This window comes from Dyella subtropica (assembly GCF_026283965.1).
GTDB lineage: Bacteria > Pseudomonadota > Gammaproteobacteria > Xanthomonadales > Rhodanobacteraceae > Dyella_D > Dyella_D subtropica.
Map to the genome: position 1 here is coordinate 114,737 of NZ_JAPDPD010000012.1, position 57,211 is coordinate 171,947.

General features: G+C 63.7%; 49 protein-coding genes (2 of these 49 cut by a window edge). 15 read left to right on the forward strand and 34 right to left on the reverse strand.

Translation table 11 applies throughout. The features are described from left to right. The 6 genes from OUZ45_RS12125 to OUZ45_RS12150 all read right to left on the reverse strand — a co-directional run. A protein-coding gene (locus tag OUZ45_RS12125) for a TonB-dependent receptor (RefSeq protein ID WP_425601691.1) crosses the window boundary here: on the reverse strand, positions 1–2,321 show its 5' portion. Its footprint begins 712 nt before the window's first position; the window shows 2,321 of its 3,033 coding nt (coding positions 1–2,321); its start codon is at positions 2,319–2,321; its stop codon lies beyond the left edge, outside the window. A gap of 532 nt (positions 2,322–2,853) precedes the next feature. Then, positions 2,854–3,360, reverse strand: a complete 507-nt coding sequence (locus tag OUZ45_RS12130) for a DUF1993 domain-containing protein (protein ID WP_266170369.1) — start codon at positions 3,358–3,360, stop codon at positions 2,854–2,856. Then, complete coding sequence (locus OUZ45_RS12135; protein WP_266170370.1) at positions 3,357–4,706, reverse strand: TCR/Tet family MFS transporter; 1,350 nt, start codon at positions 4,704–4,706, stop codon at positions 3,357–3,359. The genes OUZ45_RS12130 and OUZ45_RS12135 overlap by 4 nt, the downstream gene beginning before the upstream one ends. 263 nt (positions 4,707–4,969) lie before the next feature. Beyond that, a complete protein-coding gene (locus tag OUZ45_RS12140) occupies positions 4,970–5,308 on the reverse strand; it encodes an EF-hand domain-containing protein (protein WP_266170372.1) in 339 nt (112 codons plus the stop codon). Further along, a complete protein-coding gene (gene folE, locus OUZ45_RS12145; RefSeq protein ID WP_266170374.1) occupies positions 5,308–5,907 on the reverse strand; it encodes a GTP cyclohydrolase I FolE in 600 nt (199 codons plus the stop codon). Before folE ends, OUZ45_RS12140 begins: the two co-directional genes overlap by 1 nt. Before the next feature lie 66 nt (positions 5,908–5,973). Further along, the gene (locus tag OUZ45_RS12150; protein WP_266170375.1) at positions 5,974–6,768 is read right to left on the reverse strand and encodes a hypothetical protein; all 795 of its coding nucleotides are present in this window, start codon (positions 6,766–6,768) and stop codon (positions 5,974–5,976) included. A gap of 170 nt (positions 6,769–6,938) precedes the next feature. On the opposite strand from OUZ45_RS12150, the gene OUZ45_RS12155 reads away from it, so the two are divergent. Beyond that, a complete protein-coding gene (locus OUZ45_RS12155; protein WP_266170376.1) occupies positions 6,939–7,754 on the forward strand; it encodes a shikimate 5-dehydrogenase in 816 nt (271 codons plus the stop codon). Between the two features lie 486 nt (positions 7,755–8,240). Here OUZ45_RS12155 and OUZ45_RS12160 read toward each other — a convergent pair whose 3' ends face one another. The 7 genes from OUZ45_RS12160 to OUZ45_RS12190 all read right to left on the reverse strand — a co-directional run bounded on the left by OUZ45_RS12160 (position 8,241) and on the right by OUZ45_RS12190 (position 14,968). Further along, positions 8,241–9,689 carry a DNA recombination protein RmuC gene (locus OUZ45_RS12160; RefSeq protein ID WP_266170377.1) on the reverse strand — a complete coding sequence of 483 codons (1,449 nt, stop codon included), beginning with the start codon at positions 9,687–9,689 and terminating at the stop codon, positions 8,241–8,243. A gap of 66 nt (positions 9,690–9,755) precedes the next feature. Further along, on the reverse strand, positions 9,756–10,931 hold the full coding sequence (locus OUZ45_RS12165; protein WP_266170378.1) for a class I SAM-dependent rRNA methyltransferase: 1,176 nt from the start codon (positions 10,929–10,931) through the stop codon (positions 9,756–9,758). Between the two features lie 55 nt (positions 10,932–10,986). After that, positions 10,987–11,424, reverse strand: coding sequence for a hypothetical protein (locus OUZ45_RS12170; protein ID WP_266170379.1), 438 nt, complete (start codon positions 11,422–11,424; stop codon positions 10,987–10,989). Between the two features lie 231 nt (positions 11,425–11,655). Continuing rightward, on the reverse strand, positions 11,656–12,837 hold the full coding sequence (locus tag OUZ45_RS12175) for a glutathionylspermidine synthase family protein (protein WP_266170380.1): 1,182 nt from the start codon (positions 12,835–12,837) through the stop codon (positions 11,656–11,658). Continuing rightward, entirely contained in the window at positions 12,837–13,376 is a 540-nt protein-coding gene (locus tag OUZ45_RS12180; protein WP_266170381.1) for a DUF1190 domain-containing protein, read from the reverse strand. Before OUZ45_RS12180 ends, OUZ45_RS12175 begins: the two co-directional genes overlap by 1 nt. Positions 13,377–13,539: 163 nt before the next feature. After that, the gene (locus OUZ45_RS12185) at positions 13,540–14,490 is read right to left on the reverse strand and encodes a serine/threonine protein kinase (protein WP_266170382.1); all 951 of its coding nucleotides are present in this window, start codon (positions 14,488–14,490) and stop codon (positions 13,540–13,542) included. Between the two features lie 37 nt (positions 14,491–14,527). Next, on the reverse strand, positions 14,528–14,968 hold the full coding sequence (locus tag OUZ45_RS12190; RefSeq protein ID WP_266170383.1) for a hotdog fold thioesterase: 441 nt from the start codon (positions 14,966–14,968) through the stop codon (positions 14,528–14,530). 356 nt (positions 14,969–15,324) lie between these two features. Here OUZ45_RS12190 and OUZ45_RS12195 point away from each other — a divergent pair, with 356 nt between their 5' ends. Further along, positions 15,325–16,383, forward strand: a complete 1,059-nt coding sequence (locus tag OUZ45_RS12195) for a 2Fe-2S iron-sulfur cluster-binding protein (RefSeq protein ID WP_266170384.1) — start codon at positions 15,325–15,327, stop codon at positions 16,381–16,383. A 41-nt stretch (positions 16,384–16,424) separates the two neighbouring features. Here the strand turns inward: OUZ45_RS12195 and OUZ45_RS12200 are convergent, their stop codons facing one another. The 3 genes from OUZ45_RS12200 to OUZ45_RS12210 form a co-directional block, all read right to left on the reverse strand. Continuing rightward, positions 16,425–16,871: a rhodanese-like domain-containing protein gene (locus OUZ45_RS12200; protein WP_266170385.1), complete on the reverse strand. Its 447-nt coding sequence runs from the start codon at positions 16,869–16,871 to the stop codon at positions 16,425–16,427. Between the two features lie 79 nt (positions 16,872–16,950). Then, the gene (locus OUZ45_RS12205) at positions 16,951–17,361 is read right to left on the reverse strand and encodes a hypothetical protein (RefSeq protein ID WP_266170386.1); all 411 of its coding nucleotides are present in this window, start codon (positions 17,359–17,361) and stop codon (positions 16,951–16,953) included. 58 nt (positions 17,362–17,419) lie between these two features. Beyond that, positions 17,420–17,887 (reverse strand): YiiD C-terminal domain-containing protein, encoded by a 468-nt coding sequence (locus OUZ45_RS12210; RefSeq protein WP_266170387.1) that lies wholly within the window; start codon positions 17,885–17,887, stop codon positions 17,420–17,422. Positions 17,888–18,046: 159 nt separating this feature from the next. Here OUZ45_RS12210 and OUZ45_RS12215 point away from each other — a divergent pair, with 159 nt between their 5' ends. From OUZ45_RS12215 to OUZ45_RS12225, 3 genes are read left to right on the forward strand one after another with little or no spacing between them, the layout of a single operon-like run. Next, complete coding sequence (locus OUZ45_RS12215) at positions 18,047–18,832, forward strand: uroporphyrinogen-III synthase (protein WP_266170388.1); 786 nt, start codon at positions 18,047–18,049, stop codon at positions 18,830–18,832. A gap of 37 nt (positions 18,833–18,869) precedes the next feature. Next, complete coding sequence (locus OUZ45_RS12220; RefSeq protein WP_266170389.1) at positions 18,870–19,967, forward strand: uroporphyrinogen-III C-methyltransferase; 1,098 nt, start codon at positions 18,870–18,872, stop codon at positions 19,965–19,967. After that, positions 19,964–21,220: a heme biosynthesis HemY N-terminal domain-containing protein gene (locus OUZ45_RS12225; RefSeq protein WP_266170390.1), complete on the forward strand. Its 1,257-nt coding sequence runs from the start codon at positions 19,964–19,966 to the stop codon at positions 21,218–21,220. The genes OUZ45_RS12220 and OUZ45_RS12225 overlap by 4 nt, the downstream gene beginning before the upstream one ends. A gap of 14 nt (positions 21,221–21,234) precedes the next feature. Here OUZ45_RS12225 and OUZ45_RS12230 read toward each other — a convergent pair whose 3' ends face one another. Continuing rightward, complete coding sequence (locus OUZ45_RS12230) at positions 21,235–21,570, reverse strand: hypothetical protein (protein WP_266170391.1); 336 nt, start codon at positions 21,568–21,570, stop codon at positions 21,235–21,237. 493 nt (positions 21,571–22,063) lie between these two features. Between OUZ45_RS12230 and OUZ45_RS12235 the strand changes: the two genes are divergently transcribed. Then, complete coding sequence (locus OUZ45_RS12235; protein ID WP_266170392.1) at positions 22,064–22,633, forward strand: hypothetical protein; 570 nt, start codon at positions 22,064–22,066, stop codon at positions 22,631–22,633. 269 nt (positions 22,634–22,902) lie between these two features. Here OUZ45_RS12235 and OUZ45_RS12240 read toward each other — a convergent pair whose 3' ends face one another. From OUZ45_RS12240 to OUZ45_RS12255, 4 genes are all read right to left on the reverse strand, one after another. Next, positions 22,903–23,496: an FUSC family protein gene (locus OUZ45_RS12240; RefSeq protein WP_266170393.1), complete on the reverse strand. Its 594-nt coding sequence runs from the start codon at positions 23,494–23,496 to the stop codon at positions 22,903–22,905. A 10-nt stretch (positions 23,497–23,506) separates the two neighbouring features. After that, positions 23,507–25,714, reverse strand: coding sequence for a DNA helicase II (uvrD, locus tag OUZ45_RS12245; protein ID WP_266170394.1), 2,208 nt, complete (start codon positions 25,712–25,714; stop codon positions 23,507–23,509). Between the two features lie 534 nt (positions 25,715–26,248). Next, positions 26,249–26,467 (reverse strand): hypothetical protein, encoded by a 219-nt coding sequence (locus OUZ45_RS12250; protein WP_266170395.1) that lies wholly within the window; start codon positions 26,465–26,467, stop codon positions 26,249–26,251. Between the two features lie 75 nt (positions 26,468–26,542). Beyond that, positions 26,543–28,171 (reverse strand): alpha-glucosidase family protein, encoded by a 1,629-nt coding sequence (locus OUZ45_RS12255; RefSeq protein ID WP_266170396.1) that lies wholly within the window; start codon positions 28,169–28,171, stop codon positions 26,543–26,545. Between the two features lie 495 nt (positions 28,172–28,666). Between OUZ45_RS12255 and OUZ45_RS12260 the strand changes: the two genes are divergently transcribed. The 6 genes from OUZ45_RS12260 to OUZ45_RS12285 all read left to right on the forward strand — a co-directional run bounded on the left by OUZ45_RS12260 (position 28,667) and on the right by OUZ45_RS12285 (position 41,122). Further along, the gene (locus OUZ45_RS12260) at positions 28,667–31,558 is read left to right on the forward strand and encodes a TonB-dependent receptor (protein WP_266170397.1); all 2,892 of its coding nucleotides are present in this window, start codon (positions 28,667–28,669) and stop codon (positions 31,556–31,558) included. A gap of 104 nt (positions 31,559–31,662) precedes the next feature. Beyond that, positions 31,663–33,237, forward strand: coding sequence for an alpha-amylase family glycosyl hydrolase (locus OUZ45_RS12265; RefSeq protein ID WP_266170398.1), 1,575 nt, complete (start codon positions 31,663–31,665; stop codon positions 33,235–33,237). A gap of 131 nt (positions 33,238–33,368) precedes the next feature. Next, on the forward strand, positions 33,369–35,636 hold the full coding sequence (locus OUZ45_RS12270) for a TIM-barrel domain-containing protein (protein ID WP_266170399.1): 2,268 nt from the start codon (positions 33,369–33,371) through the stop codon (positions 35,634–35,636). Between the two features lie 103 nt (positions 35,637–35,739). Then, positions 35,740–37,941 carry a glucosidase family protein gene (locus tag OUZ45_RS12275; RefSeq protein WP_425601690.1) on the forward strand — a complete coding sequence of 734 codons (2,202 nt, stop codon included), beginning with the start codon at positions 35,740–35,742 and terminating at the stop codon, positions 37,939–37,941. After that, a complete protein-coding gene (locus OUZ45_RS12280) occupies positions 37,938–39,437 on the forward strand; it encodes an MFS transporter (RefSeq protein ID WP_266170400.1) in 1,500 nt (499 codons plus the stop codon). Before OUZ45_RS12275 ends, OUZ45_RS12280 begins: the two co-directional genes overlap by 4 nt. Positions 39,438–39,445: 8 nt before the next feature. After that, complete coding sequence (locus tag OUZ45_RS12285; RefSeq protein ID WP_266170401.1) at positions 39,446–41,122, forward strand: alpha-amylase family glycosyl hydrolase; 1,677 nt, start codon at positions 39,446–39,448, stop codon at positions 41,120–41,122. A gap of 503 nt (positions 41,123–41,625) precedes the next feature. Here OUZ45_RS12285 and OUZ45_RS12290 read toward each other — a convergent pair. Further along, positions 41,626–42,660, reverse strand: a complete 1,035-nt coding sequence (locus OUZ45_RS12290; protein WP_266170402.1) for a LacI family DNA-binding transcriptional regulator — start codon at positions 42,658–42,660, stop codon at positions 41,626–41,628. Between the two features lie 438 nt (positions 42,661–43,098). Continuing rightward, positions 43,099–45,849 (reverse strand): DNA polymerase I, encoded by a 2,751-nt coding sequence (gene polA, locus OUZ45_RS12295; protein ID WP_266170403.1) that lies wholly within the window; start codon positions 45,847–45,849, stop codon positions 43,099–43,101. 171 nt (positions 45,850–46,020) lie between these two features. Between polA and OUZ45_RS12300 the strand changes: the two genes are divergently transcribed. Next, complete coding sequence (locus tag OUZ45_RS12300; RefSeq protein WP_266170404.1) at positions 46,021–46,530, forward strand: DUF2782 domain-containing protein; 510 nt, start codon at positions 46,021–46,023, stop codon at positions 46,528–46,530. Positions 46,531–46,563: 33 nt separating this feature from the next. Next, entirely contained in the window at positions 46,564–46,995 is a 432-nt protein-coding gene (locus OUZ45_RS12305; RefSeq protein ID WP_266170405.1) for an EamA family transporter, read from the forward strand. A gap of 437 nt (positions 46,996–47,432) precedes the next feature. Here OUZ45_RS12305 and OUZ45_RS12310 read toward each other — a convergent pair whose 3' ends face one another. Then, a complete protein-coding gene (locus OUZ45_RS12310) occupies positions 47,433–48,191 on the reverse strand; it encodes a glutathione S-transferase (protein WP_266170406.1) in 759 nt (252 codons plus the stop codon). Between the two features lie 163 nt (positions 48,192–48,354). Here OUZ45_RS12310 and OUZ45_RS12315 point away from each other — a divergent pair, with 163 nt between their 5' ends. Continuing rightward, entirely contained in the window at positions 48,355–49,362 is a 1,008-nt protein-coding gene (locus OUZ45_RS12315) for a bile acid:sodium symporter family protein (protein WP_266170407.1), read from the forward strand. 10 nt (positions 49,363–49,372) lie between these two features. Here OUZ45_RS12315 and purH read toward each other — a convergent pair whose 3' ends face one another. From purH to OUZ45_RS12365, 10 genes are all read right to left on the reverse strand, one after another. Beyond that, on the reverse strand, positions 49,373–50,983 hold the full coding sequence (purH, locus tag OUZ45_RS12320) for a bifunctional phosphoribosylaminoimidazolecarboxamide formyltransferase/IMP cyclohydrolase (RefSeq protein ID WP_266170408.1): 1,611 nt from the start codon (positions 50,981–50,983) through the stop codon (positions 49,373–49,375). Between the two features lie 144 nt (positions 50,984–51,127). Next, on the reverse strand, positions 51,128–51,415 hold the full coding sequence (locus tag OUZ45_RS12325) for a helix-turn-helix domain-containing protein (protein WP_090453289.1): 288 nt from the start codon (positions 51,413–51,415) through the stop codon (positions 51,128–51,130). Between the two features lie 210 nt (positions 51,416–51,625). Beyond that, entirely contained in the window at positions 51,626–52,426 is an 801-nt protein-coding gene (locus tag OUZ45_RS12330) for a zinc-ribbon and DUF3426 domain-containing protein (RefSeq protein ID WP_266170409.1), read from the reverse strand. A 103-nt stretch (positions 52,427–52,529) separates the two neighbouring features. Next, complete coding sequence (gene prmA, locus OUZ45_RS12335; protein ID WP_266170410.1) at positions 52,530–53,477, reverse strand: 50S ribosomal protein L11 methyltransferase; 948 nt, start codon at positions 53,475–53,477, stop codon at positions 52,530–52,532. Between the two features lie 54 nt (positions 53,478–53,531). Next, the gene (locus OUZ45_RS12340) at positions 53,532–53,894 is read right to left on the reverse strand and encodes a hypothetical protein (protein ID WP_266170411.1); all 363 of its coding nucleotides are present in this window, start codon (positions 53,892–53,894) and stop codon (positions 53,532–53,534) included. A gap of 49 nt (positions 53,895–53,943) precedes the next feature. Next, entirely contained in the window at positions 53,944–55,308 is a 1,365-nt protein-coding gene (gene accC / locus OUZ45_RS12345; RefSeq protein WP_266170424.1) for an acetyl-CoA carboxylase biotin carboxylase subunit, read from the reverse strand. Between the two features lie 7 nt (positions 55,309–55,315). Continuing rightward, positions 55,316–55,771 carry an acetyl-CoA carboxylase biotin carboxyl carrier protein gene (accB, locus tag OUZ45_RS12350; protein ID WP_266170412.1) on the reverse strand — a complete coding sequence of 152 codons (456 nt, stop codon included), beginning with the start codon at positions 55,769–55,771 and terminating at the stop codon, positions 55,316–55,318. 68 nt (positions 55,772–55,839) lie between these two features. Beyond that, positions 55,840–56,301, reverse strand: coding sequence for a type II 3-dehydroquinate dehydratase (gene aroQ, locus OUZ45_RS12355; RefSeq protein ID WP_266170413.1), 462 nt, complete (start codon positions 56,299–56,301; stop codon positions 55,840–55,842). Positions 56,302–56,452: 151 nt separating this feature from the next. Continuing rightward, on the reverse strand, positions 56,453–56,998 hold the full coding sequence (locus tag OUZ45_RS12360; protein ID WP_266170414.1) for a TlpA family protein disulfide reductase: 546 nt from the start codon (positions 56,996–56,998) through the stop codon (positions 56,453–56,455). 157 nt (positions 56,999–57,155) lie between these two features. Further along, positions 57,156–57,211: the final stretch of a protein-disulfide reductase DsbD family protein gene (locus tag OUZ45_RS12365; protein ID WP_266170415.1), read on the reverse strand. The gene runs 2,152 nt beyond the window's last position; only the last 56 of its 2,208 coding nucleotides appear in the window; its start codon lies off the right edge, out of view; the stop codon is at positions 57,156–57,158.

Below are 57,211 nucleotides of genomic sequence, written 5' to 3' on the forward strand. Positions count from 1 at the left end.
AACGTATTGGTCTTGCCCGGGTTGAAGATCAGGCAGCCGTTGGGGAACACGACGCTGTTCGGGTCGATGCCACTCGCGATGGCCTTGTTGGCCAGGGCATTGAAGTCGCAGACGTCGTCAATGGCTGTCTGCAGCTTGCGCACCGTGGCCTTGGCGCCGTACACCCAGTCGCTGCCCAGGGTCTTGCTGAAACCCAGGATGGCTTCGTCCTGATACTGCGAACGCAGGTCCTTGGCGGCAACCGTCTTGGGGTCCGGTGCCTGGCCGTATTCACCGTTGGCCGAAACGGGGCCAGGTCCAATCGGCGTCAGGCCCGTCGGCGCACCGGTAACGGGATCGATGCCTGTATAAGTGAAATACTCGTCGGTAAAGGTGGATGCCGAGGCGCCACGAATCGCGACGCTGTTGGGTAGCGCGAGGTAGTAACGGCCCAGGTTGCCGAACACCTTGAAGGTGGAGTCGCCCAACACATCCCAGCTGAAGCCAAGGCGCGGCGCCCACTGGTTCTTGTTGTGCACGTACGCTTGGCCGGCGTTGTTGTAGTTGGTGAACTGGTCGTTGCGAATACCCAGGCTCAGCAACCAGCGGTCGTTGACCTGCCAGCGATCCTCCAGGTATTGCGCTTTCTGGTCCACCGACATGCTGGTGGTGGTGTCGAAAACGCGCCTGCGAGCATAGTATCCCTCACCACCCGGTGAACCGACGCCGAGTGTGGGATTGAGCGGAACACCCGGATCGTTGGACTTGCTGTAGTACCACGCGTAGCCCGGACCGTCGATCCGTTGGCCTTCGGCCGTGGCGGCGTAATGCATGTTGTCGATGCCGAGCGCCAGCTGGTGGTCGCCCAGCTTGTATTCCAGATCAAGACGCAGGCCGTGGCTCTTGCTGCTGGCATTGGGCGACTTGCCGAGAAGTGTCGTCACGCCATTGCGGATGGGCGTGCCGCCGGTGAGGGCGGGGTCTTGTTCCGTGACGCCGCCGAGATAGGGCAGGTCGGCATCGCGGCCAGGCGTAACGGCGTAGTTCACCGCCTTGTTCTGACCATAGGTAGCCGAGAAGGTCAGATCATCGGTGATGTAGCTGGTGAACTTGCCGATGTAGATGTCCGAGCCTTTCTTGGTGGAGGTGTCGTAGCCGAAGAGCGCGCCCTGCTCGCCGGTTGTGTAGTCGTAGTGGTGCAGCGAGCCGGCATAGGACGTTTTGCTCGAAATATTGGTCAGCTCGAGGATGTTGCTGTCGTTGATGTTCCAGTCCAGCTTTGCGTAGTGCTTGGGCCGGCTGTAGCTGTAGTAGTTGTTGTTCGGTTGCGCCACGGCGGACGAGGACGTCGACTTGCCTTCCTGCTTCTCCGCTTCTGCGGCGACGAATAGGAACAGTTTGTCCTTGATCAGCGGACCGCCGACATAGGCGCCGTAAGTGGTGGTCCAACTGGTGTTGCCCTTGCGGGAGCGATAGGGCGTTCCAGGCAGCTTTTGGTTGCTATAGCCGTAGTGTTCGGGGAGCGTGGCGTTCGGGTAGTCAATGCTCGGGGGGGCGGACTCCAGGAACCTGGGTGCCCACAACACTTGTGCACCGTAGTGCCATTCGTTGGTGCCGCGTTTACCGACCTGGCTGATCACGCCGCCGTCCGAACGACCGTACATCGCGCTGTAACCGCCGGTGTAAACCTCCTGCTGATCGATGGCGCCGTAGGGCAGGCCGATGCCACCGAGATTCGATAGCGGATCGGAGGTGTTGAATCCGTTGATGTAGTAAGCGTTCTCGCTCACCGACGAGCCACCGAAGGAAACCAGCGAGCCACCGGTGGGCCCAGTGAAATAGCTGCTGCCCGACACGACGCCGGGAGCAAGCAGCGCGATGGATTCCGCATTACGAGCAAGCGGTAGCCGCGCCAGTTCTTGGGATGTCACCACCGTGCGCGAATCCACTGTGGAGACGTCGATTGACGGCAGCGCATTCGCGGATACGGTAACGGTGGATAGCGACGACGCATTTGCCGCAGAGGCAAAGGACACCTCGGTGCCGGCATTCACCACCAGGTTGACGTTGTCGCGCTTGTCGACCGTCGAGCCGTTGCGTTGAAGCGTGACGGTATAGGTGCCCAGCGGAAGGTTGCTGATGCGGTAGCGACCGGAGCTGTCCACGGTGACTTGTCGGGTGATGCCAGTCGAACCGCTGATCGCTACCGTTTCACCGGCCTGTGCCTGGCCAAAAATGCTGCCGGTGGTGGACTGCGCGAATGCAACGTTCGTGATACCGAACGCCATCACGGTTGCGATAGCAGTGGCAAGAACATTCCTATGCTTTGTCGCCTTGGCGATGGCGGGCCTTGCGGCTACGGATGAGGCGTAATCGCGGCTATGGCGTGCTTTCAATGTGTGTCTCCCCAAAGGTTGTCGTATGGCTCGAAGCCTGTAGAGGTCGCTGGCTTCTAGTGAAAGGGGCGCCGTCAGCACGCATCGTGCGAGCAGCCGAGAGCTATCTCTTGGCTAGGTGCTGCGGCGTCGCTTTACGATCTGATGTCGAATCTCTGACGAAACATTTACAGATCGCCGCTACGTAAATAGTCGGGCAGGCCGTTGGCAGACAATCGGATCAATCTGAAAATGGAGCCGACATAGACGAGTCGCTGTGCGATCGCACAGTGCTATGGGGAGCTATGCAGGTCCGTATGTGCTTTGCACATCGCGGTGACGCTTGTGCGATGCGCAGCTCAAGGATGGCAGGCCGCTATGCGCGCGGCGTGCATGAGCGTTGATCGCAGGCCGAATGATTTCGGCCTGCGTATCTCAGTGTGGTGGCGTACTTCTCTGTCCGAATGCGGCGTGGTTTCGTTGCCGCTGGGCGAAGGACTCAAGCCTTCCCAATAAAATCCGTCTTGCCCAACTCAACACCCGCCGTGCGCAGGATGTTGTAAGCCGTGGTGCAGTGGAAGAACAGGTTGGGCAACACGAAGTGCAGCAGGTAGGCCTGGCCTTCGAAGTTGATGTCGCCGTTGCGGGATTTGATGGTCACCGCGCGTGCTTCGCTGCCGTCAATCTGCTCGGTCTTGAAGCTCTTGATGTAGTCGATGGCTCGCTCCAGGCGGGCGTGCAGTTCATCGAAGCTGGTTTCGTTGTCCTCGAACTTCAACGGTTCGACGCCGGCCAGGCGGGCGCTGCCGTTTTTGGCCATGTCGGTGGCGATCTGCACCTGCCGCACCAGCGGGAGCATGTCGGGGATCAGTCGCGTCTGCAGCATGACTTCGGGCGTCACGTCCTTGGATTTTGCGTGAGCTTCGCCTTTCTTCAGCACATGGCTGAGGTTCGCAAGCGTGCGCAGAAATACAGGTACCGAGGCTTGATACATCGAAAGGGTCATGGGGATGGCTCCGTTGGATCAGCGGGACGGGTGACAGCGATCGGCGAGAGATCGCTGGGAACGGCGGCGGCCCGCGGTTCGGGCTCGTTAGTGATGATGGTCGCGTGGTCGGGCGTATGGCGGGTGATGCGCGCTGCGATCACCGTACCGATCAGCAACAGCACGGCGGAGACGACAAAGGCGAGGCCGGGCAGATGGATCGGCGACTGCGGCGAGATCGAGAACGCAAAGATCTGTGCGAACAGATACGGCCCGAAAATGCCGGCGAAACTGCCAAGGCTTGCAATGGCACCCTGCAGACGACCTTGCTCGGTCGGATCCACCTGGTGCGTCATGATCGACTGGATCGGCGGGCCGGACAGCCCCCACAGCGCCATCAACGGAATGCCGAGTAGGAAGACCCAGCCGGTACTGGCCAGACCCATCAGCAGAAAGGAGCCGATGCCGCACAACATGCCCCAGACCAGCACGCGTCGCTCGCCGTAGCGCGGCGTGAGCCGCCCGGTGAGGAATGCCTGCACCGAGCCATCGCAGGCGCCGACCAGCATCAACACGAAACCCACTGCCTGCGGCCCCCAGCCATAGCGATAGTCGGCGTACAACACAAAGGTGGTTTGCAGTACGTAGTGGGCGAGATAGACCAGAAACATCACGATCGCCAGCCCAAGCACCTGCGGATAGCGGCGCAGCAGTTTCAGCGCGCCGAGTGGATGCGCACTATGCAGTTCGAAGCGCGGTGTGCGGCGTTCCTTCGGCAGCGACTCCGGCAACACGAACAGGCCATACAGGAAATTGCAGGCAGCCAGCCCCGCCGCGACCCAGAACGGCAGGCGCAACGAGATGTCGCCCAGGAACCCGCCCAGTCCCGGGCCAATGATGAAGCCCAGGCCGAACGCGCCGCCGAGCATGCCGAATGCAGCTGCACGCTTCTCTTTCGGCGTGATGTCGGCAATGTAGGCGTTGGCGGTGGTGAAACTGGCCGCCGTCATGCCCAGCACGATGCGTGCGGCGAACAGCAGCCACAGCGTCGGCGCCAGCGCCAGCACCACGAAATCGACCGCCAGCCCGAGGTTGGAAATGAGAATGACCGGTCGCCGCCCGAAACGATCGGACAGCGCACCCTGCACCGGCGAAAAGCCGAACTGCACGAGCGCGAACACCGTGCTGAAGATGCCCACCCACCAGGCCGCATTGGCAATGCCGCCACCGGCCAACTGCTCGATCAAATGCGGCAGCACCGGAATGACGATGCCGAACGCCAGCATGTCCAGCAGCACCGTGACAAAAATGAAGGCGACCGCCGCACGGCGGCGCGGTTCGGTGACATGCGTGAGGGGCTGATCCATGCGGGGGGAGTGTTCGGTGACGGGAAAGACCAAACGATAGCGCAACCTGGTCGATGGAATGGTGGCGGGCGTTGCGGCAGCGCATCACGGTGTTCCCGTAGAGCGCACCCGTTGCGCGACAAACCGACAGGACTGCCGGTTTGCACGGCGTGAGCCGCCTGAAGGGCGATGGCCAGAGATGGTGCGCTTGACTGATCTGTGTGCGGAGCGTGGCGCCGGGATCGCGCACAGGGTGCGCTCCTACAAGGGCACCTGGGTGTGGCTCAGCCTTGCGGTGGTGCGGCCAGTTCCTTGGCGCTGAGGTAACCGTCGTGGTTGCGGTCCAGCTTGTGGAACTGGCGCCGCAGGTTGTCCTGGTACTGCTGCAGGGTGATGGGCTTGCCGCGGCCGCCGGGGAGTTCATCTGCCTCCAGCACGCCGTCGCCATTGGTGTCCATGCGGCGGAAGCCGGCGCTCATGTACTCCACGTACTCGGCTTCGCTGACCTTGCCGTCGCCGTTCGTATCCATCCGCTTCAGGTATTCCGCGGGAGTGCTGGGGTAGCTCTGCGCTGCCGCGAGCAGCGGCAGGGCGAACAGTGCAGCGATGAAAAACTTGCGCATCAGCGCCCGCCGCGGATACCGATGAACTGCAGGAATTCCGAGCGGGTGCGCGCGTCGTCACGGAACGCGCCGAGCATCTGGCTGGTGATCATCGATACGCCGCGCTTATGCACACCGCGGGTGGTCATGCACTCGTGGCTAGCGTCGATCACCACCGCCACGCCCAACGGCTCCAGGTTTTCCTGGATGCATTGCGCGATCTGCGCGGTGAGCTTCTCCTGCACCTGAAAGCGGCGGGCATAGGCCTCGACCACGCGGGCGAGCTTGCTGATGCCGACCACGCGATGGGTGGGCAGGTAGCCGACATGGGCGCGGCCGACGATCGGGGCCATGTGATGTTCGCAGTGGCTTTCGAACTCGATGTCGCGCAAGACCACCATTTCGTCGTAGCCGGCCACTTCCTTGAAGGTGCGGCGCAGGTACTCGCCCGGGTCGGTCTGGTAACCGGAGAACCAGTCGCGATACGCCTTCACCACGCGCTTGGGCGTATCGAGCAGGCCTTCGCGGTTCGGATCCTCGCCGGACCAGCGCAACAGCACGCGTACGGCCTCCTCAGCCTGCTCGCGGGTGACGTCGGTCGGGTGGGTCGGGTCGCTCATGCAGATTCCTTCGGCTACGTACACAGACGATGAAGTGTAGCGCCCACGTCAAGTCCCTGGCTGGACTCAGGGGTCCGGCACGAAATGGCCGGGGAAGGGCTCGGGCTGGCCCGGGCGAGGCGGCGCAGGCGGTACAACACCTTGCGCCCGCAGATGTTCCCAGGTGTCGTAGTAGAGCGTGATGACCTCATCCGGTGTGCTCGATGCCCGCTTGAAATCGACGTAGTTCACGGCGGAGTACTCGCGTTGGCCGTGGCCTGTGCCCAATGGCGCCTCGGCCTTGGCCAGGGCCGCCGCGGGAGCTGACTGGGCTGCGGCGGTATAACGGGAGGCTGCCTCCGCAGCTGGTGGCGCGGCGACCGGCGCATCCGCTTCGCGGCGCATGGGGATGGGCTGCTGCATCGGCACATAGGCCGGCTGACGACGAAACACCGCCACGCCGATCACACCCACATTGTCCGGCCGTCCGGTGCGCACGGCATAACTCTGCGCGAAATCCGCAAACACAAAATCGGCCACATGCGTGAGGCTTTTGCGCCAACCGAGCACATCCGTGTTCTCGTAAGGGTTCAGCACATAGCCCGTTTGCGACCAGTCAGCCGTTTCGCCGGAGATCGCATTCACCGCATCGACCGAGAGCACGGCCAGCACATCGTCGCCGCTGCGGCTGCGCAGGCTGACTTGGTAGCGATGGCCCGGCTGCCCGGCAATGTAGTAGCGGCCGTCGTGCTGGTAGACCGGCAGGCTGCGCTGACTGGTGCGGTCGTACACGCTGAGATCCAGCATGCGGCCGACCGCCGCGGCGTGTCCGGCATGGGTCAGGCCCGCGGCCAGGGCGAGTGTCATCAGCAAGGTTTTCATGGGACGACTCCGGCACGCATCGCAACTCGATGCATGAGGTGAAACGTCGCTATCCGGTATTTGGGGTTTGAAGGAGCGCACACAGGGTGCGCTCTTACCGATGGGCGCGGGTGCGCAATCGTGGCAGGCTGGATGACTCAGATCGCATCAACGAATGACGGGAGCACCGCATGACCAGCCGCATCAACCGCGATACCCAGCTGTGCATGTCGCTGTCCGGCCGGCCAGGCAACTTCGGCACGCGCTTTCAGAATTACCTGTACGAAGCGCTGGGACTGAACTACGTCTACAAGGCTTTCACCACGCGGGATCTGCCGGCGGCGATCGGCGGTATCCGTGCACTGGGCATTCGCGGCTGCGCGATCTCGATGCCCTTCAAGGAAGCCTGCATTCCATTGGTGGACGAGATCGATACCTCGGCCGCAGCGATCGAGTCGATCAACACCATCGTCAACGACGATGGTCACTTGCGTGCCTACAACACCGACTACATCGCAGTGGCCACGTTGATCGAACAGCATCAGGTTCCGCCGGACATCACGCTCGCCCTGCGCGGCAGCGGTGGCATGGCCAAGGCGGTGGCCTGCGCGCTGCGCGATGCCGGATTTCGTCATGGCCATATCGTCGCTCGCAATGAAACGGCCGGCCGCACGTTAGCCGAGGCCTGCGGCTACGCCTGGTCGTCCGATATGCAGGGCGTGCAGGCCGAGTTGCTGATCAACGTCACGCCGATCGGGATGGAGGGCGCGGAGGCGGATACCTTGGCTTTCAGCGAGCAGGAAGTGGAACGCGCGCGGGTGGTGTTCGACGTGGTTGCGTTGCCGCCGGAGACGCCGTTGATTCGGCTGGCACGGGCCAAGGGCAAGTCGGTGATTACCGGTGCGGAAGTGATCGTGTTGCAGGCGGTGGAGCAGTTTGTGCTGTACACGGGGGTGCGTCCCGATGACGCGCTGATTGCACGTGCAGCCGCGCATGCGATCGGTTGAATACGTTCTCGGATGGGTATCAGTGTGACTCCCTCTCACCTTCGGGGAGAGGGTTTGGGTGAGGGGCGGGTGCTCGGTTCAACGCCTCTACTACGTCATTCCGGCGTAGGCGGGAATCTAGCGGAGTGGTGCTTCGATTGTCGCGTGGTTGCGGCCTGGCTCGCCTGCCGCGGGCTTTCGAACCGCTGCCGCGGTCCGAGTCACTTTTCTCTGTTTGGCCAGAGAAAAGTAACCAAAAGAGAGGCCACCCCGGTTACGCGCCCTCCGGCTTCGCCTGCGGGTCCGTGAGGTCTGGCCGGGCTTTTCGACACGACGTTTGGTGTCCTGTCGGGAGGCATGGGCATCCGTGCCCATGCCCCTGCGGGCCTGATCGTCCAGCCCTCACCGCTGCACAGGGGGGGCCAAGATCAAGGGCAACAGCAAGAACAAAGACGACAGCAAGAGCAAAGCAGCGGACTGCGACGACCGCCCCAAGATCGTTGACGTTCAGCCCTCGCCTTTTTCTTCTTCTTCGTCCTCGTCGCCATTGACCGGCGACTCACCCAGCAGCTCCTGTGCCTGTTCGCCGGGTAGCGATTCGACGTCGCGCAGTTTGCGTTGGATGGCGCGGGTGCGGACGCCGGCCTGGTCGATGACGTTGCTTGCTTCGGTGAGTTTCTTGCGGGTCTTTTCCAGCACGCCGGCGAATTTGCCGAACTCGGTCTTCACGGCGGCGAGCAATTGCCAGACTTCGCTGCTGCGCTTTTCGATCGCTAGTGTGCGGAAGCCCATCTGCAGGCTGTTGAGCAGCGCGGTCAGGGTGGTGGGGCCGGCGAGGGTGATGCGGTAGTCGCGCTGCAGCAGGTCGGAGAGGCCAGGGCGGCGGATGACTTCGGCGTAGAGGCCTTCGGTGGGCAGGAACAGGATGGCGAAGTCGGTGCTGTGCGGCGGCGCGACGTATTTGGTATGGATGCGTTTGGCCTCCTCACGCACGCGCATTTCCAGCGCGCGGCCGGCGGCCAGGGCGGCGTCGACGTCGGCAGCTTCCTGCGCGTCGAGCAGGCGCTGGTAGTCCTCGATGGGGAATTTGGCGTCGATCGGCAGCCAGACGGGCTGGTCGCCGTTGCTGCCGGGCAGGCGGATGGCGTATTCCACGCGCTCCGATGAGCCAGGCACGGTCGCCACATTGGCGGCGTATTGTTCGGGGATCAGGATCTGTTCGAGCAAGGCGCCCAGCTGCACTTCGCCAAAGGTGCCGCGCGTTTTCACATTGGTCAGTACGCGCTTGAGGTCGCCCACGCCGGTGGCGAGGCTTTGCATTTCGCCCAAGCCGCGCTGCACCGCTTCCAGCCGCTCCGAGACCAGCTTGAACGATTGGCCGAGGCGCGTTTCCAGCGTGCTCTGCAGTTTCTCGTCGACGGTGGCACGCATCTGCTCCAGCTTCGCGGCGTTGTCGTCCTGAATCGCCTTGAGCTTGATTTCCAGCGTGGCGCGCACTTCGCCCAGGCGCTTCTCATTGTCGGCAGTGAGTGCGGCCAGGCGCTGCTGCTGCTGTTCGCCAAGGCGATTGAGGGTGAGCGTGAGTTCCTCGCGGCTCTTGCGCGCATCTTCCGTGAGGCGCTGGGCCAGGGACTGCAGGCCGTTGTCGGTACGTTCGGTAAGCAGGTTCAGGCGCTGACCGAAACCATCGATACGCTCAGCCTGCTGCAGGTTCATACCGCCGAGCTGTTCGCCGACGTGGCCACGAAAGCGATCGAAACCCTGCTGCAGCTCCTCGCGCCCGGCGCGTTGCTCCTCGCGCAGGGCACGTTGCAGACGCTCGCCGTCGTCTTTCAGCGCGTCCAACCGCGTGGTCAGGCCCGTGTCGTTCCGGCTGCGTAACAGCATGATCTGCAGCACCAGCACGGCCAGTACGGCGACGACAACGACGATCAGCAGTACTTCGGTGGCGGGCATGAGCAGGTCCGGCGGTTACTAGTCGCGCAGTTTACGCGTTCCCGTCTCAGACGCTGCGACCGCGGATTACCACACTCGGCAGAACACCGCCTTCAGGTAACGTCCTTCCGCCACATCGCTGCGCACGGGGTGGTCGGCACCGGCGCCGCGCACGTCCAGTACCTGGATCTCACGCCCGGCATTGAGCGCCACGCGTCGCAGCATTTCGAGGAAATCCTCTTCGCTGACCAGGCCGGTGCACGAACAGGTCAGCAGCAGGCCGCCGGGCGGTATCACGTCGAGCGCCAAGCGATTCATCGCGAAGTATTTCTTCAGCGCATCGATGACCTTGCTGCGATCGCGGGTGAGCTTGGCCGGGTCCAGCACTACGGCGTCGTATTGCTCGCCACGCGTGATGGCGTTGCGCAGCCAATCGAAGATGTCGGCCTGTTCGAAATTCGCGGTGAGCTGGTTGGCGGCGGCGTTGGCGCGGGCGATGTCCAGGATGCCGGCGTCCATGTCGACACCGGTTGCTTCGCTCGCGCCAGCGGCCAGCGCATGCACGGCGAAACCGCCGGCGTTGCAGCACAGGTCGAGCACACGGCGGCCGCGGGCCAACTCGGCGAAGCGGCGGCGGTTGTCGCGCTGGTCGGCGAAGAAGCCGGTTTTGTGCCCGGAGCCAGGCGCGGCGTGGAAGCGCAGGCCGTGCTCGTGCACTTCCACCGCGGCAGGTGCTTCGGCGGCGCGGCAGTCGAAGGATTCCTGCTTCTGCACGTGGGTCTCGGCGAACCAGTACAGGCGCGCGCCGGGGAAGTGCGCGAGCAGGGCGGCGTGGATGGCTTCGCGGAATTTCCACATGCCGGCGGCGAAGTACTCGATCACCAGGATGTCGGCGTAGCGGTCCACGATCAGGCCGGAGAGACCGTCGCCCTCGCTGTGCACCACGCGCCAGGCGTCGCTGTCGCCGTCCAGTTGTAGTAGCTCGCGGCGGAGTTCTACCGCACGCGCGATGCGGCCGGCGATCCAGTCGGCGTCGATGCTTTCGTCCGGGTCGTTGGTGAGCAGGCGCAAGGCGATGCGCGCATGGCCGTTCCAGAAGCCGCGACCGACGAAACGATCCTTGGCATCGACCACATCCACCACGCTGCCGGGTGGCAGCCGGCCCTCGGGTTTGTGCACTTGCGCGGACCACACCCAGGGGTGGCCGGGGGTGCGATCGGATTTGAGACGGATGACGGGGAGGGCGGGGGCGGGGCTATTCATCCGCCCATGATAGCGGGTGAGCCGCTTTTACCCCTCCCCTGCTTCACACAGTGCGTTACCGCAGCCGCAGCGCCAGCCAGGAAAGCAGGGCCAGCAGGTTGATGCCCAGGTGCGAAACGCTGGGGCCGGCCACGGCCAGCAGGAAGCCCTGCGAACCGACATGCCAGTCGAGGCCCAGACGCGGAGCCATCTGCAGGGTGGCGAAGACGTTGACGAAAGCGCCGCAGTGCAATGCATAGCTCAGCACCGGTGTGGCGATCAGCGGCAACTGCATCAGCTGGGCCACGCGGGAGAGGGATACGCCACGCTCGCTGCCTTCCGTCAGCAGCACGCCCGCGATCAGCACAAAGCCGTACAACAGCAGGCCGATCAGCGCCAGGATCGCATCGTGGGTCGAACCCAGTGGCAGCAGGCGGCGGAACATAGTCACCACGCCGTAGAAGCCGCCAGCGATTTCGAGGATGCCGATCAGGCGGAAGAGGAAGTTGCGCACGCGAGCTGCCCGTTCAAAAGTCGCAAGCTTAGCCGAGCATGGGCGGTGCAAAACGACGACGGCGTACCGCGCTTCAGCGTCGATGTAGGAGCGCACCCTGTGCGCGACGAACCGGCAGGAAAGCCGGTTTGCACGGCGTAAGCCGCCCGCAGAGCGAGGGCCATGGATGGCCCGAGTGACAAACCGGCAGGATGGTCAGTTTGCACGGCGTAAGGTGCTGTTCTGGAAGGTTCAGGCCATCAGCACGCTGCGCGGCTCTTCCACAATGGCATGTGGCACGAAGCGCGCGGTGTCCTGGGTCACCCGCGAGCGATCCTCGCGGATGCCCATGCCGCAGGCACGGTCGCCCACCACCCAACTGCCGAGCAGCGCATGCCGGCCATCAAAATCGGCCAGTGGATGGTAGGCCTGCCGAATGCACGGCCCGTTGCGGTAGGGGCCATCGGTGGACACCTGCTCGCCGTTAGGCAGGTGCATGGCGATGTTGGCGCCCTCGCGCGAATGAATGGGCTTGCGCACCCAGCCGCGCGGGAGTTCGCCGCCGTCGTCGAACTCCGCCGGCAGCAGGTTGGGATGGCCTGCGTGCTTCTCCCACAACAGAGGCAAGATGCCTTTGTTGCTGAGTACGGCCTTCCAGGGCGGCTCGATCAATTGCAGGCCCGAGCCGGGCAAGTGGCGGCCAAAGGTCTCGCGGAACATGTCCTCCAACGGGTAGAGCTTGAACAAGCAGCCGATCACCCGGTCTTCCATATCGCTGAAACGGCCGTCTGCCGTGATGCCGATGTCCTCGATCGCCATGGCATCGCATTCGATGCCGGCTTGCAAAGCGCAGTCGCGCAAGTAGGCGATGGTGCCCTGGTCTTCGTTGGAATCGCGCACGGCGGCGAACAGGAATGGGCGTGCTGTGCTTCGCGCAATCGTGCCGAAAGCCTCCACCAGCGACTCGTAGATGGAGTTGAACTGATCGGCGCCGGTCGGCAGGCGGTTGCGGGTGAGCTGGTCTTCCAGCCATTGCCATTGGAAGAACGCCGACTCGAACAGCGAGGTCGGCGTGTCGTAATTCAGTTCGTAAAGTTTGGCGGGGCCATTGCCGTCATAGGCGAAATCCATCCGGCCGTAGAGGTGCGGCTGGCGATCGCGCCAGCTGCGCGCGATCCAGTCCCAATACGGTTCAGGAATCGCCAACTGACGCATGCGCAGCTCGCTGTTGACCACGTCGTCGACCAGATCCAGCGCCATCGCGTGAAGTTCTTCGGTGGGCGCTTCGATGTCGTCTTCGATCTCGCGCAGACTGAAGGCGTAGTACGCCGATTCATCCCAATAGGGTGCGCCGTCGACGGTGTGGAAATGGAAGCCGCTTTCGGCGGCACGGTCGCGCCAGTCCGGGCGCTCGACAATGGCGATGCGGCGCATCAGCTGCCGCCGCCGCGTTCGCCGCTGGACGAGCCGAAGCCGCCGCGGCTCGTGGTGATGGCGCGGTCCGGAGTGGCCGACACAGGCACCATGTTCGGTGTGCCGCCCGTGTTGCGATACACGCCGCCATAGTTCTGATCCGGACGCTGCCACTGTCCGCCGGCATCGCGGAAGGCCGGGCCGCTGGTGAAGCCGGTCATGGGCGAGCCGTTGCGCATCATTTGCGACAGGAAAAAGCCGGTCATCATGGGCCCGAAGAACGAGTGCCCGCTGCTGTCACGGCGCTCCTCGCAGCGATCCCAGTCGTAGCCGGCGGCGCATTCTTCGCGTGTGGCGAAGTGTGGGCTGTTCTCCGCCGAATCTTGTGTGGCCTTGTCGAACGCCTGCTGGCAGGTCGCGCGATCCTGGGTCTGGCTGACGCAGGATTCGACGGAGGTGTACAGGCCCTCGCGGGCGGTTTCCTCGTTGCTGCTGCAGGCGGTGAGCAGTAGTGGAGCGGTGCTCATTAGCAGCAGGGTGGCGGTGCGGGATCGCTTCATGAGCGGCTTCCGTACGGGGGATTGGGGAAGCATGCCTGCATGGTTGTGGGGAGGGAAGGGTGGGGGGCTTGCGACTGCGTGTCCTGGTTCGCCTGCGGCGGGTTTTCGAACCGCTGCACAGGGGCCCCAAGATCAACAGCAGAGCCGCTACGTCGATGTGTTTTCAGGCTCCCAGCCCATCGGCCAATTCGTGCAGGTCGTCGACATGTTGTTCCCACCAGCGCGATTCGGCGGCGAAGGGGAAGGCTGCCGGGAAGGCGGGGTCGTGCCAGCGGGTGGCGATCCAGCCGGCGTAGTGGAGTTGGCGCATGGCGCGCAGTGCGGGGACCAGGGTCAGTTCGACGTAGTCGAATTCGCGGAATTGCTGGTAGCCGGTGAGCAGGGCGTCCATGGACGAGTCGTCATTGGCCAGCATCCACAGGTCCTGCACGGCCGGCCCTGTGCGTGCGTCGTCGAGGTCGACGAAGTGGGGGCCGTTGTCGGTCCACAGCACGTTGCCGGGATGGCAGTCGCCGTGCAGGCGAAGCTGGCGCACGGGGCCTGCGGCTTCGAAACGTTGGGCGACGGCTTCGTCGACGCGTTGTGCGGCGACGCGGTAGCGCGCTTGCAAGGGCGGGGGCAGTAGCGGTGAGGCCAGTACGGCTTGCATGGGCTGCGCGATCAAAGTCGCGCAATCGACGCGGCCGCGATGCGCGAACGGTGCGCGCGCACCGATCAGATGCATGCGCGCGATCAGTCGGCCTAGCCATTCCAACTGTTCGGTCGATTCCAATGAAGGTGCGCGGCCGCCGCGTCGTGGTGTAAGTGCGTAGCGGAAGCCCTCGTGGTGCAGCAGTGTTCGCCCACCGAAGACGAGTGGAGCGACCATCGGCAGCTCCGCCGCGGACAGCTCCAGCGCGAAGGCATGCTCTTCAAGGATCGCCGCGTCGCTCCAGCGCCCAGGGCGGTAGAACTTCGCCACTACCGGTGCGGCGTCATCCAGGCCGACTTGCCACACGCGGTTCTCGTAGCTGTTCAACGCAAGCAGTCGGCCGTCGGGCCACAGGCCGCAAGCGGTGACGGCATCGAGTACATGGTCCGGTGTGAGTCCGGCGTAAGGTGCCTCAGCGCTCATGGGCATGTAATGAACAGAGCGAGCGAAGCGCCCGGCCTCACTTAAGTCCCACGACGCGCGCCGGAATCACCGCCATGGTGATGCGCGAGATGCACACCAGTTCGCCGGCTTCGTTCTCGATACGAATTTCCCACACTTGCGTGGTGCGCCCGATATGCAGCACGCGTGCCGTGCCGGTGACGATGCCACTGCGCACGCCGCGTACATGGTTGGCATTGATGTCCAGGCCCACCGCCACTTCTTGTGCGGGATCGAGCGTGAGCATGGCGGCTGTGCTTCCCAGCGTCTCGGCCAGTGCCACCGAGGCGCCACCGTGCAGAAGGCCGTAGGGCTGATGCGTGCGGTGGTCCACCGGCATGGTGCCTTGCAGCCAGTCATCGCCGACGGCGGTGATGCGGATGCCCAGCGTTTCCATCATGGTGTTCGCGCTCCAACCGTTGAGGCGTACGAGGTCGGTGTCCTGCTTCCAGATGGTCATGGGATGCTCTGCTCTATTTGACGTAGGCGGCATGATATCCAGAAGACGCGCCACCGACGTTGCGTGGCGATGCGCCTGACTGGTCGTCAGGTCGAGCCGCGCGGCGTCGGTGGCGCGCCTTCTGGATATCACCCCGGTCGTCTATCGACCAAAATGCTGGGCCGTTGCGGTTTGCGCGCAGCTCACCGCCGCGCTGTCTCGACAGACGTCCAGTCTGCCTTCGCCAACCCAACGGCGATCTGCGCGCAAACCGCAACGGTGACACCTGCGTCAAATAGAGCAGAGCATCCCAGGGTTGATACCCGTCAAAAGAGGTCGCATTGTCGGCCGACTGCCGTCGCGGCGACAATGCACCTGTGCCTATCGTAATTTTGAACAACTCCGGCCGCCGGTTCCCGGCCGATCCCGGCGAAACCGTGCTGGAAGCCGCGCAGCGCGCCGGCATCGCGTTGCCGTATTCCTGTCGCGCGGGCGTCTGCGGCAGTTGCAAGGCCACCTTGCTCGAAGGTCATTGCGATTACCCGCGCAACCCGCCGGTGGCGCTGAGCGGCACCTCGCCAGGCCAGCATGCCGTGCTGCTATGCCAGGCGGTTCCTCGCGATGATCTGGTGATCGAGGCGCGCGAAGTGACCTCGGTGGAAGACATCGCGCGTCGCCAGCTCGATGTCGTGGTGGCCGACAAACGCCCGCTGGCGCCTGAAGTCGTCGGCTTGCGTCTGCGGCCGGCGCCGGGCGAGGCGCGCCTGAACTGGCTGCCCGGCCAATACCTCGATGTGTTGTTGGAAGATGGTCGGCGCCGGCCCTTCTCCATCGCGAGCGGTCCGCAAGCGGACGGCGTGATCGAGTTGCACGTGCGCCATGTCGCGGGCGGCGGTTTCACTTCGTGGGTGAACGACGCGCTGCAAGTTGGCGACACGCTGCGCATCGAAGGGCCTCTCGGCACCTTCGTGCCGCGCGAGGATTCGGAGCGGCCCATGCTGTTCATGGCTGGCGGCACCGGTTTCGCACCGGTCAAGGCGATCGTGGAACACTTCATCGCGCTCGGCACGCGTCGCTCCATGCAGGTGTATTGGGGCGCGCGCAGCGCCGCCGATCTTTACCTGCGCAGCTTGGCCGAGAGTTGGGAGCAGGCGGCGCATGCGCTGCGCTTCCACTCCGTGCTGTCCGACCCTGAACAGGCCGAGCAAAGCGGTCTGCGCATGGGCCTGATCCACGAAGCCGTGCTGGAGGATCAGCCGGACCTATCCGGCCACGACGTCTATATGAGCGGCCCGCCCGCGATGATCGACGCCGGCCGCAAACTGTTCCTCGATGCCGGTCTGCCGGAAGACCGGCTCTACTACGACTCGTTCGACTACGCGCCGGACGTGCTGGCCCAGATATTGGCTGGCCGCGCCGGACTGGCCGATCTGTAGGAGCGCACCCTGTGCGCTCCTACGGGGAAGCATTACGGCAGTTATTTATTGCCCTTGGCCACCGGCAACTGCGCCTGCTGCCAGGCGAACAGGCCGCCACCCAGTGTGTAGACCTTGCCGAAGCCGGCCTTGACCAGGCGCTGCGCGGCCTTGTCGGCGGCGCCACGGCCGTCCTTGTCGATCAGCACCACTGGCAGATCCTTGGCCTTGGCCAGGTCCTTGTTCTCGGGGTCGAACTGGCTCATCGCCACATGCTTGGCGCCCGGGACGTGGGCCTTCTCGAAATCCGCGTAGGCGGAGAGATCGATCAGTAGGGGGCTTTCGCGGTTGATCAGCAGGGTAAGGCCGCCCGGAGTCAGTTCCTTGTACTTGCGGAACAGGCGGGCGACTTCCATCGCGATGATCGCCAGCAGCAGGATCAGGAACAGCGCGGCGAGCGCGAGATGGTTGCCGAGGAACTCAGGCAGCTTGTGCAGGACGTCGCTCATTCGAAAGCTTCCGCAGATGCGGGCCGGCCCGCGAGGTGGAGTGAACCGGCGATTATACGGACTTGGAGCCGGTCGCAGCCTATTCGGAGATCGGCGGCAGCCCGCTCGTCAGCCACCAATGCTTCTTCTCCGGGTCGTAACGCCAGGTCTGGTGGTCGACCACCGTGCGCTCGGCCTGCGTGTGGATGTTGACCAGCCCGATCTGGGCGACCTGGTGTACTTCGTTCTCGCCACTCGGCACCGGACCCTGGTCATCGGCGTAATCGCTGACTTTGAACTGGGCGTAGCGCGCCATTTCCAGCGACGTCGGCGGATGCTCGGCGCGCACCTTGGGGTCGACGAACTGCAGCGCGGTCTGGAAATCGCCCCAGCGCACCACGTTGGCATAGGCGTTGAGCGTGGTGGTGAGCGCCTGGTTGCGCTGGTCGGAGGCGCAGCCGGCGAGCAGTAGGGTGGTCAGCAGGGTGAGCAGGGTCAGCAGGCGGCGCATGGGCGGTTCCCCTTGGGATGTCCGCTCATTCTGCCGCAATCGCCCCTCAGACTGCGGCTCAGTTCCGACGTTTTGCGACGAAACGCGCGCTCAGCGTCGCGGCGGGCTTGTCCGGGTTCTCGCTGGGTACCTGGCAGGCGACTTCGATCCTGGCCCGGCCGCGCGAGCCGAGCGTGTGGAAAAACACCTTCCAATCGGCATGGGGGCCGAGACGCGCTTCGCTGAGCAAGTCTTCCCATACCGGGGCCAGGTAACGCACGGTCGATTCGGCCACGAACACATCGCAATCGAAGCCGCGCTTACGCAGTTCCAGCTCCACCAGGCTCCAGCCGCTCAGCGTCATCAGGCTGACCAGGCTGCCGCCGAAGGCGCAGCCCTTGTCGTTGATGTTGGGTACCAGCGGCGCTGCGATGGCGATGTGTTCGTCGTCATGGCTGTGCAGCTGCAGGTCCATGCTGTGCGCGAGCGGGATTTCGTTGCGGATGAACTGGATCAGGTCCTGGGCGGACGACGCGGTCGTGCTCATGGTCGAACGTGTTTCCTGCAAACGGGGGGGGTGGGGAGCCGCATAGTGTAAGAGCCTGTCCTCATGGTCTGTATAGCCCGCGTTGAATCACCTGGGCACCATGCGGTAGCGTGTGGAAGCTACACTGCCCACCGTTTCTTACGTAGGCATCCATGGCGCGTGCAGGCACTGGCCACTCCGCACACGAATTCGCTCGGCGGTCGCATCGTGGTGATCACGCGGCCCGCTGGCACCGCGTCTTCGCTGGCGCGCCAGGTGCGTGCGCGAGGCGGTGTGCCGTTGTCGCTGCCTGGCCTGTCGCTGCGCGGCGCCGACGATCCGCTGACGATGCGAGCGGCGTTGGCCGAGGCGCTGCGGGACGAAGTTCTGGTGTTCACCAGCCCGGCAGCGGTGCGCTTTGCCGCCCGGCTGCATCCGTTGCGAACCGCAGCCACCGTGCTGGCCGTGGGGCAGGGCACGGCGCGCGCGCTGCGCCGGCTTGGCATCGCCGCGCTGGCACCAGCGCGGCAGGACAGCGAGGGCCTGCTCGAACATCCCATGCTGGCAAACCTGCAAGGCAGGCGCGTGGCGCTGATCGGCGCACCGGGCGGACGCGGCGTGCTGCGCGAACAACTCGCCGCGCGTGGTGCGCAGCTGCGCGAGTTGCATGTTTATCGCCGCGTCGCGCCGCGTCTGCTGCGACGACATGTCGCAGCGGTGGAACAGTTGCCGGCTTCGGCCATGGTGCTGCTGTCCAGCGCCGATGCACTGGACAACCTGCGAAAGCAGCTTCGACCCGAGGCGCTGAACCGATTTTTCGCGGCAACCGCGATAACCAGCAGCGAGCGTCTGGCTGAGGCGGCGCGCGGTGCGGGCTTCAAACAAGTACGGATCGCCGCATCGGCGTTATCAGCGGACTTGTTGGCGGAAGCGGCGCGCTACGAATCTTCCTTCACAAAGGCTTGATGCGAACGAGCGCACGCGGGCTGTTAGCATGTCGCGCATGAGCCAGGATAACTCTACGTTAGACCCCGCCGCCGCCAAGGCGAACGCGCCCGACACCGCGCCCACTCGGTCGAAGACCGCATCCCCGCAGCAGGCGCCGCGCCGCGGCGGCAGTGTTGCCTTGGCCCTATCGCTGTCGCTGGTAGCGATTGGCGGCGCGGGCTACGTGGGTTGGCGCCAATACACCCAGGAAACCGGCGTGCTCGATGCCGTGCATGCCACCGCCAGCCTGGACACCCGCGTCGCCAACGTGGAGCGTACGCTGGAGGCCGTCGACAACGAGCGCAACCTGCTACGCCAGCGCCTGGGCGATGCGGATCAAGTCAACCGCTCCCTGCGCGAGGAACTACTCGGTCAGGCCGAGCGCACGCGCAATCTCGAAGATGCGGTGGCGAAACTGTCGGATAAGACGCTGTCCGGTCACGACGGCATGTTGCTCGATGAAACCGAATCGCTGCTGCGCATGGGCAAGGAACGCTACGCACTGTTCCACGACGCGCAGGGTGCGGCCGCCGCTTATGCGCTGGCCGACCAAGCCTTGGCCGCGGTGAACGAAGGCACGTTCTCCAGTTTGCGCCAAAGCATCAACGCCGAGCGCGAGGCGCTTACCAAGAGCCAGCCGGCCGCGCAGATGGCTGCGTTGGACGCACTCACGCAATTGCGCGCCGCCACTGCGGAGCTTCCGCTGAAGCCGCTGGATACGCCCGCTGACAATCAGTCCGCGGATACGTGGTCGCGCATTCGTCGCGCGCTGACCAGCGTGATTCGCGTGCAGCGCGTCAACAGCGCACCGCTGGCCGTGGCCGACGCACGCTTCGCGCGCGAACTGGTGGGGCTGGATCTGGCGCAGGCCCAGGCGGCGCTGCTGGCCTACGATGGCCAAAGCTATGCCGCCGCGCTCAAGCGCGCGGATGCGAACCTCGCGACGCAGTTCGATAGTCAGGTGCCCGCGGTGCAGCAGGCGCGCACCAAGCTCACCGCGCTCGCCACGCAATTTCAGCCGGCCACGCCGGTGGAACTGGGTGCGGCCTTGTCCGAGCTGCGCAACCTGCGTTCGATGCATACACTCAAGCCAGCGGCCGAGGCCAAGCCATGAGTTTGTGGCGCTGGATTCTGTTGTTGGTGATCGTCGCGGCGCTGGCCGCGTTCGGCTGGCATTGGGTGGCCGAAGATCCCGGTTACGTACTGGTACAAATCCGCGACTGGCAGGCCGAAACCTCTGTGGTGGCCGCTGTCGTCATTCTGCTGGTGGGGTGGGGCGCACTCACCGTTGCCTGGCGTCTGGCGCGTTGGCCGTTCGGTGCGTTGTCGCGCCGCCATCGCCGTATCAGTCACCAGCGGCTGGGCGAAGGCCTGGTCGCGCTGATGGAAGGTCGTCACGGCGATGCGGAACGCGACCTCAACCGTGCTTCGCGCCTGGACATTCTGCGCGGCCCCGCCTTGCTCGCTTCCGCCGAGGCCGCGTCGCGTCGCGGCGAACAGGGGCGCGCGCTCGAAGCCCTGGACGAAGCCAGCCAGTCCGCACCGCGCGCCGCGCGGGTGCTGCGCGCGCGCGTACTTCGTCGCGACGGCAAATTCGCCGAGGCGCTGTCGCTGCTGACGTCTGAAGCCGATGCCGGCACGCTGAGCCCTGGCGGTTGGCGCGAGCTGGCCATGTCGGCACTGGCGGCCGGCGATCATCGCCGCGCCCGCGAAGCGCTGGAGCCTTTGCAGAAAAGTGGCGCACTTGGCGCCCGCGGTTACGCCGCGCTGGAAGGTCAGGTACTCGCCGCTTCCTTGCGCGCTGCACCGGACGGCGCGGCGCTGAACACTCTGTGGTCGCAATGGCCGAAAGCCCAGCGCCGCGTACCCGCTGCCATCGACGCCTATGCGCGCGCCGCTGCGGGTTACGGCATGGTGTTGCCGGCGATGGATGAAGTGGAATCGGCGCTGCGTCGCGAATGGTCGCCGCTGCTCATCGAAACCTACGGCGTCCTCGGCGACGACGACCTCGATGCGCGCCTGCGTCGCGCCGAACCCTGGCTCGATGCCCACCCCAACGACGCCAGCTTGCTGCTCACCCTCGGCCGCATGTGCGTGCGGCTCAAGCTGTGGGGCAAGGCGCACCAGTACCTGGAGCGCTCACTCGCGCTCAAGCCGAGCGCGGCCGTGTGGGAAGCGCTGGGCGATGCCTACGCTGGCCAGAGTGACCCCGCACTGGCGCAACTTTGCTATCGCAATGCGTTGGCCTTCGGTCGCGGCGGCGCCGTGGCGCCGCTGCCGCAAGACAGCCGCAGTTCGCGCCTGGATACCCGCCCGATCGCGATAGAGGAACGCAGCGAGCACGGCGTGCCGCGACTGCGCGAGTAATGGTATCGGCGAGCTCAACTCGCCGATACCGCCCAAGTGATGAAGCCTGCATTGACCGTAGTCAGCGTCAACGCCAGCAGAAACAGTGCATCCGAGATGCGCTCCAGCCGGTGATTGCGCTGCACGTTGCGTGTGCGCAGCGCCCAGTACGAAAGCAGGCAAGCCAGCAGGTAGAGAAACGTATTCACGGCCAGCAAATCGGTGCCGATCACATCGGTACGGTGCATCGAGACCACCACGCGCAAGATGCCGATCACGGTGATGCATACGCCGACCATCGCAGCCGAGGCCGAAAAGATATGGACGCAGATATCGCGGTCCAGCGGATGGCGTTGCGTATTCCAGTTCATGGGCAGGTTGGCGTGGTCGATGATTCTGAGCAGACCCGCGTTGTGTAGCGCAGGTTGCCAGGGCAGGTTCTTGCGTTCAGCCAGTGCCTAGCTGCGCTCCTACATTTTTGCCGGCAGAGATACCGCTTCCGTACCGGCATGATGATGGTGGTGGTCGATGCGCTCAGTCGGCCGTCAACTCGTCCAGCTGCTCTTTGGACAATTTCATGCAGCTGCTCCTTCCGGTGGCTATCCACCACGCTGCTTCTCAAAGGGCAGATACAGTTCTATTTACGGGCTCTATTTGATCAACCTATTTCATTGATCACGCCTTCACACGCACCATGTTTTTATCTATCTGCTCGCCTGCGCCCACTCGCTTCCCCGCTATCCATCAGGGATACACGCAACAACCATTGAACCTTTACTGGCTCCGCGATTCTGTGCGCGCTCAGTCAGTACAAGGTAATCGCATACGCAGCTTCCTCAACTAACTTCGGCAGGAGCTCTAATCATGCGTACAACGTCATTCAAAGTGTTATTCGGTATTTTATTCGTTCTTCTATCTTCCACTTTTGGCATCCGCTCCGCTTCCGCGCAAACACAATTTAGCGTTGGGAGCTGCGTCGGCACGGATGCCGCGCATTTTTCACCGGGCTTAACAGTTATATCAACCAATGGGGTGGTAACTGTTGAAGGTATTGTAACCGGCTGTGTTTACCTGCCCAATCTCACCGCGCCTACTCCGGCAACGTTCACTTGGAATACAACTACCAATAGCGTTGGTTGCTTGGCTCTGTCTCCTACGCTGGCCCCGGGCAACGGAACCATTGAGTGGACAGATGGAGTGACAAGCAACATCGTCCTTACCTCTAGCGTTGCCAGCCTAGGCATAGTGGGTCTTACACCACAGGCATTTTTCTTTGCCATTACTGGCGGACGTGAGCAAGGTGGTTACTTCGTCGTAAACGCTGATCTCATCCCTACTCTTAATAACGCCACCTCTTGCTTATCCGGGGTGCCTGTTTACGTGTTGACTGGCATCAACTTGCCGATTTTTTTTGCGCTGCCAGCTCCGCTTTAGCAACGCCATGCGGGATCGCCATTTCGTCACAGGCAATCCATACGTAAATAGATACCCATCTCCGATGGTCATGGAGATGGGTATCTTGGGCTGTGAGTATTCCATCCAATGAAGCGACGATAGCCAGTGTTGATCAGCTGCCGTGTTGAGTATCGCTTCGCGAGAAAGGCGAGAAATGGTGGATCATTATTTATTTAACATCGGCCCAGCGGACGGTTTCGCCGTGCAAACCAGCAATCCTGCCGGTTTGCCGCGCACAGGGTGCGCTTCTACATTTTTGCTGGTGGAGATGCCGCTTCGACGCGGCTCAGCCAGCGCGATTCCAGCCGCGTCGCCACCCAGGTCACCAGCAAAGCGCAGGTGATGCCGAGGGTGACTTCGCCCAGGCGGGTCAGGGCGATCGACCAGAACGAGCCTTCGTGCGGTACCAGCATGATGATGGTGGTGGTCGATGCGCTCAGTCGGCCGGCACTGCCCACACCGAGCAGCCAACAACTGGTGATGGCGAATACCAGCGCCAGCGCATAGGTCGCATAGTGATCGCCGCCGTGATAGGCCGCAGCGAGTCCAGTCAGGCCGCCGATCAAGGCGCCGATCACCTGGTCGCGTGACGATGCACGCGTATCCAGGTAGCTCTGCTGGGTCACGGCAATCGCGGTCAGCGCAGCCCAGAACGCCTGCTGGGTGTGCAGCAGCAGGCCGAAGCCATAGGCCATGCTCGCCGAGCTCAGTGCCAGAAGGGCTTGCAACAAGCCCTTCAAGAGACGATGCGTCCACGGCAGGCGGCGGTACAGCGCCTCGATGTCCCGGTGAAAGTCACCGAGTCGGCGCAGGCTGTCGCGAAGCGGCGTTGGGTCGCTCATATTCGCGGTGTCACAGCGGTGTGAGGTTGGCGTAGGCCGCCACCAGCCACTTGCTGCCTGCGTTCTCGAAGTTGACCTGCAGCCGCGTGTGCGGACCACTGCCCTCCGCGCTGATCACCACACCTTCACCGAAGCTGGGATGGCTGACCCGCTGGCCAAGTTTCACCGGGCGATTCTCCTCAAGCGTCGGCGCGTTCGTCGCGAAGCGACCGGCATAGAGCGGTCGGCTCACCTGCACGCGCGGGCGTACTTCGTCGATCAGTTCCGGTGGAATCTCGGCGAGGAAGCGCGACGGACGCGCCAGCATCTCCACGCCATGCATGCGACGCGATTCGGCATGCGTGATGAACAACCGTTCGCGGGCGCGAGTGATACCCACATAGGCGAGGCGGCGCTCTTCTTCCAGTCGGCCCTCGTCCTCAACCGAGCGCTGACTGGGAAACAAACCCTCTTCCATGCCGACCAGAAATACCACCGGGAACTCCAGGCCCTTGGCGGAGTGCAGCGTCATCAGTTGCACGCAGTCGTCCCAAGCCTCGCCCTGGCCTTCGCCCGCTTCCAGCGTGGCGTGCGAGAGAAAGGCGGAAAGCTCGCTGAGCCCGGCGTCGATATCGTCCTGGGTGGGCTCGAAGCGGCTGGCCACGTTGACCAGCTCGTCCAGGTTCTCCACGCGCGATTCGGCGTTGCCGCGGCTGTCCTTCTCGTAGAAATCGCGCAGGCCGGTATGGATGACGGCGTGTTCGATCTGTTCGGCCAGCGCGAGGCTGGTGGTTTCCACGTCGCCGTCGGCCTTGCCGGAGAAGGTGTGGCTCATCTCATCGATCATGGTGAGAAAAGCCTTCACCGCGTTTTTCGCGCGACCCGCCAATTCGGTGCCGCCACTCAGCTCGCCGAGCACAGCTTCCCACATCGACGTGTTCTCGCTACGGGCACGGCGACGGAGCACATCCAGGGTGCGATCGCCGATGCCACGCGGGGGCGTATTCACGGCGCGCTCGAAGGCGGCATCGTCGTGGCGATTGGAGCACAGGCGCAGATAGGCCAAGGCATCTTTGATTTCGGCGCGCTCGAAGAAGCGCTGGCCGCCATAGACGCGAAAGCGGATATCGCGCTGCATCAGCTGTTCTTCGAAGTTGCGCGATTGCGCATTCGATCGATACAGGATCGCGCAATCACGCGCGTTGCCATGTTCCGCGATGTACTCGCGTATGCGCTCGATCACGAAGCGCGCTTCGTCCTGCTCGTTGTACGCCGCATACAGCGCGATGCGGTCGCCGTCCTCGCCAGCCGTCCACAGCTGCTTGCCGAGTCGACTGCCATTGCGCGCGATCACGCTGTTGGCGGCTTTCAGGATGGTCGAAGTGGAGCGGTAGTTCTGCTCCAGCTTGATGGTCTTGGCACCAGGGAAATCGCGCAGGAACTGCTGCACGTTCTCCACCTTGGCGCCGCGCCAGCCGTAGATGGCCTGGTCGTCGTCGCCCACCACGAATACTTGTCCGGCGGCACCGGCCAGCACACGAATCCATGCGTATTGCAGCGTGTTCGTGTCCTGGAACTCATCGATCAGCAAATACTTCCAGCGCTGCTGGTAATGCTCCAGCACCGCTGGATTCTTCAACCACAACTCATGCGCACGCAGCAGCAACTCGGCGAAATCGACCAGGCCGGCACGTCGGCAGGCGTCTTCGTAAGCCTGGTAGATCTGCACGAAGCTGCGCGTCACCGGGTGATCGTGATGCTCAATGTTCTCCGGCCGCTTGCCCTCATCCTTCCAGCTATTGATCTGCCATGTGGCCTGGCGCGGCGGAAACTTCGCCTCATCCAGCCCAAGTCCGGCGACCACACGCTTGACGATGCGCTGCTGATCGTCCGCGTCGAGAATCTGGAACCCCTCGGGCAGACCAGCCTCACGCCAGTGCCGGCGCAACAGACGATGCGCGATGCCGTGAAACGTACCCACCGTCAGCCCTTGCGTACCGCCCGGAATCAATTGATCCAGCCGCGCCCGCATCTCCCCCGCCGCCTTGTTGGTAAACGTCACCGCCAGAATCGCCCACGGCGGCATATGCTCCACCTGTGTGAGCCAGCCGATGCGGTGAGTCAGGACGCGGGTTTTCCCCGAGCCGGCGCCGGCAAGCACCAAGTAGTGGCCGGGCGGGGCGCAAACAGCTTCACGCTGCGCGTCATTGAGCTTGTCGATCAAATGCGAGACATCCATCCGGCTTATTGTAGCCGGGTGGGTCCCAGGGGCCGAGCGGAAAGCTCCACAGATAGAGGCGCTCTACCGAGCACCCACCCCTCTCCCCAACCCTCTCCTCGGAGGGGAGAGGGAGCAAAGCGATGCGTAGCGAGCCAGTCACACCAATCCCCTGTGCAGCGGTGAGGGCTGGACGATCAGGCCCCGAAGGGGGCATCGACAGGACGTCGATGCCTTTTCGACACGACAGGGACGTCGTGTCGAAAAGCCCGGCCAGACCTCACGAACCCGCAGGCGAAGCCGGAGGGCGCGTAACCGGGGTTGCCTCTCTTTTGGTTACTTTTCTCTGGCCAAACAGAGAAAAGTGACTCGGCCTCCGGCAGGAGGACGAAAGCCCGCGGCAGGCGAGCCCGGTCGCGATAACGCGACAACCAGGCGTCAAAGTCACTGGACCCCGGCCTATGCCGGGGTGACGAAGTAGATGCGTTATCGCGAGCACCCGCCCCTCGCCTCAATCCTCTCCCCGGAGGGGAGAGGGAGCAGAGCTGCGGTCGATTAGCCCTTCTTGAAAAAACCACCTAGCGTGAGCAACCCACCCACCACGACACCCGCGATACCGACCCAGGAAGGCACCGCCTTATCGTGAGTCGCCGTGATCTTGGCCGAGCCAAGCTGCACCAGCGTATCCGTCTCTTGGTACAGGGCATGGCCACTGAGCACCCAGATACCCGCAACGACCAGAATGAGACCGATCATGATCAAGGCAGCGCGCATGGATATCTCCAGAATGACGATGCACCGATCATAGGCGGCGCCGCGCGGCGGAAAAAGCCATGCGCGCCGCGCCAGTCAGCCGGCAGTTTCCAGCTGGGCGAACAGCAATCCATGGGGAGGTAGCTGCAACCGGCCGTCGCTGAAGGAGCCCTCGGCCAGGCCGTGACCGTCGATGCGCTGAGCCTTGCCGGATACAGGCAGCGTCAGGTTCACCGCGTCGGCGCCCAGGTTGAACGCAGCAAGCATCGTTTCGCCGTTGTGAGTGCGGGTGAACGCGAGCACCGGTTCCGGCGTGTCGATGAAACGAATATCGCCCCAGCGCAACGCCAGCTGCGTGCTCCGCCACTGCATGAACTGGCGGAATCCGCGCAGTGCCGATTGCGGATCGGCCTCCTGCCGCGACACCGCGAGAGTGCGATGATCGGCCGGCACGGGCAACCAGGGGGTGCCGGTGCTAAAGCCTGCATGGGGGGCGTCATCGTCCCACGGCATCGGCGTGCGGCAACCGTCGCGGCCCTTGAAGTTCGGCCAGAAGGTGATGCCGTAAGGATCTTGCAGCGCTTCGTAAGGCACGTCCGCTTCGGTCAGGCCGAGTTCCTCGCCCTGATACACGCAGACCGAGCCGCGCAGCGAGCAAAGCATCGCGGTGAGCAGGTTGGCGAAGCGCACCGTAGCCTGGCCGTTGCCCCAGCGGCTGAGCACACGCTCCACGTCGTGGTTGGAGATGGCCCAGCACGGCCAGCCTTCGCGCATCTGCGCTTCGAGGTTTTGCACCGTGCCGCGGATGTAGGCGGCGCTGAAATCGTCGGTGAGCAATTCGAAGCTGTAGCCCATGTGCAGACGATGGCCGTGGGTGTATTCGGCCATGGTCGCCAACGAGTCTTCGGACGAAATCTCGCCCAGTGCGGCCACGTCTTTGTACTGGTCCAGCAAGCCACGCAGTTTGTCGAGGAAGGCCAGATTCTCGGGCTGCGTGTTGTTGAAGTAGTGGTATTGGAACGCGTACGGATTGTCCGGGCTGAAACCGCGGCCCACGCGTTGGTCTTCCGGCTTGGGCGGGTTGTCGCGCAGCAGCTTGTCGTGGAAGCAGAAGTTGATGGCGTCCAGGCGCAAGCCGTCCACACCCTTGTCCAGCCAGAACTTCACGTTGTCCAGCACGGCGCGCTGCACATCGGGGTTATGGAAGTTGAGGTCCGGCTGCGAGGTCAGGAAGTTGTGCAGGTAGTACTGCCCGCGTCGCGGCTCCCACTGCCAGGCCACGCCGCCGAACAGCGACATCCAGTTGTTGGGCGGCGTGCCGTCGGCTTTCGCGTCGGCCCACACGTACCAGTCGGCCTTCGCGTTGTCGCGGCTGCTGCGGCTTTCCTTGAACCATGCGTGCTGGTCGGACGTGTGGCTGAGCACTTGATCGATCATCACCTTCAGGCCGAGGCAGTGCGCTTTGGCCAACAGGTAGTCGAAGTCCTCGGTGGTGCCGAACAGCGGATCGACCGCGCGGTAGTCGGCGATGTCATAGCCGAAGTCGGCCATCGGCGAGCGGAAGAACGGCGCAATCCAGATCGCATCCACACCCAGGCCGGCGACGTAGTCGAGCCGGTCGACGATGCCGGGCAGGTCGCCCACGCCATCGCCGTTGGTGTCCAGGAAACTGCGTGGGTAGATCTGGTAGATGACGGCTCCGCGCCACCATGGTGTTTCACTCATGTCCCTATCCCGAAGGTCTGAAGCGCTTGCATCACCGAGGTGGTACGCAGCGTGCGGGGCAGCTTAATCGCTGGATGCGACAGCGATGCCGACACTGCATACGTATTCAAAAAACGTCGATATTGCGACGCAGCAGGCGGTGCGGCGGCGGAAGCGAGGCTTCGAAAAGGAGCCTGCAGCCCGTGCCGATTAGATCGTGACAAGTGAGTGCAGATCACAACTTTCGATGTGCAATGCCGTCCCCGGTTTCGCTTGGTTTTCTGGTTTGTGGTTCGTGTCCACGCCCCGCGATTTTTGTCACGACTGCACAAAAAAACCGCCCAATGAATACGTATGCATAGGACTGTTCGCCCTTGGGGGCGGCTCTACCATGCGCCCCACGCGAAAGCCCGATCCACAAAGCGCGATCCAACGACAACTTTGCTGCGCAGCTCTTCCCGAGTTGCAAACAAGACAGCAGTCATAGCAACAAGCAAACCCTGGGGAGGGGACAAGGTGATACTGAAACGTAACGTGATGGCCTTGGCGCTGGCTTCGGCCGGCTTGTGCTTCACCGTCGGCATCCAAGCGGCTCCGGCCGACACGGGCGCCAACGCGGGGAGCACCGCCCCGGGTGTGGCTGCGGACCAGGATGCGCAGGCGACCGCGCAGCAGGCCGTCGACAAGAAGGCAGCAGAGAAGAAAGACGGCGAAAAGACCTCGAACGAAGCGCAACTGGCCAAGAGCCTGTCCGCCATCACGGTGACCGGCTACAACCAGGGCATGGAAAGGTCGATCGACTATCAGCGCTACGCCGATACGATCCAGAACGTCATCACCTCCGCCGACATCGGCGGCCTGCCCGACCAGTCGATCGCCGACGCACTGACCCGCCTGCCGGGCGTGTCCGCCGAGCGCATCGCCGGCCAGGCCTCGCAGATCAACATCCGCGGTCTCTCGGGCAACTTCATCCAGACCACGTTGAACGGTCGCGAGCAACCGTCCACCAGTGGCAGCAACTACATCGAGTTCGACCAGTACCCGTCCGAGCTGATCAACATGGCCACGGTGTACAAGTCCTCGCAGGCATCGCTGATCACTGGCGGCGTGGGTGGCACCATCGGCATGCAGACGGCCAACCCGCTGGAAGCGCCGAAGGACCAGAACCTCAACGTCGATGCGCGTGGCAGCTACAACAGCCGTGCGAATGACGTGGCCGGCGCCAACTCCACCGGCTACCGCCTCAGCGCCGCCTACCAGGGCAAGTTCCTGGACAACACGCTGGGCGTGGGCCTGGGTGTGGCGCAGATGTACCAGCCGCACGTGGCCGAGCAGTTCGTGGGCGAGGCTTCCGATGGCAACCTCACCACCTTGCCGGACGGCCGCAAGGCTTACCTGACCCAGGGCCTGCAGTTGCAGCAGAACGGCGGCACCGAGCGCCGTACCGGCGAGGTCGCCACCGTGGTGTGGAAGCCCACCGACGAACTGCAGATCTCCGGCGACGCGTTCTACTCCAAGTTCAAGGACAAGTCGTTCGGTTACGGCTTCCGCACGCAGGACATCTACGGCGGCAACGCGCAGGTCAGCAATGCGGTGCTCGGTCCGTTCGGCACGATGACCGGTGGCACCGTGAGCGGCGACGGCACTACCCAGTTCTCCAACGAGACCACCGCGGACAACTACACGAAGAACACCAGCGTGTTCTCAAGTGGCCTCAACGCGAAGTGGAACCACGACCGCTGGCACATCGACGCCGACGTGTCGCTGTCGCGCGCGTCCAGCAACGAGATCAACGTGGACACCACGGCTGATCCGTACAGCGGCCTGGGTACGGCCACCCCGCAGCTGATGGCGCAGTCGGCGACCTACCAGTTGCGTGGCCGCAGCATCGGTACGGTGTCCTACGCCAATCCGGGTCTGTACACCAACCTCGCCGACATGGGGCTGTCGCGTTACGGCGTGTACCCGTACATCTATCACGACAAGATGAAGGCGTTCCGCACCAGCGTGAAGTACGACCTGCCCAATAGCTCCTGGCTGTCGGCGCTGGAAGCGGGCGTCTATGTCGATAACCACACCTACAACGCGGACCGCGAGGTGTATGTCTATGGCTCGGAGTGGGATTCGGATAAGACCACGCCGCTGAGCATTCCGGCCAGCGCCGCCAACGTCACCTGCTGGAAGGGCAATTTCTCGGGCCTCCCGTGCTTCCTGCAGCTCAACGGCCCGGCCATCCTTGCCGCGCACGGCATCGTTGCCCATCCGGTCAAGGACATCCACAACAACAGCTGGTCGATGATCCAGAGCGGCCGGGTCAACGAGAAGACCCGCGACCTGTTCCTCATGGCCGATATCGATACGCAGGTGTTTGGCCACCAGCTGACCGGCAACGCTGGCGTGCGCGTGTCGCACCAGTCGCAGTACAGCTATGGCCTGCAGCAGGTGGGCAATGGTGCCGGCATTCCGATCACCGACGGCAACGGCTACACCAGCACCGACTACGCACCGCTCAAGGTAGGCAAGACCTATACCGACTACCTGCCGTCGATGAACCTGGTCTACCACTTCACCGATGACGACCAGGCGCGCTTCTCCGCCGCCAAGGTGCTGGCGCGTCCGCCGATCAACCAGATGCTGGCCGGCTCCGGCTCGTGGGTATCGAGCGGTCAGTACAACGTGTGGGGTGGCACCAGCCCGCTGCTGAATCCATTGCGCGCAACGCAGTACGACCTGACTTACGAGCACTACTTCGACGATTCCACCGGCGCCATCAGTGGCGGTGTGTTCTACAAGAACATCAAGTCGTTCATTCAGTCGGTCACGTACAACAACTATAACTTCGCTCAGGCTGGCATCACCGTGCCGACCGATCCGACCACCGGCAAGCCGTATCTGAATGGCCAGTACCAGACGGCCTACAACGCCAAGGGCGGCGACGTGCGCGGTCTGGAGCTGTCGTTCTCCAAGAACGGCTTCCTGCCGGGCATGTGGAAGGGGCTGGGTGTGCAGGGCAACTTCGCGCTGACCTCCAGCACGGTGAGCAACCCGACCACGCTGGGCGGACCGACGTCGACCATCGGCCTGCCGGGCCTGTCCAAGCGCGTGGCCAGCCTGGCGGTGTTCTACGACAACGGTCCGTTCTCGGCCCGCCTATCCGGCAACTATCGCTCGAAGTTTGTCTCCGACACGCAGATGTCGGTGAAGAACCAGATGGTCACGTTCGCCGCGGAAACCGTGTACGACTTCCAAGCTTCGTATGAGATCAGCAAGCAGTGGAAGGTGGTCTATCAGATGTTGAACATCAACGACCAGCCGACACGCACCTACTTCGGCAGCGACCCGTCGCAGACCGGCACGATCCAGTACTTCGGACGTACCAGCTATCTCGGCGTCGAGTTCAAGCTGTAAGTGCGGGAGCGAGTGGGGAGGAGTGAGAAGTGAGAGAGAGTCCGTGTTGGGGTTCTCTCTTCTCTCACTCCTCTCCACTATCACTGCTTCATAGCGGAGGCCTGATGTCGCCCCATCGCAGCAAGCTTCTCGCCATACTCTTCGCCCTGGCGCTCGGCGGCACTCTCCCCGCCGCACTCGCGGCCGAGGCTCCCCCGTCATCGCCCGTCGCGGCGTCCACGGGATCGGGCGTTTGGTATGAAATCTTCGTGCGCGCATGGTACGACACCAACGGCGACGGCATCGGCGATCTCAATGGCGTGACCGCCAAGCTCGACTACCTGCAGTCGCTTGGCGTCAGTGGCATCTGGTTGATGCCGATCAATCCGTCGCCCAGTTACCACGGCTACGACATCACTGATTACGAAGGCATCAACCCGCAGTACGGCACGATGCAGGACTTCGAGCGGCTGGTGAGTGAAGCGCACAAACGCGGCATCCAAGTCATTCTGGATCTGGTGATCAATCACACCAGCGATCAGCACCCCTGGTTCCAGGCGGCGCTGGACCCGTCCAGCCCGTATCGGAGCTGGTACACCTGGGCAAAGCCCGACACCGATCTCAAAGCACCCAGCGCCGCCGGCAGCCTGGCCAGGCATGCGAACGGCAAGCAGCACTACCTGGGCGATTTCACCGGCGCCATGCCCGACCTCAACTACGACAGCCCCGACGTTCGCCACGAGATGGTGAAGGTTGGGCAGTTCTGGCTCGCCAAGAGCGTCGACGGATTCCGCCTCGATGCCGCGCGGCATATCTACGACGATCTGCGTACGGATACCGGCAAGCCGGAAACCGTGCGCAAGAATGTCGTGTGGTGGACGGAGTTCCGCCATGGGCTGCAGGAAGCCAAGCCGGACGTCTATCTGGTGGGCGAAGTCACCGCGGCCTCGCCGGTTGCTCTGGCGCCTTACCTCAAGCCGCTCGGTTCAGTGTTCGACTTTCCGCTGGCGGAGCAACTGATCGCGAGTGCGCGGCAGGAGCGCCGCGGCGCGCTGGGTGATTTACTCACCAGCACCTACAAGGTGTTTCGCGAAGCCGCTGGCGACTCGTTTGTGGATGCGCCCTTCCTCTCCAATCATGACCAGGAACGCGTGCTGAGCCAGCTCGGTGGCAACCCGCAGCACATGCGCATGGCGGCGGCGATGTTGCTCACGCTACCGGGACGTCCTTACGTCTACTATGGCGAAGAAATCGGCATGCTCGGCCGCAAGCCCGACGCGAACGTGCGCGAGCCCATGCGTTGGCAGCGTGATCCGCAGGCGCCGGGTGAGAGTCGCTGGAAAGTGTCGACAGCGAAGCAGGGCAGTGACGTCTCGGTACAGGCGGAGCAGGACGACCCGGCTTCGCTGCTCAACTTTTACCGCATGCTGATCCATTGGCGCGCGGAGGTCGGTGCGTTGCGCGACGGCGATATCCGCGTGGTTCCGGCGAGCAACGGTCATTTGGTGGCGTATGAGCGCAAGACGGCGGACAGTTGCGTGTTGGTGGTGCACAACCTTTCGGGCGAGCCGCAAACGTTCGTGCTCGATGCCAAAGACCATCACGCTTTCGATACCGTCCGTCTGCACAGTCGGCCGGGGGTGACTTTCACCAACGGTAAGCTCGTGTTGCCCGCTTATACGACGGTGGTGATGCAATGATAGTTTCGCGGTGCATGCGCGGCGGATGGGCCGCTGTGTGGATGGTGTGCACGGGGCTTGCCATGGCGACGACAGCGAACGACCCACTTGCATCGACAGAAGCGGCGACGCCTTCGGTGCAGGAGGCAACCATGGGATGGGACCTGGCGCTTGCCCAGGGCGCCGTCACGGTCCGCTTTCTCACCGCCGATATCGTCAAGCTGAGCTATGTACCCAAGGGCGGCACAGCCGCATCGCCGACGGTGGTGATCGATCCCGATGCAGCGTTTCCAGCGCTCACACTGCCGCCCGTAGAACAACAGGGCGATGAGCAGTGGCTCGGCTCCGATAAGGCCCATCTACGCTGGCAGGCCCGTGGCGATCAGCTGATCGTGGAGGACGCCGCGCAACGGCCACTGCTGCGCATCGACGTCGCGGCGCTGGCACGTGGCGAGCTGGTGGCGCGGCACGATAAGGGCGACGCCTTGTACGGCATCCACGGCTACGGCGCCTTCGAGCGGGCTGACGGTGGCCTGCGACGCAAGGGCAGGCAGGTGGCGAAAGCGGGCGAGCAAGGTTTTGCCGGTGCGCCCTTCGTGTGGAGCACTGCCGGCTATGGCGTACTGGTCGACGCGGAAGGCGCACGCTTCACGCTCGCCGGGGACCGCGTGTCGGTGCAAGGCAAAGCACAGCCGATTCGTGACGTTTACCTGTTCATCGGCCCACCGCGCAGCCTGTTCGCGTCGCTGGCGCAAGTCAGCGGGCGCACGCCGCTGTTCCCCAAGTGGGCGATGGGTTTCACCAATAGTCAGTGGAGCATCGACGAGAAAGAGCTGCTGGAGATTGTCGACACGTATCGCGCCAAGCAGATTCCGCTCGACAACATGACGCTCGACTTCGACTGGAAAGCTTGGGGCGAGGATGACTATGGCGAGTTCCGCTGGAACCCGGTGAAATTCCCAGACGGCCCCGATGGCAAGCTGAAGGCGCTGCTGGATGCGAAGGGTGTACATATCACCGGTATCATGAAGCCGCGCGTGCATCTGGATACGGTGGAAGGCCGTTATGCCACCGAGCATGGGTTCTGGTCGGCGGCGAGCCAGCCGAGCCCCGATTACTTCTCGCACAAAGCCGTTCGCGACGTGGATTTCGACCATCCACAAGCGCGCACCTGGTTCTTCAATGACGCACTGAAGCACTCCTTCGACACCGGCGTGATCGGTTGGTGGAACGACGAGGCGGACTACCTCGGCAGCGATACGCAGTTCATGAACATGCAGCGCGCCTTGTACGAAGGCCAGCGCGCGTATGCCGATCAACGCGTGTGGTCGGTCAATCGCAACTTCTACCTCGGCGCGCAACGCTACGCCTATGGCCTGTGGTCGGGCGATATCCAGACCGGCTTCGCCAGCATGAAGGGGCAGCGCCAGCGCATGCTCAGCGCGATCAATGTCGGCGCGATGCAGTGGGGCATGGATGGTGGCGGGTTCAAGAAGGGCAGGACCAAAAGCGGTGCGCCAACGCCAGAGAACTATGCGCGCTGGATCCAGTTCGGCGCGTTCACGCCGATCTTCCGCGTACACGGCGACTTCGATCAGAAGCGGCAGCCGTGGCGGTACGGTCCCGTGGCCGAGAAGGCGGCGGCGGATGCGATTCGCCTGCGCTATGCGCTGATCCCATACATCTACGCTTACGAGTACCAGCGGCGGCAGACCGGCGTAGGCCTGGTGCGCCCGCTGCTGTTCGACTATCCCGACGATCCGACATTGCGCGAGGACGTCGACGCCTGGATGTTCGGCGACTACCTGCTGGTGTCGCCGGTGGTGGAGCGGGGGCAGACGTCGAAGGATATCTATCTTCCCGCAGGCAGCTGGACCGACTACGCGACCGGCAAGGTCTACGCGGGTGGGCAAACCATCCGCTACGCCATCGATAGCAAGACTTGGTCGGATATTCCGCTGTTCATCCGCGACGGCGCGATCATCCCGATGCAGGTGCCAATGAACTATGTCGGCGAGCGGCCACTGCGCGATGTGGACGTGGAAGTTTTTCCCGCCGCCGCGCGCCACGTCTTCTCCTACTACGACGACGATGGTGCCACCTATGGCTACGAACGCGGCGACTATTTTCTTCAGACGCTGGCCGCCCAGCGCCAGGGCGATAGCGTGAACTTCGAGACGGAAGCCGCCACCGGCAGCTTCCGTCCAGCGCTGGCTTATTACGTGGTGAAGATCCATGGCACCGCGGCCAACGCCATATCCGACGCAGGACATGCGTGGAATCAGGTAGCGGACCTGGATGCGTTGCGCGCGAGTGTTGGCGAAGGGTGGGCCAAGGGAAGCGACCGCTTCGGGCCGGTCACCTGGCTGAAAGTGGCGGCAGGGCAGCCGCGAAACATCACGCTCAGTGAGCGGCGGTAATGTGATGGCGACGGTCAATGCCTATTACGGCGCCATCCTCGCGCAATGATGCCCCACCGACGGAGATACGGATGCAGCCCATGGGAACACACGCGGTGCAGTCATGTTGACGACGGTCCTTCTGGCCGGTGCCCTGGCTGGAGTCCCGGGTACGACGCCGCCAGATTGGCGCCAGCAACTCACATGGCGGGGCAAGACGGCCTCGATGAGCGCTGGCGCCGCGGGAAGCTACGTGCTGCATGCACCCGGCGTCGAACGGCGCATCGATGCACAGCCACTTGTCGTGCAAACGGCGAGCCCGTTGTTCGACGGCCTGTTCGCTATGGCGCAGGACGATCTTCGGCTCGACTCAGTGAGTGCGATCAAGGACGACGCTTTCGATCACGGTGAGTCCATTCCCTGTGCCTGCTTCGAGACCGGCGAGCGGTGGCACTACGTGTGGACGCGAGATCTGTCCTATGCGGTGGATCTGTCGCTATGGCGACTCGATCCGGCGCGAGCGAAGCAATCGTTGCGCTTCAAACTATCGGAAGTGCGCGAGCCATCCGTGCCGGCAGGTCTGTACGTGGCGCAGGACACCGGCTCGGGCGGCAGTTGGCCGATCAGCACGGACCGCATCGTGTGGTTCCTGGCTGCACGCCATTTGCTCGACGACCGCGCCTTTGCCGACGAGGTCTATCGCGCGCTGACCGACATGCTGGCACAGGACCGCCGTTTCATCTTCGATCCGCAACTGGGTCTCTATCGCGGCGAAACCTCGTTCCTCGATTGGCGTGAACAGAGCTATCCCGGATGGACGGTCAAAGACGTCACCTTCATCGGACAATCCTTCGCGCTCTCCACCAATGTGTTGCACGTCGAGGCGCTGCGTCTGGCGGCCCAGCTGGCCGGGCCGCGCGATGCGGCGAAGGCGGCGGAGTATGCGGCGCAAGCGAAGGCCTTGAAAGCGGCGATCAATACGCGTTTCTGGCGCGCGGATCGCGGTCAATACATGAGTTACATCGGCGGCGCCGATCATCCGGTGCCTTACGAGGCTTATGACCTGCTCGGTCTGTCGTTGGCGATCACCAGCGGCGTGGCCGAACCGGCACGTGCGCGCCAGGCTTTGGCCAACTACCCGGCCTGGGAGGCGGGTAGTCCGGTGATCTGGCCGGAGCGGGCTGACGTGCCGATTTATCACAATCGCGCCATCTGGCCCTTCGTCAGCGCGTATGCGTTGCGCGCGGCGCGCGCGGTGGACGATCCAGCCCGCATCGAGCACGAATTGCGCTCGCTGATGCGCGGCGCGGCACTGGCCGGCTCCAACATGGAAAATTTCGAGCTGACCACGCAGGCCGTGCACGTGGACGACGGCGCGCTGAGTGGGCCGGTGGTCGATTCGCCGCGGCAGCTGTGGTCGGTGGCAGGCTATCTCGACATGGTGATCGAGGGCGTGTTCGGGCTCGGCGAGGATGGCCGCCTCGTACCGAAGCTGCCGGTGTCCTTGGTGCCGATGTTGTTCGGCGACAAGGACCGCATCCGCCTGCAACTCGCTGACCAGGACATTACGCTGATACGTCCGGCAAAGCCCGATGGCAACCTGCTGGTGGCCGACCAGGAGAAGCGTGATGGTGCACATCGCGTGGTGACCTTGAAAGCGGTGCCGGTGGCGTCGATTCCGCTGCGCTTGAATGCGCCCCTGTTCGCGCCACCCACGCCGGAGGCGCCCAACGTAACCGCCGACGGCACGCATTGGCGTGTGGAGGCGATGGGTGAAAGCGCGCTTTATATCAACGGCGCGCGGCATGGGACGATCCGCGGTTCCACGCTCATCTCGCGGGAATCCGCGCAGCAGTGCTTCAGCGTGACCCGTACGAATGACGATGGGATCGAATCGCTGCACAGTCCCACCGTGTGTGCGGGCGATAGCACACGCCTGTCGGGAGACTGGCCGCGCGAGTGGAAGGCGCCGAACACGGGCCGCTTCCAGCTCGCGGTGGAATACGCCAACGATCATGGCCCGATCAACACCGGCATCACCGCTGCCGTGCAGGTGGTGACGGTGCGCTGCGAAGGCAGTGATGCCCAGCAAGTGATCCTGGTGTTGCCGCACAGCATCGGCCAGCAGCGCTCTACCAGCGGGAGCTTCGAGGCGCTTGCGGGTGCGCGGTGTCAGTTCGCGCTGGAGCAGGGTTTCAACATGACCTACCTTCGCCATTTCGCGCATTACACCGGCGGACAGGGCGGCATCGACGGGCCGTTGAACCAGGCCCAGGTCGGTGATCTGCTGGTCACCCCTTTGGGTTCAGGAACGCATCAACCATGAGCAGGAAACCCGCACTGTCGTTCTGGCAGATCTGGAACATGTGCTTCGGCTTCCTGGGTATCCAGTTCGGCTTCGCACTGCAGAACGCCAATGTCAGCCGCATCTTCCAGACCCTCGGCGCCGACGTCGGCGATATCCCGATGTTGTGGATCGCCGCGCCGCTGTCCGGGCTGATCGTGCAGCCGATCGTGGGGCATTACTCCGATCGCACGTGGACGCGACTGGGGCGTCGCCGTCCGTATTTCCTGGTGGGCGCGGTGCTGACCACGCTGGCCTTGCTGTGGATGCCGAACGCGCCGGCCTTGTGGGTGGCGGCCGGTCTGCTGTGGATCATGGACGCGTCGATCAATATCTCGATGGAGCCGTTTCGCGCCTTCGTAGGTGATCAGCTGCCGCCGAGACAGCGTCCACTGGGCTATGCCATGCAGAGCTTCTTCATCGGCATCGGTGCGGTGGTCGCGTCCATGCTGCCGTGGATCTTGGCGAAGCTTGGTGTGAGCAATGCTCCCGGTGTCAGCGGTATTCCAGAGACGGTGAAGTACGCGTTCTACGCGGGCGGTGTCGTGCTGCTTGGCTCGGTGCTGTGGACCATTCTGTCCACACGCGAGTATCCGCCGGAAGCCTTGCAGGCATTCGATGCCGACCGTCTGACGGAAACAACGGACGTGGATGTGCGAGCCGCTCGTCGCACCGGCCTGTTGTGGTTGGCGGCCGGCGTGATCGGTACGGCCCTGGTGGCGCTGCTGCGTCTGGAACGCGAGCTGTACCTGCTCACCGGCGGCATCATCGTCTACGGCGTGGCCTTGCTATGGCTGAGCCGCTCGACCCGCAGCAGCATGTTCACGCAGGTGATGGGCGATCTGTTCACCATGCCGGATGCGATGCGGCGCTTGGCATGGGTGCAGTTCTTTTCATGGTTCGCACTATTCGCCATGTGGATCTACACCACGGCCGGCGTGACCCAGGTGCACTTCGGCAGCACCGACACGCATTCGGTGGCCTATAACGAAGGCGCCAATTGGGTGGGCGTGCTGTTCGCGGCGTACAACGGCTTCGCGGCGCTGGCGGCCATCGTGATCCCGTGGATGGTGAAACGTTGGGGTTTGCGTGTGAGTCACCTTATCAACGTATGGCTGGGCGGCGCGGGCTTGCTCTCGTTCCTGTTCATCCGCGATCCGAACGGGCTGATGCTGTCGATGGTGGGCGTGGGCTTTGCCTGGGCTTCGATCCTTTCGCTGCCGTACGCGCTGCTGTCGGACAACCTGCCGGCGAAGAAGATGGGCGTGTACATGGGCATCTTCAATTTCTTCATCGTCATTCCGCAGTTGCTCGCCGCCAGTGTGCTGGGTCTGCTGTTGAAGATGTTTTTCCACGGCCAGCCGATCTATGCGCTGGCCCTTGGCGGCGCCAGCCTGTTCGTTGCCGGCCTGTGCGTGCTTCGCGTGCGCGAGCCGGTGGTGGAGGCGATGCCCGCATCGGTGACCGCAGGGAACTAGATCGGATCATGAAGACGCTTTTTCTCAGTGCCGCGCTTGCTGTCACGCTGACGGCTGGCCAGGCTGCCGCATCGCAGACGGAGTTTTACGGCACCGATGAGCCGTTCGCCGCCAACGCGATCTATTTCGTGATGACCGATCGCTTCGTCAACGGCGATCCCTCCAACGATCATCGCGACCAGGGTGGCGCGCACCGCACCTTCGATATTCCTGTGCCGGGGCCGAACGGCGAGACCGACAACATCGGCTACCTCGGCGGCGACTTCAAAGGTGTGTTGAACAATGCTGGCTATATCCGCGGCATGGGTTTCGGCGCGGTGTGGATCACGCCGATCGTGGATAACCCGGACGAAGCCTTCACCGGCGGCGACCCCGTGACCTGGGGCGCGTTGATGGCCGACCGCGGCAAAACCGGCTATCACGGTTACTGGGGTGTGAACTTCTACAAACTGGACGAACATCTGCCGAGCAAGGATCTCGATTTCGCGCAGTTCACCGCCAAGATGCGCGCACAGGGTTTGAAGACGGTACTCGACATCGTCGCCAATCATGGCTCGCCGTCTTTCAGCATGCCCAAGGCACAGCCGCAGTTCGGGCAGATCTTCGACAAGGACGGCAAACTGATCGCCGACCACCAGAACCTGCGTCCCGACCAGCTCGATCCGGTGCGCAATCCGCTGCATCGCTTCTATCACTCGTATGAGGACTTGGCGCAGCTCTCGAACAACAACGACGAGAATCCGGCGGTGTTGGACTACTTCGTCGGTGCGTATCAGCAATGGATCGACCAGGGCGCGGACGCCTTCCGTATCGACACCATCAGTCACATGTCGACGGATTTCTGGCGGCAGTTCTCCGCGCGTATCCGCGCGAAGCATCCGGGCTTCTTCATGTTCGGCGAAGCGTTCGATTACAACCCGGACAACATCGGCCAGTACACCTGGGAGCGCAACGGCGGCATCAGCGTGCTGGATTTTCCGTTGCGCCAGCGGGTGGCCGAGGTGTTCGAGCATCCGCATAGCGACTACGAGCGTATCGCCGAGCACCTTTATCTACGCAATGGGCCGTATGCGAATCCCTATGAACTGGTGACCTTCTACGATAACCACGACATGGCGCGACTCAATGCCACGGACGATGGCTTTATCGATGCGAACAATTGGTTGTTCACGGCGCGCGGCATTCCGGCGATCTACTACGGCTCGGAAATCGGCTTTATGCGTGGGCGCGCGGAGCATCAGGGCAATCGGAATTACTTTGGGCAGGAGCGCATCGACGCGGCGCCGCGCAACCGCATCTATCAGCAGCTGAAGCGCATTGCGTTGCTGCGCGAGAGGCTACCTGCGTTGCAGAAGGGGTTGATGTTACCGGTGCGCATCGAGGGTGATCAGGCGGTGTTTTATCGCGTGTATCAGAAGGGCGATGTACATCAGATCGCACTGGTGTTGCTCAATAAGGGTGATGTGGCGGCGGACATCGAAGTCACGCCTTATGTGCAGGCGGGGGTGTGGAAGGCTGCTTTGGGTGGTGCGTCGGTAACGGTGGCTGAAGGCGGGGCGCTCCGGGCGCACGTGGGGGCGCATGACGTCCAGGTGTTTGTGTTGGATGCGGTGGCGACGCGTGCCGATCTGGTGCTGGAGTTGACGCGGTTGATGGCGGAGAAAGGCCACCCCGTCACGCATTGAACTCCTGCTCCCTCTCCCCTCCGGGGAGAGGGTTGGGGTGAGGGGTGGGTGCTCGTGACACCACCTCTACTTCGTCACCCCGGCGTAGGCCGGGGTCCAGTGGCGTTGCCGCTCGATGTTCGCATTATCGCGACCTGGCTCGCCTGCGGCGGGCTTCCGTCCTCCTGCCGGAGGCCGGGTTACTTTTCTCTGTTTGGCCAGAGAAAAGTGACCAAAAGAGAGGCCACCCCGGTTCCGCGCCCTCCGGCTTCGCCTGCGGGTTCGTGAGGTCTGGCCGGGCTTTTCGACACGACGTCCCTGTCGTGTCGAAAAGGCGCAGGCATCCATGCCTGCGCCCCCTTCGGGGTCTGATCGTCCAGCCCTCACCGCTGCACAGGGGGCCCGTCACAGGCTCGCTTGCGCATCGCTTTTGCTTCTGCTCCCTTGCTTGCGACGCGCAGCTAGTCCCGTGGACAGGGGGGGTGAGCTCTTGCGGCGGCGGTTCCGCAGAGTCGCTAAGCAGCTCAGCGCACGCGCAGGCTCGACTTCCTCACCACCAGCTTCACCGGCAACATCCCGCTCTCAGCGGGTTCTTGGCGGATCAGGCGCAGCAAGCTGTCGACCAGCGCTTCGCCAGCCTGGCCGGTGTCTTGGCGCACGGTGGTGAGGGGTGGGTTGACGAAGCTGGCGGTGGGGATGTCGTCGAAGCCGGCGACGGCGATGTCGTTGGGGACGGTCATGCCGTGGTCGGCGAGGGCGCGCATGGCGCCGATGGCGATGAGGTCGCTGGCGGCGAAGAGGGCGTCGAAGGGGGATTCGCGTTGCAGCAGGGTTTCCAGGGCGGAGTAGCCGGATTGTTCGGTGCTTTCGGCGTTGACTTGCAGGGCGGGGTCGACGGTGAGGCCGGCTTGTTCCAGCACGTCGGCGTAGCCGCGGTAGCGTTCGAAGAATTCGGGGTAGTGGCTGGAGGCGTCGCCAAGGAAGGCGATGCGGCGGCAACCCTGTTCCAGCAGATGAGTTGTGACGTCCTGGCCGCCGCGGAAGTTGTCGCAACCGATGGAGATGTCCGGTTGGTCGGGCAGCACGGCGCCCCAGCGCACGCAGCGTGTGCCCTGGCCGACCAGGGTTTCCAGTTTGTCGCGATAGGCGAGGTAGTCGCCGTAGCCGAGCAGGATGATGCCGTCGGCCTTGCGGGTGTCGGCGTAGTCGGCGTGCCAGTCGTGCGAGAGCTGCTGGAACGACACCAGCAGGTCGTAACCCCGCTGGGCGCAGGCGCGGGTGATGGAGCCCAGCATGGAGAGGAAGAACGGGTTGATGTGCGAGTCGTCGGCGGTGGGGTCTTCGAACAGCAGCAGGGCCAGCGTGCCGGAATGGCGGGTGCGCAGGTTGGACGCGTTCTTGTCGACCTTGTACTTCAGCTCGGCGGCGGCGGCCTGGATGCGCTGGCGCGTTTCTTCGCTGACCAGGGGGCTGCCGCGCAGCGCTCGCGACACCGTGGATTGGGAGACCCCGGCCCGGTGGGCGATGTCGAACGAGGTGGCTTTGCCTTTCTTCTGCACGGTGGCCGCAACTCTTTACGAAAAACCGGCAGCGCCAGCGCCAGCGGAATGAGTGAGTTGCATGCTAGCCGCTTTGGCCGTCAGTCGTCTTTCCCCGGCCAGGTGCTGAGACATCGGCTTTCTGAAGGCAAAAAAATGCCCCGAGGGTTAGGGGGGAACCCTCGGGGCCGGGTGGAAGCGAAACCCAGGGGAAGGTTTGCTTACCAGATTGGCTCATCCAGGGAGGTGGTGAGCCGCGGACGCCGTTGCGTACGTCCGAGTACATAGAACGCCCAAGTCGGGAAAAGTTGCACAAAGATTCCGACAAAAATTCATTAGCGATTCATTTGACGAAAAACCAACGAATCGGGCGTTCGAAAAAGATATGGGGCGTTCGAGGGCCGTGTTCAAGCGGCCGTCCAAATGAAAGCGGCGAGGCATCATGAATTCGGACGATGCCTAATGCGCTTCGTCCCAGTTCATGCCCACGCCGGCCTCGACCAGCAGGGGCACGCGCAATTCCGCCGCGCCGGACATGCGTGCGACCACGGCTTCGCGTACTTCTTCCACCGCATCCTTGCGCACCTCGAACACCAGTTCGTCGTGCACCTGCATCAGCATGTGGGCGTCGTCGCGCTGCTTCAGCCAGTCGGCCACGGCGATCATGGCGCGCTTGATGATGTCGGCCGCGCTACCTTGCATCGGTGCATTTACAGCGGCGCGTTCGGCTCCTGCACGGAACGCCTGGTTGCGTGATTTGAGGTTCTCCAGATACAGGCGCCGTCCGAAGATGGTTTCCACGTAACCATCGCGATGCGCCTGTTCGCGCGTGGCTTCCATGAAGGCGTGTACGCCGGGATAGCGGGCGAAGTAGCGCGCCATGTAGTCGCTGGCTTCGCCGCGATCCACGCCGAGCTGGCGGGCCAGACCGAAGGCGCTCATGCCGTACATCAGTCCGAAGTTGATGGCTTTGGCGGCGCGGCGCTGGTTGGTGCTGACTTCCTCCGGCTTGAGCCCGAACACTTCCGCGGCGGTGGCGCGGTGGACGTCGCCGCCTTCGTGGAACGCGCGCAGCAGGCCTTCGTCGCCGGAGAGATGGGCCATGATGCGCAGCTCGATCTGCGAGTAGTCGGCGGCCATCACCCGCCAACCTTCCGGCGCGATGAACGCCTGGCGGATGCGCCGGCCTTCTTCGGTGCGCACCGGGATGTTCTGCAGATTGGGGTCCGACGACGACACGCGTCCGGTCGCCACGGCGCCCTGGTGGTAGCTGGTATGTACGCGGCCGGTGCGCGGATTGACGATCTCGGCCAGTTTCTCGGTATAGGTCGAGCGCAGTTTGGCCAGGCCGCGGTAGTCGAGGATCAGGCGCGGCAACGCGTGGTCGTCGGCGATCGCCTCCAGCGCTTCCTCATTGGTGGATGGCTGGCCGGTAGGCGTCTTCAACTTGGCCGGCAGGCCGAGTTCATCGAACAGAATGGCCTGCAACTGCTTGGGCGAATCGAGATTGAAATCGCGGCCGGCGGATTTCCACGCCTGCTGCTGCAGTTCCAGCATGCGCTTGCCCAACTGCTGACTCTGCAGACGCAAGTTGTTCACGTCGATCAGCACGCCGCGCTGCTCCATGCCGGCCAGCACCGGCACCAGCGGAATCTCGATGGCTTCGTACACGTTACGCAGCTTCGGCTCGCTTTGCAGCAGCGGCCACAGCGCATGGTGCAGGCGCAGGGTGATGTCGGCGTCTTCAGCGGCGTAGCGGCAGGCCGTGTCCAGATCCACATGCGAGAAGGAAATTTGTTTGGCGCCCTTGCCGGCGACTTCTTCGTATTTGACGGTCTCGTAGCCCAGATATTTTCTGGCCAGCGAGTCCATGTCGTGCCGGGTGGCGGTGGCGTTCCACACGTAGGACTCGAGCATGGAGTCGTGCTTCAGGCCCTGCACCACGATGCCGTAGTGCGACAGGATGTTGATGTCGTATTTGGCGTGCTGGCCCAGCTTGGCCTTGTTCGGGTCTTCGAAGATCGGTTTGAGTGCGGCGAGCACGTGGTCGCGCGGCAGCTGCGCAGGTGCGCCGGGATAGTCGTGCGCCAGCGGGATGTAGCAGGCCTTGCCGGGCTCCACGGACAGGCTGAGGCCGACGACGTCGGCCAGCATCGAATCGATGCTGGTGGTTTCGGTGTCGAAGGCGATCAGGTCGGCTTGTTGCAGGCGTTGCAGCCAGTCGTCGAGTTGGGCCTGGGTGGTTACCAATTCGTAGCTTCCCGGTGCACTGAGGTCGAAGCCTTGTCGTAGGAGCGCACCCTGTGCGCGATCGGGAGCTTGAGCAGTGGCGGTTTCTTCGGGCGCCTGTTCACGCACAGGGGCATCGTTGCCGTCCAGATCTTTCAGTGCCGCCTTGAATTCGTAGCGCGTAAATAATTCGCGCAGCTGCTCCACATGCTTGTCACGCAGGGTCAGGTCGGTGACGGACTGATCCAGCGGTACATCGAGCTTGATCGTCACCAATGCGCGCGACAGCGGCAGCTGCGGCAGTGCAGCGCGCAGACTTTCGCCGATCTTGCCACCGACCTTGTCCGCGTTGGCGATCACGCCGTCGAGCGTGCCGTATTCGGCCAGCCATTTGGCGGCGGTCTTGGGGCCGCACTTGGGCACGCCCGGCACGTTGTCCACCGTGTCGCCGACGAGGGTGAGGTAATCGATGATTTGATCCGGCCGCACGCCGAACTTCTCCACCACGCCGGCACTGTCCATGGTGGTATTGGTCATGGTGTTGACCAGACTCACGCCAGGACGCACCAGTTGCGCGAGGTCCTTGTCGCCAGTGGAGATCACCACCTCGATGCCTTGTGCGTGGGCCTGGTCGGCCAGGGTGCCGATCACGTCATCGGCTTCCACGCCGGACACACGCAGGATCGGAAAGCCCAGCGCACCGACGATGGCGAGCATCGGTTCGACCTGCGCGCGCAGATCGTCCGGCATTGGTGGGCGTTGAGCCTTGTACTTGTCGTACAGCGCGTCGCGGAACGTGGGGCCGGGTGCGTCGCTGACGAAAGCGAGGTATTCCGGCTTCGCCTTCAGCGTGGCGCGGAGCATGTTGACCACGCCAAACAGCGCTCCGGTGGGCTCGCCCTGCGCATTGCTCAGCGGTGGCAGCGCATGGAAGGCGCGGTACAGATACGAGGAGCCGTCGATCAGGATGAGCTTGGACATGGGGGCCACAGGTCAGTGTTCGCGAGTGCCGGCGGACATGTCTGCCGGCCAGGGAGAGTGGGGGAGTTTATGCCCATACGCCTTGCGGCGTGGCATCGCGCCGTAGTGCCACGCTTCATGGAGCGATGGCGTCGCGCTGCTATGCTCAAGGCCCCTGCGGAGGTTGTGATTATGAAGCCTGTTGTCCTGCTCGTTGCCCTGGGTGCCTTCGCCGCACTACCTGTTTTTGCGCAGTCCGCTCAATCGCTGCCGCCGGCCCCGCCGCCGCCGGGTATGAACGACCCGGGTGTGAAAGCGGTGGAGCCGCCCGCCACCCAAAAGCCGGCCAAATCTGCCAGCAGCCAGGCGTCAGGCGCCGCGGTGAACAGCAAGGTGCCGCCGACCCTGCCAGCGATGCAGGACAAGGGCGAGCCCCGCGATGCGCACGGCGAGCCGCCGCCGCAGGTCACCGTGCGCAAGCAGGGCGACGAAACCATCCAGGAATTCCGTCGCAGCGGCATGCTCTACATGGTGGTGGTGACGCCCAAGGTCGGCGTGCCGCAGACCTACCTGGTCGACGCCAATGGCAACTACCACAACCAGGCCGGCCACGAGCCGGTGAAGCCGGTGATGTACAAGGTGATGGAGTGGGGCAAGAGCAAGCCGGCGGAAGCCGAGTCGGCGGGCGGCGACGGCAAGTAATTCCGGCGCCGTGCCGATGACGTGGGGGTTACGGTGAATCTGCGCGAGAGCTGGTTGCTGTTTGCGCTGGGCTCGGCGTTCTTTGCCGCCCTCACGGCGCTGTTCGGCAAGATCGGTGTGGCGGGAATCAATTCCAACCTCGCCACGTTCATCCGCACTGTCGTGATCCTGGTGGTTACGGCGGGCATTCTCAGTTTGCGCGGGGAGTGGGCGAAGCCTTCGGGACTTCCTGCGCACAGCTGGTTGTTTTTGGTGTTGTCGGGGATGGCTACGGGGCTTTCGTGGCTTTGCTATTACCGGGCGTTGCAGTTGGGGCCGGTGAGTAAGGTGGCGCCGATCGACAAGTTGAGTGTGGCGTTTGTGATTGTGTTTGGGTTGTTGTTTTTGGGGGAGTCGGCTAGTTGGCCGGTGCTTGTTGGGGGTGGTTTGATATTGGCTGGCGCTCTTGTGATTGCGATGTTTTGAGTGTTCGTATCCTTCGCTACACAGCCCCTACATTCGTCATTCCGGCGTAGGCCGGAATCCAGTGGCGTTGTTGCCCGGTTGTCGCGTCTGCGTGTGTAGGTTCGCCTGCCGCGGGCTTTCGAACCGCTGCCGCGGTCCGAGTCACTTTTCTCTGCTTGCCCAGAGAAAAGTAACCAAAAGAGAGGGCACCCCGGTTCCGCGCCCTCCGGCTTCGCCTGCGGGTTCGTGAGGTCTGGCCGGGCTTTTCGACACGACGTCCCTGTCGTGTCGAAAAGGCATCGACGTCCTGTCGATGCCCCCTTCGGGGCCTTATCGTCCAGCCCTCACCGCTGCGCAGGGGACCCGTTACGGGCTCGCTTACGCATCGCCTTTGCGCTGCTCCCTCTCCCCTCCGGGGAGAGGGTTGGGGTGAGGGGCGGGTGCTTGCGACACCATTTCTATTTCGTCACCCCGGCGTTATCGCCTGGTTGTCGCGTCTGCGCGCTCAGTTGCTTTGCGTCTAATTCCGGGTAGTGGCGGAAGATGTCGCTTTCGTTGAAATCCAGTCGGCGTGGGGAGGCCAGGTAGGCGGCAATGCGCGGGCGGGTGGCGACTCGTTCGGCCAAGGCGCAGAGGTGGGGGAGTTTGGGGCGTAGGCCGTTCATCGCGCGGGGGAAGGCGTAGTTGAGGCCGGTCATGATTTGGAATAGGGAGAGGTCGACGTAGGAGTGGAGTGCGAGGGCGTGTTTGCCGTTGCTGCGTTCCAGGATGCTTTCGAAGTAGTTGAGGAATTTTGGGATGCGTCGTTGGCGAAAGTCTTCGGCGCGTTTTTTTGCGGCGGCGCGCTGGTCTTCGTAGTAGAGGCTGCCGGCGATGGGGTGGTGGGTGTCGTGGGCTTCGACGACGAGGTCGGAGATGGTCAGTAGTAGTTGGTGGGCGTAGAGGCGCGCGGTTTCGCTTTGCGGGACCAGGCCGAGGCGGGGGCCTAGGTAGAACAGGATGGCGGCGGTCTGGGCGATGACCGTGCGACCGGCTTTGAGAAAGGGTGGTGCGAAGGGGCGGGCGCCGGGATGGTTGCCGCGCAGAAAGGGCATCATCGCGGCGTCGCCTTGTTCGCGTGCGACGTCGATGTAGTCGGCGCCAGCATCTTCCAACGCCAGTCGTACAAATTCGCCGCGACCCTGGATGCCGGTCCAGTAGTAAAGCTCGTAGCGCATGACGGTCTCCATGGAATGCGGCCGAGACTAGGCGCCAGCGGTTCAAGGTGTCGTGAGTGGCTTAGTGTTTTATAGGTATGCGTGATCGTGCGGCTGCCGGGTTTGATTTATCCATGCCGGCCCGCTGCAATGGCGGTCTCCTTCCCAGTGATCGTCCCTGGCCATGTCTCTGCGCCGCTTCCTGCCTGATCGATTTACCTGTGCGCTGGTGGGTACGGTCCTGATGGCCAGCCTGCTGCCCTGTCGCGGTACAACAGCGACGGTGTTCGAGGTGTTGACCGATGGGGCGATTGCGCTGCTGTTCTTCCTGCATGGCGCCAAGCTGTCGCGCGAAGCGGTGGTGGCAGGCGCCACGCATTGGCGCCTGCACCTCATCGTACTGGCCAGCACCTTCGTGCTGTTTCCGTTACTGGGGTGGTTGCTGCGGCCGATCTTGCTGCCGCTGGTGACGCCGGATCTCTACCTGGGCGTGTTGTTTCTATGTGCGTTGCCGTCGACGGTGCAGTCCTCGATCGCTTTCACCTCGATGGCGCGCGGCAATATTCCGGCGGCGATCTGCGCGGCATCGGCGTCCAGCCTGCTGGGCATTTTCGTTACGCCGCTATGGGTTGGATGGATGCTGGAATCGCATGGGCAGGGTGGCATGTCCTGGCATGCGGTCGGCAGCATCGTGTCGCAGCTGCTGGTGCCGTTTGTGACGGGACAGATCGCGCAGCGCTGGATCGGCGGCTGGGTCAGCCGGCATCGCGGCATGCTGGCCTATGTGGACCAGGGCTCGATTCTGCTGGTGGTCTACACCGCCTTTAGCGCGTCGGTGTTGCAGGGCTTGTGGAAGCAAATGCCGCCGCCCGTGCTCGGTGGTCTGCTGGCGGTCAACGCGGTATTGCTGACGTTGGCGTTGCTGGCGACGCGCTACGGCGCACGCGCGCTGGGCTTCAACCGCGAAGATGAAATTACCATCGTGTTTTGTGGCTCCAAGAAGAGCCTGGCTGCCGGCGTGCCGATAGCCAAGGTGCTGTTCGCCGGGCATCCGCTGGGTACGATCGTGCTGCCGATCATGCTGTTCCACCAGATCCAGCTGATGACCTGCGCGGTGCTGGCGCGGCGCTATGCGCGGCCGGTCGAGTGGCGTGGCGAGCACTCATCGCTCGCCACGCCATCGAAAGATTGATACGCGGGCGTCAGTGGCGGAAGTGGCGCATGCCGGTGAATACCATGGCCATGTCGTGCTCGTCGGCGGCGGCGATCACTTCCGCGTCGCGCATTGAACCACCCGGCTGGATCACGGCGCGGATGCCGGCGGCAGCGGCGGCGTCGATGCCGTCGCGGAACGGGAAGAACGCATCGGAAGCCATCACCGAACCACGCACTTCCAGCTTCTCGTCGGCTGCCTTGATGCCGGCGATGCGCGCGCTGTAGACGCGGCTCATCTGGCCGGCGCCGATGCCGATGGTCTGGCGATCGCGCGCGTAGACGATGGCATTGCTCTTGACGTACTTGGCTACCTTCCAGGCGAAGATCAGGTCGTGGATTTCCGCTTCGGTCGGTGCACGGCGGGTGACGATCTTCAGGTCGTCGGCGGTCACCATGCCGCGGTCGGCGGTCTGGATCAGCAAGCCCGAACCGACACGGCGGCTGTCGTTGCCGGGATGCGCATGGACCAACTCGCCATCGGCGGGCAGCGGGATTTCCAGCACGCGCACATTGCCTTTCTTGGAGAAAGCCTTCAGCGCATCGTCGGCATAGCCCGGTGCCAGCACCACTTCCACGAACTGGCGATCTACGATGGCGCGCGCCGTGGCAGCGTCCACTTCGCCGTTGAACGCGATGATGCCGCCGAAGGCGGAGGTGGGATCGGTCTGGTAAGCGAGATCGTAGGCGCGGCCGATACCGTCCAGGCTCACCGCGACACCGCAGGGGTTGGCGTGCTTGACGATCACGCAGGCCGGCTTGGTGAAGCTGCGCACGCATTCCCATGCAGCATCGGAGTCGGCGATGTTGTTGAACGACAGCTCCTTGCCCTGCAGCTGGCGAAACGTGGCGAGCGTGCCGGGTTGCGGATACAGGTCTCGGTAGAACGCCGCCTGCTGATGCGGGTTCTCGCCGTAGCGCAGATCCATCAGTTTCACGAAGCGGCCGTTGACCTGGCCCGGGAAGGCATCGTGACCGGCGATGGCATTCTGGGTTTCGTTGAGCTGCAGGCCGGAGAGGTAGTCGCTGATCGCGCCGTCGTAGTTCGACACGCGGTTGAATGCTGCAACAGCCAGCTTGAAGCGTGTGCCGCGGCTCAGGCCGCCGTGCTGTTCGATCTCGGCAAGCGCTTCATCGTACTGGTCGGGCGAGGTGAGTACGCCAACGTCGTTCCAGTTTTTGGCGGCGGAGCGCAGCATCGCCGGGCCGCCGATGTCGATGTTCTCGATCGCCTGTTCCAGCGTGCAATCGGGGTTGGCCACGGTCGCTTCGAACGGGTACAGGTTCAGCACCAGCAAGTCGATCGGAGCAATATCGAGCTGCGCCATCACCGCATCGTCCGTGCCGCGACGGCCGAGCAGGCCACCGTGCACCTTCGGATGCAGAGTCTTCACGCGGCCGTCCATAATCTCTGGGAAGCTGGTGATCTCGCTGACGTCTTTGACCGGGATGCCGGCTTCGCGCAGCGCTTTGGCGCTGCCACCCGTGGAGAGCAATTCCACGCCCGCGGAAGCCAGCCGCTTACCAAGCTCGATCAGTCCGGTCTTGTCGGACACGCTGAGCAGCGCACGGCGCATGGGGGTGACGGCAAGGGCGGTCATGGCGGTTTCCAAGGCGGGAAAGCCGCTCATTATAGCGGCCCGGGCGGGCCGTGACGGTATGGGGCGGTGGGCGCGTCCGGAGATTTTAGATGGCTAAACCTGGACGGCTAAACGTCGAGAGGGCGCCGATACTGGCGCAGCAAATTACAGCAGGCCGTGCGCGGCGAGCTTTTTGCGCAGGGTGGCGCGGTTGATGCCGAGTACAGCAGCAGCGCGGCTCTGGTTGCCGTCATGCCAGGCCAGCACTTCGCGCAGAAGCGGGCCTTCGACTTCGCGAATGACGAGCGCGTGCAAGCCTTCGTCGCATTCGGTATCGCCGATGTCGGCGAGATAGCGACGGACGGTGCGGCTGACGCATTCGCTCAACGCGCTCTGCGACGAGGTCTCTTTCGCGGCCTCTGAAGCAGGCAGTCTGACGGCGTTCACTGGCATTTCCCTCACGTTCTACACAGCGACTACGTGGGTCGCTGTATGTTTTTTGGCTGATACCGCGGGCGGCGGCTCGCATGGAACGCCGGGTGCAGCAGGACGAAGGGGGGGAGTTTACCCTCGCGCATGGAGAAATTTAAGTACTGAGTTTCCTAAGAAACTCTGGATTAGGTCTTGCTATTCGAAATCGAGCTCGAACGCTACTGGGTCTTGCTATTCGAAACCAAGTTCGAATGCGACGGCCTTGTTGCCCGGGTCCTCCACTTCCAGCACCAGTGCGGTGCTATCGCCCGCCGGCAGTCCGCGCAGCAGGGTGGCGCCGTCGCCGAGGTACTCGTTCGGGCGCAGGCGGCGCATGGCGATCCGCTTGCCATTGATGTCGGACAGGGTGACCACGACCACCGGCCAAGGCTGGTCGAAGTGGGCATCGTTGCGCACGGTGGCGCTGATCAGCAGTGCGCCGGGCACGGATGGATGCGCCTGCACGTCGCGCGCCAACAGGCGCAGATGTTGCACGTCCTGCACCAACGGTAGGTGACAGCCCAATTGTGTGCAGACGGTGCGCAGCCAGGGGCCGGCGATGGGGTCGGCTACCAGGGCATCGCGTTTGGCCCATGTCAACTGCGCGCACAGCAACAACAGCAGCACGAGACAGGCGAGCAACCAGGGCCAGCGGCGTCCGCCGCCGCGCGGGTGCGTTGAACGCGCAAAGCGTGGCGAGAACCCCTGTTGCGAGAAGCCACCCCCTTCGCGGTCCACCGTGTTCGCGGTATCGGCGGCAAAGATCGGTTCCGCGCGTGGACGGTAGACCGCCGATTCCACCCGTGGCGGATGCCCCGACGCTACGCGCTCCGATAGATGCTGGAACGGCTCGGGCGGCAGCTGGCTGCTCAGCGTGGCGAGTGCATCGAACCTGGCCTGGCAATGTCCGCACACGACATGACCACGCGCCTGCGCAAGCGTCTCCGCGTCCATCGAGAACACGGTCAGGCAGTCGGGACATTGGGCGTACATGGTGCAAGTAGAGTCGGTCGCGGTGCGACCTGTAAAGAGTCGAGGCGGAAGAAAGCGTGGATATGGAACGGTGTCCCGCTTTTCCCCTTGGGGCTTCCTGCTGTTAGCGCCTCTTGCCGCTGATACGCACCCAGTCTTCGCGGGTGTCTACACGCAATTCATCGAACCATTCGGCATAGCGCTGCAGGAGTTCTTCCTCCTGGCCCTTGAGAATGCCGGAGATGGCGAACGGCGCGCCCGGTTTGGCGGCAGCGGCGAAGGTCGGTGCCAGTTCGCCGAGCGGGCCGGCGAGGATGTTGGCGATGAACACCTCGGCAGGCGACGCGCATGGATGCGCTAGTGCCGCGGGCGCAGGATGCGCAGGAGCGGCCTCCAGAATGAGGTCTTCCGGCAGGAAGAGTGCCAGCCGCTCGGCGACGTCGTTGCGTTCGGCATTGTCGGCCGAGGCGATGAGCGCTTGCGGATCGTTATCGACGCCGATGGTGCTGGCTGCGCCCAGTTTGAGCGCGGCGATGGCGAGGATGCCGGAGCCGCAGCCGTAGTCGATCAGGGTCTTGCCGGTGAGATCCTGGCCGTCCAGCCACTCCAGGCATAGCGCTGTCGTGGGATGCGTGCCGCTGCCGAAGGCCAGGCCGGGGTCCAAGCGCACGACCACGCTGTCGTCATCGGTCGGCGGTTCAATGTTCCACGGATAGATCCACAGGCGGCGTCCGAAGGACATCGGCTTGAACTGGTCCATCCATGCACGTTCCCAATCCTCGTCGGCCACATCGCGGTAGAGCATCTGGTCCGGCTCCAACCACGGCAGCAACTCGCCCAGCGCTTCGCTGAGGCCGCGACGATCCGTGCCAGCATCGAATAGCGCGTTGAGCGTGATAGTGGGCCACAGCGGCAATTCGCCCACACCGGGCTCGAAGATCGCCTGCTCATCCGGCGTTTCCGCATCCGCATCCTGCAGGGTGACCGACAGCGCGCCGAGATCGTCGAGCGCTTCTTCCACGCGCGGCTGCTGCTCGGAGCGGATGGTGAGGGAGAGTTCGAGCCAGGGCATCGGTCCGGTGTTCCGCAGGAAAGCGTTCATTGTCGCCGATCGGCGGGGACGCGGTCAGCCAATCGGTGTTGAGCCGAGAAAGACATCGAAACGATCGTAGTGATCGAGCGCCATGGCGAAATCGGCCACATCGGAGAGTGGCTGGTGCTGCCGCTGCATGCGAAGCACGTCGGCGAAGGCCGCAGCCTCGATGTAGTGATGCAGCTGATGTTCGGCGGCGAACGGTGGCAGCGCCTCGCCATCCTGATCGACCAGTAGATCTTCCTCGTCAGTGGCGCTGGCGAGATACAGCCGGCACGACGACTGGGTAATGGCGCCGCGGATGTAGACCCAGCTGTAGCGGTCCAAGCCGTCGCCTTCGTCGCAAGCGGCGGTGATGGCCTCGATGGCTTCGTGCAGGGTCAGTAGTTCGGACATATCGCGATTCCGCATCGGCGAGCCGCCGCAACGGCTCGCCGATGATGGCTCAGTGCGCGGACGGGTGCTCTTTCTGCTCGGCCATGCGCTTTTCCAGGTAGTGGATGTTCTGTCCACCTTGCTGGAAGCCGACGTCGGCCATGATGCGCTGCTGCAGCGGAATATTGCACTTCACGCCTTCGATCACCGTTTCGGCGAGGGCGAGGCGCATGCGCGCGATCGCCGTTTCGCGATCGGGGCCATGCACGATCAGCTTGCCGATCATCGAATCGTAGTTCGGCGGGATGCGGTAGCCGTCATACAAATGCGTGTCCACGCGCACGCCGGGGCCACCCGGGGCCTCAAAGCGCTTCACCGTGCCGGGGCTGGGCAGGAAGTTGTCCGGGTCCTCGGCGTTGATGCGGCATTCGATGGAGTGGCCGCGGATGACGATGTCTTCCTGCTTGATCGACAGCTTCTCGCCGCCGGCGATCAGCAGCTGCTCGCGCACCAGGTCGACGCCGGTGATCAGCTCGGTCACCGGATGCTCCACCTGGATGCGGGTGTTCATTTCGATGAAGTAGAAGTGGCCGTTCTCGAACAGGAACTCGAACGTGCCCGCGCCGCGGTAGCCGATGCGCAGACAGGCATCGACGCAGACCTTGCCGATCTGCTCGCGCAGTTCGGGGGTGATGCCCGGTGCTGGCGCTTCTTCCACCACCTTCTGGTGGCGGCGTTGCATGGAGCAGTCGCGTTCGCCGAGGTGGATGGCGTTGCCCTGACCGTCGGCCAGCACCTGGATTTCCACGTGACGTGGGTTCTCCAGGAATTTCTCCATGTACACCTGATCGTTGCCGAAGGCCGCCTTAGCCTCCTGCTTGGTCATGGTGACGGCGTTGCCCAGGTGCGCCTCGGTGCGCACCACGCGCATGCCACGGCCACCACCGCCGCCGGCGGCCTTGATGATCACCGGGTAGCCGATCTCGCGGGCGATGCGGATGTTTTCATCCACGTTTTCGCCGAGCGGGCCACCGGAACCGGGCACGCAAGGCACGCCTGCGGCCTTCATGGCGCGGATCGCCTCCACCTTGTCGCCCATCAGGCGGATCACGCTGGCGGTGGGGCCGATGAAGATGAAACCGCTCTGCTCCACCTGTTCGGCGAAGTCGGCGCGCTCGGAGAGAAAGCCATAGCCCGGGTGGATGGCCTGGGCGTCGGTGATCTCGGCCGCGGCGATGATGCGCGGGATGTTGAGGTAGCTGTCGGCCGATGGCGCCGGGCCGATGCAGATCGCTTCGTCGGCCAAGCCGACATGTTTGAGGTTACGGTCTGTGGTGGAGTGCACCGCCACGGTCTTGATGCCAAGACTGTGGCAGGCGCGCAACACGCGCAGGGCGATTTCGCCGCGGTTGGCGATGACGACCTTTTCTAACATGGGCATGTCAGGCGATCACGAACATGGGCTGGTCGAACTCGACCGGCTGGCCGTTCTCGACGAGGATGGCTTGCACCGTGCCGGCGACGTCGGCCTCGATCTGGTTGAACATCTTCATCGCTTCGATGATGCCCAGCGTCTCGCCGGCCTTGACCTGCTGGCCGACCTTGACGAACGCCGCTGCGCCCGGGGTGGACGAGGCGTAGAAGGTGCCGACCATCGGCGCCTTGACCACGTGGCCGGCCGGCAGCGCGTTGGCGGCAGGGGCGGCTTCGGCGACGGGGGCGGCGACCGGAGCTGCCACGGGTGCGGGCGCGGGTGCGGCGATTGGCGCAGCCATGGTCATGCCGCCCTTGGGTACGCGCGACAGGCGAACCACTTCTTCGCCTTCCTTGATCTCGAGTTCCGCGAGGTTGGATTCCTCAAGCAGGTCGATCAGCTTCTTGATCTTGCGCAGGTCCATCGTTCAAACCTTTTCGTGGATGCCGCGGTGGCGGCAGGAATGGAAAGTCAGGGGCCGAAAGGCCGGAATCAGGGGGCGATGCCCGGGGTGGGGCGGTCCAGGCGGCTGATCGCCGCCTCCAGCGCCAGCTGGTAGCTGTCCGCGCCGAAGCCGCAGATCACGCCTATCGCGATGTCCGCCAGGTAGGAGTGGCGACGGAACGGCTCGCGCGCATGCACGTTGGACAGGTGCACCTCGATGAACGGGATGGCTACTGCGGCCAGCGCGTCGCGCAGCGCGATGCTGGTGTGCGTGAACGCGCCCGGGTTGAACAGAATCAGTGCCGTCTGCTCGTCACGCGCCTGGTGGATGCGCCCGATCAGCTCGTGCTCGGCGTTGGACTGGAACCAGGCCAGCTCGTGGCCGGCCGCCTGTGCGCGCGCGGCAAGGCTGGTGTTGATATCGGCCAGCGTGGTGCGGCCATAGATGTCCGGCTCGCGGACGCCCAGCAGATTGAGATTGGGTCCATGCAGGACCAGGATCTTTGCCACGCCGATACCTTCATCGCGACCGGGGCTCCCGGCAACCGGGCGGGAGTGTGCGCGCAGTCTGGGGATATTGTCTAGTTCGACGCAGTTCGGCGATGTTTGAAGGAGAAGTTGCCGTTAAACCGTGCGGGGGCGTATGCCGGGAGAACCCGCGTCAGGGCTTGGATGGCGGGGCCAGCCATTGCTCCAGCATGGCGGCATCGAGCGTGCCGCGCCGCGTGTCCAGTACGCGTCCATCGGCATCCAGCAAGACGCTGTAGGGGAGCACTTCACTGATATTGCCCAGGCACAGCGAAGTGCTGGGGCTGTCCAACCGGCCCAGCAGGATGGGATAGCCCACCGGATGGGCAGCCAGGAAATCGCGCGCACGGCCCGCATCGTCCATGGCAATGCCAACGACGATCGCGTCCTGTTCGCCGAATTTCGCCTGGGCGCGCGCCAGTGCCGGCATCTCGTCCAGGCAGGGGCCGCACCAGCTGGCCCAGAAGTTCAGCAGCACGCGCCGGCTGTGGAATTCGGACAGGCGATGTTCCTTGCCGGCGAGGTCGGGCAGCACGAGATCCGGGCGAACATCGCCTACGTTCGCGATCTGGACGCCCTCCGGCACCTTGGCCAGGTGGCTTTCGTGCTGCAGCCAGCCGCCGACGCCTGCAACCAGCACGGCAAGGACAAGAATGGTCCAGTTGCTGCGACTCAGCATGACGCTCTACCCCTCTCCCTGCTCGCAGGGGGAGGTTGGGAGGGGGTAAACCCTTGAGCCGAACTCCACGAACAGATGAGTGGCTTCACCCCTCCCCAGCCCTCCCCTGCTACACGCAAGGGAGGGGGCAGGTCACAGCGGACTTGCAGGTGATCCCTCACCGCGCCGCCTCGGTCAGCGCCTGCTCCACTAGCGAAGAGGTCAGCACCGTCG

Bases quoted from the DNA above. Each gene is read 5' to 3' on its own strand.
- OUZ45_RS12130 (WP_266170369.1), bottom strand. From the start codon at position 3,360: ATGACCCTTTCGATGTATCAAGCCTCGGTACCTGTATTTCTGCGCACG.
- OUZ45_RS12135 (WP_266170370.1), bottom strand. From the start codon at position 4,706: ATGGATCAGCCCCTCACGCATGTCACCGAACCGCGCCGCCGTGCGGCG.
- OUZ45_RS12140 (WP_266170372.1), bottom strand. From the start codon at position 5,308: ATGCGCAAGTTTTTCATCGCTGCACTGTTCGCCCTGCCGCTGCTCGCG.
- folE (WP_266170374.1), bottom strand. From the start codon at position 5,907: ATGAGCGACCCGACCCACCCGACCGACGTCACCCGCGAGCAGGCTGAG.
- OUZ45_RS12150 (WP_266170375.1), bottom strand. From the start codon at position 6,768: ATGAAAACCTTGCTGATGACACTCGCCCTGGCCGCGGGCCTGACCCAT.
- OUZ45_RS12155 (WP_266170376.1), top strand. From the start codon at position 6,939: ATGACCAGCCGCATCAACCGCGATACCCAGCTGTGCATGTCGCTGTCC.
- OUZ45_RS12160 (WP_266170377.1), bottom strand. From the start codon at position 9,689: ATGCCCGCCACCGAAGTACTGCTGATCGTCGTTGTCGTCGCCGTACTG.
- OUZ45_RS12165 (WP_266170378.1), bottom strand. From the start codon at position 10,931: ATGAATAGCCCCGCCCCCGCCCTCCCCGTCATCCGTCTCAAATCCGAT.
- OUZ45_RS12175 (WP_266170380.1), bottom strand. From the start codon at position 12,837: ATGCGCCGCATCGCCATTGTCGAGCGCCCGGACTGGCGCGACCGTGCC.
- OUZ45_RS12180 (WP_266170381.1), bottom strand. From the start codon at position 13,376: ATGAAGCGATCCCGCACCGCCACCCTGCTGCTAATGAGCACCGCTCCA.
- OUZ45_RS12185 (WP_266170382.1), bottom strand. From the start codon at position 14,490: ATGAGCGCTGAGGCACCTTACGCCGGACTCACACCGGACCATGTACTC.
- OUZ45_RS12190 (WP_266170383.1), bottom strand. From the start codon at position 14,968: ATGACCATCTGGAAGCAGGACACCGACCTCGTACGCCTCAACGGTTGG.
- OUZ45_RS12200 (WP_266170385.1), bottom strand. From the start codon at position 16,871: ATGAGCGACGTCCTGCACAAGCTGCCTGAGTTCCTCGGCAACCATCTC.
- OUZ45_RS12205 (WP_266170386.1), bottom strand. From the start codon at position 17,361: ATGCGCCGCCTGCTGACCCTGCTCACCCTGCTGACCACCCTACTGCTC.
- OUZ45_RS12210 (WP_266170387.1), bottom strand. From the start codon at position 17,887: ATGAGCACGACCGCGTCGTCCGCCCAGGACCTGATCCAGTTCATCCGC.
- OUZ45_RS12220 (WP_266170389.1), top strand. From the start codon at position 18,870: ATGAGCCAGGATAACTCTACGTTAGACCCCGCCGCCGCCAAGGCGAAC.
- OUZ45_RS12225 (WP_266170390.1), top strand. From the start codon at position 19,964: ATGAGTTTGTGGCGCTGGATTCTGTTGTTGGTGATCGTCGCGGCGCTG.
- OUZ45_RS12230 (WP_266170391.1), bottom strand. From the start codon at position 21,570: ATGAACTGGAATACGCAACGCCATCCGCTGGACCGCGATATCTGCGTC.
- OUZ45_RS12235 (WP_266170392.1), top strand. From the start codon at position 22,064: ATGCGTACAACGTCATTCAAAGTGTTATTCGGTATTTTATTCGTTCTT.
- OUZ45_RS12240 (WP_266170393.1), bottom strand. From the start codon at position 23,496: ATGAGCGACCCAACGCCGCTTCGCGACAGCCTGCGCCGACTCGGTGAC.
- uvrD (WP_266170394.1), bottom strand. From the start codon at position 25,714: ATGGATGTCTCGCATTTGATCGACAAGCTCAATGACGCGCAGCGTGAA.
- OUZ45_RS12250 (WP_266170395.1), bottom strand. From the start codon at position 26,467: ATGCGCGCTGCCTTGATCATGATCGGTCTCATTCTGGTCGTTGCGGGT.
- OUZ45_RS12255 (WP_266170396.1), bottom strand. From the start codon at position 28,171: ATGAGTGAAACACCATGGTGGCGCGGAGCCGTCATCTACCAGATCTAC.
- OUZ45_RS12265 (WP_266170398.1), top strand. From the start codon at position 31,663: ATGTCGCCCCATCGCAGCAAGCTTCTCGCCATACTCTTCGCCCTGGCG.
- OUZ45_RS12270 (WP_266170399.1), top strand. From the start codon at position 33,369: ATGGGATGGGACCTGGCGCTTGCCCAGGGCGCCGTCACGGTCCGCTTT.
- OUZ45_RS12275 (WP_425601690.1), top strand. From the start codon at position 35,740: ATGTTGACGACGGTCCTTCTGGCCGGTGCCCTGGCTGGAGTCCCGGGT.
- OUZ45_RS12280 (WP_266170400.1), top strand. From the start codon at position 37,938: ATGAGCAGGAAACCCGCACTGTCGTTCTGGCAGATCTGGAACATGTGC.
- OUZ45_RS12285 (WP_266170401.1), top strand. From the start codon at position 39,446: ATGAAGACGCTTTTTCTCAGTGCCGCGCTTGCTGTCACGCTGACGGCT.
- polA (WP_266170403.1), bottom strand. From the start codon at position 45,849: ATGTCCAAGCTCATCCTGATCGACGGCTCCTCGTATCTGTACCGCGCC.
- OUZ45_RS12300 (WP_266170404.1), top strand. From the start codon at position 46,021: ATGAAGCCTGTTGTCCTGCTCGTTGCCCTGGGTGCCTTCGCCGCACTA.
- OUZ45_RS12310 (WP_266170406.1), bottom strand. From the start codon at position 48,191: ATGCGCTACGAGCTTTACTACTGGACCGGCATCCAGGGTCGCGGCGAA.
- OUZ45_RS12315 (WP_266170407.1), top strand. From the start codon at position 48,355: ATGTCTCTGCGCCGCTTCCTGCCTGATCGATTTACCTGTGCGCTGGTG.
- purH (WP_266170408.1), bottom strand. From the start codon at position 50,983: ATGACCGCCCTTGCCGTCACCCCCATGCGCCGTGCGCTGCTCAGCGTG.
- OUZ45_RS12325 (WP_090453289.1), bottom strand. From the start codon at position 51,415: ATGCCAGTGAACGCCGTCAGACTGCCTGCTTCAGAGGCCGCGAAAGAG.
- OUZ45_RS12330 (WP_266170409.1), bottom strand. From the start codon at position 52,426: ATGTACGCCCAATGTCCCGACTGCCTGACCGTGTTCTCGATGGACGCG.
- prmA (WP_266170410.1), bottom strand. From the start codon at position 53,477: ATGCCCTGGCTCGAACTCTCCCTCACCATCCGCTCCGAGCAGCAGCCG.
- OUZ45_RS12340 (WP_266170411.1), bottom strand. From the start codon at position 53,894: ATGTCCGAACTACTGACCCTGCACGAAGCCATCGAGGCCATCACCGCC.
- accC (WP_266170424.1), bottom strand. From the start codon at position 55,308: ATGTTAGAAAAGGTCGTCATCGCCAACCGCGGCGAAATCGCCCTGCGC.
- accB (WP_266170412.1), bottom strand. From the start codon at position 55,771: ATGGACCTGCGCAAGATCAAGAAGCTGATCGACCTGCTTGAGGAATCC.
- OUZ45_RS12360 (WP_266170414.1), bottom strand. From the start codon at position 56,998: ATGCTGAGTCGCAGCAACTGGACCATTCTTGTCCTTGCCGTGCTGGTT.